This window comes from Methylobacterium phyllosphaerae (genome assembly GCF_001936175.1).
Taxonomy (GTDB): domain Bacteria; phylum Pseudomonadota; class Alphaproteobacteria; order Rhizobiales; family Beijerinckiaceae; genus Methylobacterium; species Methylobacterium fujisawaense.
In genome coordinates, this window is sequence record NZ_CP015367.1 from 956,178 (window position 1) to 1,012,136 (window position 55,959).

Genomic DNA, 55,959 nt, shown 5'->3' on the forward strand with positions numbered 1-55,959 from the left:
GAAGCTCTTCTATGTCCCGCAGCCGAGTTTGCGCCAGACCCCCCGCGGCGCCCGGCACGCTGTTCCGCGGCTGTTATATCAGCGAGACCGGTTCGCGGGATCGACCCTCGCAAGCCGGCGTTAGCACCCCAGCGCTGCCTTCGCCTCGCGCGCCCCCCGCGTAATCAGGGGGCGCTGATGCGGGGAGGGGGCCGGCTACGTCCCGTCGCCGGTCCGCCACCACGCGCGGATTGCCTGGTAGCATCGGCGTCCGCAGTGGAAGAGTTCCACGACGGCGATGGTGGGGATGATGATCAGCGCGAGCTGCGCGAGGTGGCTGCCGCCGAGCGGCAGCCACGCCAAGTGGGGAAACAGCTCGTGCAGGCAGCCGAGCAGGAGATCGATGGGCAGGACGAGTTCGATGGCGAGGGTAAGGCGGGCGCTTTCGGCGGTGTGCATGGCAATGAACTCCCAGGGACACGATAGTGTGGGCGGACAAAGCCACGAGAAATACGATCTGACGATCTAATTATTCGACCGATAAAGTATAGTTATCCCGCTAAGATATGTACGGCATTTCTCGATCCCAGATATGATCGGCATTACTCTAGCCAAGACATAATCGGAGCTGCTCAACCCCAGATATGACCGACATTGCTCGAGTCCAGATATGACCGACATCGCTCGAGTCCAGATATGACCGGCATTGCTTGAGTTCAGATATGATCGGCGTTGCTCAAATTCATACATAGCCGGCAGTGCCGTTGGTGCGTTAGCCTCCGCGCCTGCCCAGTCTGTCGGAGCTTCATGCCCATGAACGACGACCGAAACCAGCCTGGTTCACCTTCGCCGAGGACGGTGGCCGCGCTTGGTGCGTCCATCTCGCACTTCGCGATGCGCGAACGGTACCGGGACTACGTGATCGAGAATGTGATCCCCCTCTGTCGATCGTCGGAGGAGTGCGACGCCCTCGGCAAGAACCACCACGACACGCTGCTGGGCAGCGAGTTCCACCACCTAATGCTGATCATCTGGAAAGAGTCGCCCTTCGTAACGGCGGCGGAATTGGCGGCCCTGGGCTCGAGCAAGGTCTTCCGCGACATTCCGTTCAACTGCCACAGCCTGGGCCTTTACCTCGTTGACGACACGACGACGGTGAGCGCAGCGACCCAGCAGGTACGAAAGCACGTGGCGATCGCGATGGCCTACCAGCTGGTGCAGCAAGAGCAGCAAGGCCGGTCGCTCGAGTTGCGCGCCACGCAGCATCTCAACGACCTGTTCCTGGCTATCGGCTCCGCTCCGGCCAGAGACCGCACCGCGCAGGTGCCCAATCACTCCCCCGTCGTCATCGCCAAGCCCTAGGAGATACCTCCATGCAGACCGATCTGATCACGCCGGGTGGTGTCCCGGCGTCAGCGGCGTTTGTGCAGTCGCGGGACGTGGTCGTGGCACCGGTCGCCGTGGCCGTAGAGGCTCACATCGCCAGCCCGCCGCCGGCCGTTCTTGCCGAAGACGGCCCGTCACACATCGCCGCCGCCATGGCCCTCTCGAGAAGGCTGGTGGGCGAGCTGCGTAGCTATGTCAGCGGCTGCCAGGCCTACAACGTCGACCGCCCTTGGATCCTCTCCGAGTGCACGATCCTGGTCGCGTCGTTGCTGACGCTCGACTTGGAAAAGCGCCTCTGCCGCAGCCCGGCGGGGTGGGCGCGATTGGTCAGGTTTGGCCGCATCCAGCCGGTACTGCTACCAATCTCAACCGATCTCTGCGAGCGACGTGTTTCGGCTACTCAGGGCCTATGCCTGCTCACATCGGCCGGCGGCCACCTGATGGAACACGGCACAGTGGAAATCTACGGCGCCGATGACTTGGTAGCGCCGGTGCCTGACCGGGAAGCTGTGCGTCGCCTGCTGGGATTACTGCCGGCTACCGTTCCATTCCCACCCTATCTCACAGAGCTTTTCTATCGAGCGACATGCGCTTTGGAGCGGCATTCTGTTCAGGGGGCAGATTTGCTTGATCATCCAAAAGTATTAAATCAAGCCCTTTGTCCCAAGAACGTTTCACGGTGCGTTAATCATGATCATGGCTCGAACGGTGATTATTTTGACTGGAGCCATGGGCAGGATTACTCTAGGGATATGGGCGACCGATGCAAAACCGCCAGAAACTCGCGTGGCAGGCACGCCTTCAAAATCACGGATGGTGTAAGGCTAAAGGTTACGCCGGTCCGATCGCCGATCTCCTGGACACGCCTAAACGATATTCTAGTTGGTCGTGGACCGTCACAGGCAAAATCTATCAATAGTTTGATTGATGTGGGGTCCAAGCCCAAGAGCCCACTCTCCAGGCGCAAGATGATGGAGGTCCTCATGGGCAGGTTGCCGACACCAGGAGACGTTGATTAACGGCATCTGGTCGGGCCTTAAGCCGGACCCCGTTTAATGTCGCAGCCGCCTGCTGGGCGGTTGCAACGAACCAAGCCCAGTCTCGCCATCATCGGCGGGGCTGGGCCCATCTGCGTTCCGGAAGCACGAGGCTCAGCGCCCAATCGCCTATCTTCTCACTGCGCTCGGCGTCACCTTGAGCGGCGCGGCGTGCGTGAACTGCTGAGAAGGGACATATGGCGAAGCTTCGCGACGAAGGGCGTGCGTGGAATATGGTCGGCGGCGACGACTTTATGGCCGTTCCGACCTACATGCTTCTGAACGGATCGGAGCGCGATCAAGAACTTGCGAGAGAGATCCTGCGGCTCACCCGCGAGCTTCGCGTGGTTCTCGGTCAATTCGCGATGTATCGGAGCCTAACGAGCGATCGGGAGTTCGGTGAGGCCTGTGATAATAGTTCCGCGGTAGACGTTTTACGCGTACTTGTCGGAGCGTTACTGCGAACGATCGTCGTATCAATAACCGCGATCTTCGATACAGATCCGCAGACGAGCAATATCAAGAAAATTATCAAGCAGGCCATCGATAAACGAGGGCTAGAGTTTCTAGGCAAGATGCACGCCAGCAAAGGAAACACGCCAGCTTTCGAGCGGTCGCTGGGGCGTCTGACCGATTACCGCCGCCGACTGAACAAGGGCGAGCTTCATCAAACGATAGCCCGCTTGATGCACGTCCGGAATACAGTGGTCGCCCACTTCGACGCGAACCCGATGGCGGCGCCTGGAGGTCGAAGAGCGGTTGTGAGCGATGTCAGGAACGCGGTTGCCGCCGCGACTATCATCGTCGGCGAGGCGAACGTCTTGATCTTGGGTCGGGCCGTGGCGTTCCCGCCATTGCGAGAGCTGCTGAGAGAGGAAGCGGGAGGTCTCAAATCGACGCTGATGCGGGGCCTTCATTCGGAGGCGCCCGATCGGCGATCGGCAGCGCTTCCATCAGGCGAACCCGCGGACGCCATAACCGGGCCTGTTGCCCATGAAATGGCGGACGGTGGAGTGGCGCCCCGGCCGGCGAATGCTCTAGCTTAGCGCCATGTCCAACGATCTCGTTCCGACTGACGACGAACACGCGGTCCACCCGGCGGAAGTTGTGCCCGCCGAAAACAAGGCCATGCGTGAAGATGGTCAAGCTGCTGGCGCCCCATCTAAGCGCCAGCCAGCTTTGTACTGGCGCCAACTAGAACAATTAAAGGCCGCGAGCATATGCATCCGGCTTTATAGAAATCGCCTTGCTTGGCAGGTCAGGCTTGTGGAAATCATAAAAGTTGTTGCCTCGAGCGGCGGAATAGCAGGATGGGCTGTATTTACTCAATATCCCCTAATATGGTCCGGCATTATTGCTTCCGCCCAGCTTTTGGATGCCCTGAAAAATGTATTCCCGTTTGCTAGAAATCATAAATCCGCCAGCGACCTAACAGTTGCTTTTGAGTTGTTGTGGATAGACGCGGAAGAAGAGTGGGAAAACATTTATCTTGGGCGGCTGTCTGAGGACGCCATCATTAAACGCCGCACAAGGCTCCGTAAACTCCAGCTTGAAGCCGAGCGGAAATATTTCCCAGAGGGTTTCAATCCAAGCGACGGCCTAGTAAGATTGGCAACCGAAGAAGCGAACACCTATTTTAAGCTCACGTACCCTGGGACGGAGGACGCTTCCGAATGACCACGCGCAATCCGCAATCCCCGCCGCCGCCGCGGCCTTCCTCGACACAGGAAATCGCTGGCCGGAGCATATTTCCGACGTTCGCCGTGAACGTGCCAATGCCAAGCGGAACGTCGGCGCCGAGCTCATCCGCTCCCGCGCAGCCGTCATCCGGCAGTTCTTCGGCTCAGCAGGGGCGCCGGCCTTGATCAAGCGGGGAAATCCCTTACGCCCAGGAGGCTTACCGAGCGGGAGGGGGTTCCCTCTCGGTGAGGGAAGGAAGATCGGCGCATCTATCTTTCCCACCTTCGAGGTTCGGTCGACGATGCCGCAACAGCGCACTAAAAGCGCCGCGCCGACAAAATCCGCTGGGTCAAGCAATGCGTCTGGTAGCGCTGCCCCGACCGGGCAGGCGGGGCAGTCCAACAAGGACGGCACATGACCCAGAACAAGCCGCCGAAGCCGACTGGCACACGCCACGTCATCGGCGACAGCATATTCCCGCCCTTCCCGGTCAAATCGCCGGTGCCCACAGGTACGGCTGCGCCCGGTTCGAAGCCGAGTACATCGCAGACGACCGCTAGCGGCAGTGGGAAAAAGAAGCTGAACGAGTGAGGGGCGCCCTCTGCGCAATCAAGGGACGCTGATCGGGGGGAGCGAGCCATGTCCCTTTGCCGGCCTGCTCCACGAACGCGGGATGACTGCCAAAACTCAGCGCGCCCGGTGCCGGTCGCAGGCCGCACCATCCCGATTGAGCACAGTTCGATCATGGCTGGTCCGTGCCCACCGGCCATCGCCGAGAGCCGCGAGGCGGGTCTGCTACCCTGCATGCCGACCCACTACGTGACCAAGCACCTGCACCAGGGCATCGAGAGCGACCACTTCCGAGTGAGACGGGCGATGCCAAGGATCGGCGGGTTCCAGTCCTTCAACACGGCACGGCGGACGGTCTGCGGCTTCGAGGCCATGCTGTGGCTGCGCAAAGGCTTCAGCTTTGCCGGCGCGTGGACCGTCCGGGAGCAGAACCAGCTGCTGGCCCACTGCTTTGGACTTCCCACCGCGAACAAAGCGTGAAAGCGGGACGGTAGAAGCTCTCTCCCGTGTATATCAGTCCATCTTGGCTGCCGTCGCATGGGGTGCCACCAACTCGCGGCGCACGACCCAGACCCGCATGGGCTTGCCGGCGATACGCTCCGGCCGTCTGCGGCAACCGAACGGATCCTTGATCAGGAATCCCGCCTCGGCGAGCGCGTCGGTAGCCAAGTTCGGGGCGCGTACTTCGCGCTGTATTTGAGATCACCCGTTGCCGATGTCGTGGCCGCCTACTTCTTGCGTGGCATCGGTGAACCAAGGCCAGGGCACGAAGTCACCGGCAGCGAAAGGCATTGCGGCTTGGTTCGCTGCCGCGATTGCCACGGTCACCGCGCAGAGCGGAGTGCCCGATGGATCCTTCCCGAAGCTCGTCATGGTGCCCTGGACCTGAGCGATGCCGTGGCCGAACTGCGTGAGGTCGACGTACTCACCCCGTATGACTGACGGGAAGGGCGTGTCGGCGAAGAGCGGTTGGAAGAGGGGCTGGGCCCGCAAGTGGGGCACGAAGGCGAGAGCGTAGCGCATCGGGTTCTCCATGGTGGTGCAGACACAACGTGTCTCTGTTTGGCGACGAATGCCACATAAATTTATTGGCAGACGATACTCTAGAGACTGAGCGCTGCATTCACCCTTTGATCTGCAGCCTAACACAGTAGATCCGGACGGTGCGAGTGTCGACATGCTCCACCCGATAGCGCTCGTTCGCGAATTCCATCATCAGGATCGCGGTCGGAGCCTCAACCCCCTCGGGCTCCAGAAACTCAACGCCAGCTTCCTCAAAGGCACGCCGAACGACCGTAAGCGTTGCAGCATTGGCCGTACGAAGCTGTTCCGTGAGCAGGTCTCCTCCGTGGGACGCCGCACCCAGCTCGAGGCCGCCATCGATTTCTGCCGCGAGGGCGACGCCCTCGTCGTCACCAAGCTCGATCGCCTCGCCCGTTCGGTCACCCACCTCGGCACCATTATCACCGCGCTCGAAGCCAAGGGGATCGCCCTGCGGATCCTGAACCTCGGCGTCGATAGCGCCACCCCGACCGGGCGCCTGATGCTCAACGTCCTGGGCGGCGTCGCGCAGTTCGAGCGCGAGATCATGCTGGAGCGCCAGCGGGAGGGCATCGCCAAGGCGAAGGTGGCTGGCCGCTATAAAGGCCGCAAGCCGACGGTGCGGGCTCGGCAGGCCGAGATCGAGGCCCTGGCGGCGGAGGGGCTCAGCATGGCGGCGATCGCCGCGCGCCTTGGCATCGGCAAGGGCAGCGTTCACAGAGCCGTCGGCAAGCCACGGCCGGTGGAAGCCGACCCGTCGCGCTGATGGCTGCTGGCCGACGATGACGGAACCGGCCGGAAGCCGATCAGAACCGATGCCACTACCGAGCGCCATGCCGATCAGTCAGCACCAGCTTGCCGCTGCCGTACTCGCGTCCGACCACATCGTCGATCGGCGGACTATCGCGGCGTTCTTGGCCGATGCGGCGACACAGCCGGCGCCGAACCCGTTCCCGAACACCAGCGTCGGAGCGGTGCGCCAAGTCTGGCAGCAGCGGGTCGTGGAGTTCCAGTCGTTCGGCATCCAGGTGGCGGGCCTCGCCTGTCTACTCACGAGCTTGTCCGGCATGAGCGTGGACGAGCCGCTGGCGCAGGAGATCCTGCGGGCTGGGCAGCACACCACGAACGTGTTCAGCCATGCCGATAGCTCCCGGATCGTCGGTGCCGTGCTCTACGGCAAGCCCGGCTTTGCTCTGCCTGCTCTGCCCGTGCCGCGGAGCCTCCACCGGACCTCCAGCCGTCGGACGCGCGTCCCTGCGGGCCAACTCGACCTGTTCGCAGACGCTGGAGTCTGACGGCCGCGGATCGAGCCCGGATCCCGAACGGCCTCTTCGTGGCTGCCTCGCCGGCCTCCTCATCCATCGGTTGTGATGCCGAGGCAGAGCACCTATCACGAGCAGCCTTCCAGCCGGGGCCCGCCCTGATGCCCGCTCTGACCGACCGTCAGCGGATCGAGCTCGCGATCCCCGCCTACCTCGTCTACGCCATCGCGAGCGCGCCGGGCGCCTTCGTCCCGGCCGATCCGGCTCTGGCAGCGAGGGCAGAGGCGGATATCGCGGGGCTGTGCGAGAAGCTGCGGATCGCGTGCCTGGAGCCGTTTGCCGATCTGATCCCGTCCAAGCGGCAGGCGCTCATGCGCCGGCTCGAACGGATCAAACGGCTGGCGACGGCCGACTGGCATGAGCGTCCCGCGCTCAGCCTCATGCTGATGCTGTGGTGTTTCCTCAAGGACCTGACCGACCGTGAGGTCCTGGTCCTGTGGGAAGGCTCGGCGATGGATCATGCGACGCGGATGCTGCTGCCGATGTTCGAGCACGGCTTCCGCGAGCGTGGAAGCGAAGCCGTCGCTCACGAGCAGGCCGGCGTGTTGCTCGATGGCCTGCGAGCGGAGGGGCTGTACCGCTGAGCCGCCCCCTCGGATCGGCAGGCTCCCGAGACCAGGCACCTCGATCCAAGCGCAGGTGGCCGTGCCGCCTTCAGCTTGGGGCGGCTGGGGATGAGATCTCGATCCCGGGGTCAAGCTGCGGCTCGGTGCTCGTACGCGACGGGGCGGTGGCGTATGGGCCGTACCCGCGGGCGCGAAGCTCGACGGTCAGAGGCGATGGCTCGTTCGGATCGGCGCGCGGCGCGCGACTTCACGCAGGGCCATCATGGAGGGACGCGGTTCGGATGTCACAGGACAGCACACTCGCAAACGCCCTGGCCGATGTGAGGCGGCAGCGCGCAGCCCTCGAAGCCGATTTCGAGCGCGTTGGGGCGGAGTTGACGAAGCTACGCCTGGCCGAGCGGTCCCTGGCCTCCATCGTCGAAGGGACGCCCTTGGAGGACCTCCCCGACGAGCAGCCCCGTCGCCGTGCATCGGCTGGCGACGATCAAGCTCGCGGCGGGCGGGGTGCGGGACGCGGGCCCCGCGGCCCTCGTGCGAACTCGGCCAAGGGTCGGTTGAAGGCGCTCCTGGAGGAGGCCGGGCCACAGGGGCTGTCCCACGCTCAGATCAGCGACCGGCTGCACGACGTGGCGCCCAACACCCTGGCCACGTACCTCAGCATGATGACGACGAGCGGCGAGGTCGAGCGGCACGGCGACTTCTACCGAGGTGTCGCTTCGGTTGCCGAGCCAGTGGCCGACACCTCTGACGGTGGGGATCCCGACGGTGTCGAGCACGCGCCGGCCAAGGAGGAATGAGCGTGTCGCCGGGGGAGGATGAGGACTTCGAGCACTCCTCGCTGTCCGGCCCCGTGAGCCATGACGGCGAGACGATCGACCTGGAGATCTACCGCCGTGCCGACTCGCAGGCCCCCTGGCCGATGGAGGTCGTGCACATCGGGGGTGGTTGCACGCGATGGTCCGTGGAGTTCGCCACGGATCAGGAAGCCGTCCGAACATTTCGGGCGCTCGTTGCGGAGCACGGTCTGGCGATCTTCACCAGCCGAAGATCGGATCCGCAGCACTGATCGCGTCGTCGCTCGGCTTGAAGGGCGCGGGTTGTGACGCTGGAGACCTGCCGGCTATGTGAGGCCAGGGGCCTGTAGCTCAACGGTTAGAGCCGACCGCTCATAACGGTCTGGTTGCAGGTTCGAGTCCTGCCGGGCCCACCATCTCTGCCGAAACTGCGATGCCCTACACCCTCCAGCGCTTGGCCGCCGGCAGCTACGACCTGCTCCTCGACGGGGACGTCGTCGGCAGCGTGGTGCGCAGCCTCTCCAAAGGCGGCGACGTTCGGGGATGGTACGCGGAGCTGTTGGAGGCCGCCCCACCCCTGCCGGCCCCGTTCACGCAGGAGGCGCACCGGTTCGACACGTTGGACGACACACTCGCTTGGCTTGGCGGAGCGCAGATCGAGGGCGGCGTCTGACTTCTCAACGACAGCCCGGCCTGAAGGGTTCGACGGACGGACTCCTCCGACGTATCCGACGGCAAGGCAACAAGCCTCTACTTTTGATAGATGAGCCATGCGATCAATATATCTAAAATAGATAATTGTGACCTGCGCGCAACGTTTGTATACAATCTCCAAATATTAAGATTGCGCGCGGCCAGATCATGGTACCACCCCGGTATTCTACTACTGGTGGGGGCACCATGGACCAAAACAGGATCGCCGATACCGTCTCAGCCGCGGACTATGGGCGGATGACCGCCCATCTCGTGAGTGCCTACGTAAGGCGCAACAACGTGCCAGTCTCAGACTTGCCTACCTTGATCGCGAGTGCAGCCGATGCTCTCATCGGCCTCAAGAATTCCGATAGAACCGACGCTCTGCCGGATGGCAAAACGACGCCAGCCCAGATCCGCGGCTCCATCACGCACGAGGCGCTGATCAGCTTCGAGGATGGCAAGGGCTACAAGACGCTCAAGCGGCACCTGACTGCCTGTGGGCTGACCCCGGAGACGTACCGGGCGAAGTGGAGCCTTCCAAGCAACTACCCCATGGTGGCACCCGGGTACTCGGAGCGGCGATCCGCAATCGCCGTGAGCTTGCAGATCCGCAACGGCTATCGTCCCGGTGCTCGCAAGGCGGCGGCATCGCGGGCCTAGCCGGCATCATCAGGCATAGGGGCCACTGAACAGGCCCCCGAGTGCCTTGCGTCGGAACAGTGTCCGCCAGCGCCGCCTGCGATGCTCCGGCCGATCATGGATCATATGGCAGCGCTGGCAGAAGGCCGCGAGGTTGGCACCGATGTTGTTCGCGGTGTCATGATCCCGGTGGGCCGCGGCGAGGACGACGCGGGTGTGACGAACTTGGCCGAGGATGTCGGCTCCCGACACGAGCCGGATCCGGCGTCCACGACCGTCACGCCACCGACCGGCGTCAGGTAATTACCCACGCCCTTGCGCGGGACGGATTTCGCTGATTCTCTCGTGAGATGAGCCGCAGCGACCTCGAACGGCTGAGCCGCGAAGAGCTGATCGAGCTGGTGCTGCGTCTGCAGCGGCCAGAGAAGACGTCGCGCACCTCGTCCAAACCGCCCGCGACCGATCGCAAGGAGCAGCGGGAGCACTCCAAGCCGGGCGGCGCCAAGCCCGGTCACGAGGGTCACAGCCGCGTCGTGAGCGACGATCCCGATACGCTCGTCGAGCATCGTCCCGAGGCGTGCGCGTGCTGCGGCGCCAGCCTGCACGCCGCTCTTCCGGCGCACATCGTCAGCGTCTGCGAGCGGATCGAGCTGCCCGCGGTGGCGCCGATCGTGACGCAGCACCGCCGGCTCGCGGTCCGTTGCCCGCGCTGTGGGGAGCGGGTGGTCGCACCGGTGCCGGAGGCAGCGCGCGGCACGCCCTTCGGCCCACGGCTGCATGCGGTGGCGACGTACCTGAAGACCTTTCAGGCGCTCTCATACGAACGGTTGCAGGCAGCGCTCTCCGACCTGTTCGGCCTCACGCTCAGCCAGGGCGGGCTGATGAACCTGCTCCGGCGCGCGCAGGGCTGCTTCCGTCCGGGTCGCGACGCGGCCATCGCGATGCTGCGCAAGGCTGAGGTCGTCGCCTGCGACGAGACCGGCGTGCGCATCGAAGGCTCGAACGCTTACCACTGGCTGTTCCACTCGGCGCGAGCCGTGGTGCACACCGCCTCGCCGACGTGCGGCGCTGTCGTGGTGCGGGAGATGATGGACGGGCACCGAACCGGCGGTGTGGATCTCGGATCGCTACACGGCCCAACAAGGCCATGCCGATGAGCACCAGACCTGCTTGGCGCATCTGGCCCGCGATGTTGCCTACGCTGTCGAGGTCAGTGACGATCCCGTGCCCTGGCGCCTGCAGCTCTGGCTGGGAAGCGTGTTCGCCCTGGCCGGGCGCGTCACCGACTTGGCTGCCGCGACGCTCTCGGCCAAGCGCCGGAGCCTGGATCGGCAACTCGGTGCCATCCTGGCCACGCCGAGCCGCTGTGACCTGACCCGCGACCTGCAGGCCAAGATCAGCCGCGCGCGCGACCAACTCCTGGTGTTCCTCGACTATCCCGGACAGGTCGAGCCGACCAACAACGGCTCCGAGCGGCTGCTTCGTCCGGCCGTCGTGCAGCGGAAGGTGACCAACGGCTACCGCGCCATGTGGGCGGCTGACGGCGAGGCCGCCATCCGCACCGTCGTCGACACCGCCCGAATCACAGGCAGCAGCCCCTTCAGCACCGTCCTCAAAACCATCGGTGCCTGAACCCTGCCATCACAGGCCTGGGTAATTACGGAGGAGCAGCTGCAGGCCACACGGATCGAAGGGCGCCCGACCGAGGCGAAGCTCTTTCCAGCTGAGGGCGAGGATGAGCTGCACGATCCGCTCGGCGAGCCGCCAACGCCCAGATGGCCGTACTGACCGCCTGTTAGCTAGGTTCGGCTCCGACTGCTTCAGCGGGCGGCCGCACTTCGTATCGGTCTCACCCTGCTGGGCAACACAACATTCTGTGCAACCCAACAGGTTTCTGTATACCAAAAACGGTTTACTGGGTGGCTGGAGACTGAGGCGTAATTAGCACACGCTTTTCGGTCGTGAGAAGAAATTTAGATACAATTTCTGGCGGGCTTGTCGGCTTACAATCGATTGGTTTTCCTTCTTTAGTCAAACAACGCAGTGAATTTGCCGCTATGTAACTGCCGACCTGATTTCCCTGCGCGATCCCAACATCTGCATCGAATTGCCAATGAACGCCAAGATATATACGGCTTCGAGCGTTCTCATCTTCGGCCGACCGGAAATTTTCGAAGTGCCTCGTGATAATTTTCCGCGGCGTGTCTGAACCAGCCGGCTGATTAATTCCATTGTACTCATCCGATGTAAAATCGAATTTTGTCTCCTCCGGGAAAAAGCTCCGCAGCGTGTCGAAGAGCGCCCCACCAAACGTCGCGTGCCCTGACGGATAAGCAGGGAAGGGCGGCGTGAAATTCGGTCCTCTGATCGAATTACTCGCCGGCGCACCCAGCGCTCTCCAGTATAAATCCGGATTTGTATTCGTATTACCGTCTGTTTGTGCCGACCGTATGCCTATTACAGGCCTCCAAAATCTATAATGGTACTTCGCATCCCAGGCAGCTATTGCTGCATCGGCCATGGCTATGTTGCTCATAGCGAATATACGCGCGTAATTTAGCAAGACCGGATCCTCACCATGGCCTCTCATTTCCTTTGTCTTCTGCTGGACGATCTGACGAATGATCTGATTGTAAAGTCGTGGCGGCGCGCACAGAAACGCTGTGCCATCGTACGCCCAGAAAATTCCCGTTTCCTCTTGCTCCTGGGAGCGGTCTGATTTTCCCGACCGCCCGTTACCATCACCACCCAAACGCCTGACTTCATCGAAATCTTGCGTGTATCTCGCGTCGTCCAGAGAAGGCGGCGGTGGCGGCCGGAACGTCGCAACATTGCGGATTACGAAGGGTCTCACAGACCCCCACCGCCCCCCGAGGGCCGTTACGATGTTGCTGACTGGATCGGGCCGCCATTGTCCAGGCTCCATACGAAGGGGAAACCCTTCCTGGCCGACTTCGGGCTCGGTGTGAGCAGAACCATCGTCCTTGCGATTATCCAGGATAGCTTTTGCAGCGGCTCGGCCTAGCTCCCGGGCCTCACTATAGAATGGATCCTTGCGATCTTTGCCTGATAGAATTGTTACCTCGTCCTTATTGATAAAATCTTGTATGACCTGGGCTTGTTCTTTATAAAGAGATTTTAGGGCTTCCCCCGCAGCATACGTTATCACTGTGTCGAGCGACACGATATGCTTTAGCTCAGGTATATTTTTGGAATACGTATCAAAAGTGTAGATCGGCTTTGACGGATTTTGCTGATTGAACCGTGTTGCGACATTAATCGCATCGAACATAGCGATATGGACGATCGCCATCGCACGACTTGATCGATGGGGACCAAGATGCTGGAGTGCTGGACTGGCCTTCTCACCTGGAGGCGGCGGCGCATGATCGATAGCCGTAGTGTCTAACGCTATCTGGTTCCACATCACGAAACGATCGAACGGGTTTTTCGGAGCGCAGGGCAGCGGTCGAGGCTGATTGGGATCCAGTGGGGGTACTGCTTTCTGAAAGGATTCGGGACTGAAGCAATCCTTCGACGCCTCCTCTTGAAGTTGCTTTAATTTTTCGGGAGTCAAGGTTCTTTTTATAATTCCCGGACTCAATAACCGACTAAAATCTTGCTGTGATTGCTGCTGAAGTACGTTCTGCGACAAAGCAGGCTGTGAAATAACCGCTATAAAGCCGGCAAGGCTAGAAATACGAGACAATGCTTTTGACATCGAAGCTGCCTCCCATTGCGATCGACTGGGACAGCGAGCAAATCACCGCCCAGGTTCGCAACTGAAGGTTGCTTCATAACCTGTTAAATTGCAACTCCTGACGGCCAAAACTGATTGCCGAAGTTGTCATTCAATATATTGACCTAGACGTATTGTAGAGGCGCCTGACGCAGCGCTGGTGAAGAACCATGATGCTGCGGTTCAGGGGGTCACCCCTTCTCTCCTGGGGCCTGTCGCGAACCCAAACGGCTCTTCGTTCGCGGGTCGTTAGCCATGCCCGCTCAGCTTGCCGCTCCGTCCCCGGAGCCGGCCCATGATCCTGTCCGCTATCGCCGCCACGCTCAAGCGGCGCGCCAGGACCAACTTCCGGGGCCGGCACTACGAGGCTGCGCTCATCGTCCAGGCGGTCTCCTGGTACCTGCGCTACCCGCTGAGCTACCGCGACATAGAGGAGTTGTTCCTGGAACGCGGCATGGAGGTGGACCACTCCACCTTGAACCGCTGTGTTCTGGCTTACGCACCGCTGGTGGAAAAGCGGCTGCGCCAGTTCCGTCGGCCACATTGCGGATCGGTCCGGGTCGACGAGACTTACATCCGGATCCGCGGCCAGTGGCGCTACCTCTATCGCACCGTCGACAAGCATGGGCAGACGGTCGACTTCCTGCTCGCCGCCAACCGGGATCTCGATGCGGCCAAGCGGTTCTTCCGCAAGATGCTGAAGGATCAGCCGCTACTCGCCCCAGATCGGATCGGCACGGATGGGGCTGGTCCGTACCCGCCGGCCATCGCCGAGAGCCGCGAAACGGGCCTGCTACCCCGCATGCCGATCCACTACGTGACCAAGCACCTGCAGCAGGGCATCGAGAGCGACCACTTCCGAGTGAAACGGGCGATGCCAAGGATCGGCGGGTTCCGGTCCTTCAACACGGCACGGCGGACGGTCTGCGGCTTTGAGGTCATGCTGTGGCTGCGCAAAGGCTTCGGCTTTGCCGGCGCGTGAACCGTCCGGGAGCAGAACCAGCTGCTGGCCCACTGCTTTGGCCTTCCCATCGCGAACAAAGCGTGAAAGCGGGACGGTAGAAGCTCTTCTATGTCCCGCAGCCGAGTTTGCGCCAGACCCCCGCGGCGCACCATATCGTGCCCTTATGCGAATAGAGGCGCAGCAGATAGCGGCCGCCGATAGGGCGTCGTCATCTCCTGCTGAATGACCGGGCCGAGCGACTCTCTCTCAAGGTGCCTTCGAACCTGACCCGCTGATTGTGATCGGACCCGGTCCCAGAGATGATCGTCGATCTCGAAGCGGGGCTTCCGAGAGCTTGCTCGAGGGCAGGGCGTTGGACATCACGATTTGCACCTTGGTGATGTCCAACGCGCCAAGGCATGCCCGCAGCAGCTGGATCGCCTCTCGATAGCGCGTCGGATATCACGTTGCGCCAAATATCGTATCTGTGAAAATGTCTTATATGAGTTTGGATATCGCCGTCCGACCGAGGTGGAGCCGCGAGTTACGGGTCGTGCCGGGCCACTCTCGGTATCCCATCGAGTGCTATCGAGAACGTCGTGCTTCCCGGCCAGCTCGGTCAGTCCGTCGACACCCTGGGAGCGCCACGCCCGCACGGCTCGCGGACTCGATGTTGGCCGCCGCGGACCACTGTACATCGTGATCGCACGGTGGTCGGACCGAGCCGGGATCGAGAAGCAGTGCGGCCGTCTCGCTGCGTGAACGGTGGCTACGTGATAGGTCCAGATCGAGCTTCGACATTTCCTGGAACCACCGTCAGGCCGCCTCTCGATCCCGTCAACCGTCTCCAGAACAGCTCGCGTGCAGCGAAGAGCGATCCGACAGCTCCGCCGAAGTACGGGATCGGCGCGACCGGTGCTCCGTGTTCGACAGGACCAGAACCTGCCCGATAGGCAAGCGACGGGTCATCGCAGATGTTCGACCGATCCCGCGTGTCCGAGCTGGCAGACATACCTATCGCGATGGCTTACATTGTCTCGAAGCAGATCACCGGAGGTTCGGGATCACCGCCCAGGAACTTTCACGCCCCGGTTCTCGCACGCTCTCGTCACCGCGTTGAAGTTCCATCCCCCGGTCCAACGCCCGACCTCGCGCAGGATACGACGGTGCTCGGGCGTTCCACGGGTGGATTGGTGCCACGTCTCGACGCGAGACGAGATCTCGGCACCGAGCGCCCGCTTCAAGCATGCGCGCCAGACCCGTATCGTCGCCTCAGGGCTCGCGAGGGCCAGGGTGTAGTAGCAGGCCAGCGACCTGTCGCGCGCCGGCACATCGGCCAACGGGCTCCAAGCGGCAGCCCCGGTTGTCCCCGCCACGTCGGCATGAGGCGGTTCGATCGGAGGCGATCGGACTGCCTTCACATCGGAGGCCCCGCGCGAGTTCGCATCGCTCTCGCGTTGCTCCTGCGCGTCGGTCGAAGGATCGGCCGAAGGTTGAACCGTCCGGCCGTCTGCGACGACGCGATCGGTGGACGCCACGATCTCCCGAGATCCGACATGCTGTGATGGTTCGGCGGCAGCCGTTCGAACAGGCGCGCCCGCGGTCAGCGACGCAGGGACCTTGGATTGCATCGCATCGGCTTGGCCCGCGTCGGCGACGATCACGGCCGGCCGCCCGTCGTGCCGCGCTTCTCGGGGCGGCGAGATTGCAACCTGCATGGTGGCCGGCGGGCCGCGTGTGGGTGAAGCACTGGTCGCGGGGGAGGGGGGTGCCGTGACGAAGGCCGGAGCGGGGACCGGTGCTGCGATCGCCGTCGCTTCCGGCACAGGCTGGGCGACGATCCCGTCGACGCGTTCGACCTCGACCGGCGATACGATCGGCGCCGGAACAGCGATCGTGGCCGAACGCGCGGCAGCCGAGCGTATCTCCGCCCCCGCGGCGACGCACTTCCGCGTCCGCCGCTCCAGAGCCGCCCAGGTCGCCACGAGTCCGGTATCGAGTTCGTCCGTCGCGTCAGCCGCGCCATCCGAAGCGAACGCTCGCGCCGCCGCCCGCCGTCCGTACGCCGCCCAGTCGCGGCGGCGATACGGCTCGAGCGCGGCCGCGCACGCCGCGACCAGCGCCGCCACCGCCGGCTCGGCGTGCCCGGTGGCGCGCAACCGCCGGGCGACCCGCGCGTCGATGCGCGAGTTGTCCGGGCGGCGCCCGTCCCAGCCCGCGACGATGTCTCGGCGGTGGGCTTGATAGATCGCCGCCGCCTCGCGCGTCGGCGGCTCGAGCCCAGCGCGGCGCCACCACGATCCGGGCCTCGGATTCGGCACTGGACGCGCCAGGAGCGCACGCAGGGCGCGCAGTCGTTGCGCAGAGCGCGCGATCAGCATCGCGAGCCGTGCGCAGGCCTCGCCCGCCCGAGCGACGAACCGCGCGGCCACGCCCGGCTTCGGCTCGACCGATCCCGCGTCCGGTTCGGGCGCGCGGACCACGCGTAACCCCACCCGCGACACCGCGCAGCCGTAGCGCCGCGCCAGGGCGCGACCGACCCGCCGAACGGCGGCAGCTTCGTCGGCCGCGCCGCCCGGCGCGCGCAGGACGGCCTCGTACCGCCCAGGCGGGCCCTCCATCACCAGAGCGGCGGTGTGGCCGTCATTACGCATACGCGCGAGCCCGCGTGCATCGAGGTCGCGCAACACGACGTGGTGCCGATCACCTCTGGCAAAGCGCAGGTGCACGCTCGCGCCGGCGCGCGCCATGGCCGCGACCCGCGGCCATGCCGTCTGCACGGCCGCCAGCGGACCGAGGGGGATCCGCAGCAACCGGTCGTACGGCTCGGCCAGCGCCTCGGGCTGCGCCGCTGCCGGGGCGGCCTCACGGTTCGAAGCGCGTTGCACCGCCGGCATCCGGACGAGCAGCCCGTAGCGTTCCGCCCCGAGTGCCGCGTGGCAAGCGCCGAGCGCGGAGGCCGCGTCCACCGGCGTGGGTTCAGGGCGCGCCAGCGGTGCGAGGCATGGGCGCGGCAGGCCGAGCCGATCCGCGATCGCCCGAGCACCGGCGGCGGCGCGTGGACGCTCGCCGAGCAGGGCCGCGGCTCGCCACGCGTTCGGCCGCAGCGGCGCGCAAGCCGCGGCGAACCGGGCTTGCGCCTCTGCGCTCAGCGTCCGGTCCCCTTGCAGGGCCGCGAATACGCGCGGGTCGACGCCCGGCGCGGCCTCGACCAGGTGCGCCGGAGATGCGCCGGCGGCTCCTTCGATCGCCTGTTCGGCGTCCGGGCGGTACGGGCCCAGGCGGGCGACGAGCGCGCCGAGCGCGGCCTTGCGGTAGGTCGAGGCCTTGACCGCCACCCCGCCGATCAGGAGCACCGCCCCAGAGCCCTTGCGTCGGTAGGCAATCCCTTCGCGGGCGAGCGCAGCGTGCAGCGCCGCCCAGGACCGGGCCGCGTCGACCAGCGGTCCGGCGACCTCGATGGCGACGCGCTCGGGGCTGCGCTCGCCCCGGCGCACCTCCCGGGTCGCCGCCGGTGCCGAAAGGGTATCGGCATCGGTCAAGGTGCGGGCCAGCGGCAGGTCGTCCCAACGGCCCGGATGCCCGCCGCGCAGGCGCGCGGCCAGGACCTTGCGGGCGATCCGGGCCGACGCCTCGTCGCCGATCACGGCCTCGAGCCGAGCGCGGGCGCATGCCCGCCGCCGGCCGCTCGCCCCGTCATCCGCCGCGGAGCTTGGTCGGACCGGATCTGGATCCGGGCCGGCCTGCCGCTGCCACGAGACCGCGCGCAGCCGCAGCGCTGTCAGCCGGTCCCGGAGCCGGCGGCCGGCACGAGCCGGATCCGGCCGAGGAGCTGCTCCAGCCGCTCCTTCAGCGCCAGCACGTCCTGCCGCAGCCGGTCCTCCCGGGCCGCCGCCTGCACCTGCTCCTCCCGGATCTTCGCCGCGGTGTCGCCCAGCACGTCCAGGCTCCCGTGCAGCGCCGCGATCGCGTCCGCCAAGGCCTCGTCCCGCTCCTCGGCCGCCATCAGCAGCTCGGCGATCGCCGCGACCGGATCGTCCGGATCGTGCTCGCCCCCGCCCGGTTGCAGCACCGTCAGGATCGCGTCCGTCCCCCGGTGCGCCGCCTGCGCCTCCCGCGCCGAGATCGTCAGCAGCCTCTCCAAGCTTTCGCTCGATCCCGCCCCTCCGTCGCGGCCCTTCGTCGTACCCGTCCCGTCCGTCACTGCTCCCACTCCTTTCCGCCATGAGTTCGTCGATGCCCTCGACGACGCGAAACCGCGCGTTCGCCTCGGGTTGCCAGCCTTGCGCGTGCTCGATCCGGGCGACGGCCCGATCGAGTGCGTTGATGAACATCGGGATGGTCGCCGGCCGGCCGGTCTCGGGGTCGACGCGCGCGACCACGAGATGCAGGTGGGCGCCGGCGGCGTCGCCGTGCAGCGCCCACAGGGCCTGATGGCGTGCGAGCCCGAGGCCGCGCACCAGGATCGCCACCGCCTCCGCGACCTGCCGCAGGTCCGGCTGCTCGTCCGGGCGCCACGACAGCACCAGATGCTCCAGCGGCCGGCGCGCGCGCGGACAGGCGGTGAGCGTGGCGATCATCTCCGCGGCCTGGGCCGTCCGCGCCGTCGCGACGAAGTTGCGCCCGCCCAGCGCTACGAGGTCGCCGCGCCCGGCCCCACGACCGGTGCCGTCGAGGTAGCCGAGCAGGTCCTCGACCTGCCGGGCCACCGCCGCACCGTCTCCGCGCACCGGCATCCGCTTGCAGATCATCGCGCCGGTCCGGCGGGGTGCCCGCCCAGGTGCGCGATCGCCGCACCGATCTCGGCCCGGGCGCGCCGTGCGTCCTGCGCCAGCCAGGGCTTGTGCATCGCCGCCTTGAGCAGGCCTCCGATCCGGCGCAGCTCGTTGATCAGCTCGGCATCGACGCGGGCGACGACGTGCTGCTGGGCCAGCCGCTTGCGGGCCAGCGCCGCCAAGGTCAGGCCGGCGACGGCGGCCTCGGCCGCGTACCGGTCGCGCTCTTCGGGGTAGAGGCGCAGCTGCGTCTGGGCGCTGCGTCGGCGCTTCTCGGAGCGTCGGGATCCGGGCATCGGTCAGGTCCTCACGGGGCGGTTCTGGGGGAGGTCTTCAGGGAAGCTCTTGGGGCAGGGGTCCGGGGCTCGGCCTCGGCAGTGCGAGGCGGTTGTGAGAAGCGGGACGCGCCGATCGACCGCCGCCCGCTCGCAACCGGCGGGTTGCGAGGGGCGACCTGCCCCGTCGTACCTTCCGGGAAACACGGCGTGCGGCTGTCATCGCCCCTGCCGATCGATCTGCATTTTGTCCTGTCAAGTTCGTCGACCTCTTTTTGCGTCCGCTCTGACGCGGTTCCGGCATGGCCGCGGCACGGCATCATGGCTGGCGCAAACACATCCCACCGAGCGATCAAGGGCGACATCGCTGGCTCGTCGCCAACAATCCCACAACAACCCGACCTGCGCGCCGATGTGTATCGCCAAACACCGCGGCATACAGCATTTCGATATCCAGCAAAAAACGGCGCCGTCCAGCGATTCGAGACTTATTTTGCAAAAATATTTCCGACTCTCGACCCGCTATCCCTATTGTGTGAATCGAAACACTTGGTCCACTCTATAAACAGGCGACGACCACCGGGGCGGCGCTGTTCCTCCGCCGGCGACGCAATCGTCGGCGACATCAGGATGCGGAAACCATGACGAGAGACAAAATTCCGATCGACGCGACACATGCGACGACCGTGGAGGCTCAGCTTGACCGTCTCCATGCGGCAGGACCGGCGCCTCGCAAGACGTGGACGCGACAGGCCCTGGTCGAGCGGGTGTCGGCGAAGGTGCTGGCCATGCGCAGTGCAGGCTTCAGTCTCGATGAGATCGCCGACGCCATGACGTACAACGGCCTCAAGTTCTCACCGGAGATGCTGTCGAGCTACCTGTCGCGGCTGAAGCATGGCACCTCCGCCAACGGCGTCGCTTCAGAAGCGCGACACAAGAAGTCGTCGAAGAGATCGACGCCTGCGACGATCCTCGCGACAACGCGCAAGACAGCACCGCAACAGGATACGAAGCAGAAGCCCGTAGAAAGCCACGACGAGGTCGTTCAGTCGGTCGCACCCGATCCGCCGACCGCTACCATTCAGATCGACCACGATACCGTGTTGTTGGAATCGAATGATCAGGCCCCCGGCCCACGGATGAGCGGTGGCGCGCGGACGAAGACGCCAGGAAAAAGCTGGCTGGAAAAACATAGCTAATCGTCGCGGTCCGCGGCTGAGCCCGACACGACCTCAACATCCAATGACCGATCGAGCCACTTCGAGGCAGCGCACCAACGCGCGCGTGCCCCCCCTTCTCACGCCGGTTTGACAAGGAACACAACGATGACACCACAGCCAAACAAACTACCGGCTCCACAACGCACCTCGCAGACAACGGCTGCCCCCCCAGTCAGATTGCTTAGTCTGAAGGCTAACCGAGCCCTGATCGCAGTGCTCGGCGGCAAAGGTAGCGCCGGCAAAACAGCGGGAGCCTTGAAGATCGGCGTCACCGAACCGCGGCGGGGCGAGGACTACAAAACCCGCAAAATGGCTGGCTGAAAAAGCCAGCTGATCGTTGCGACGCGGGCTAATCCCGAGACGACGTCAACATCCAACAACCGATCGAGTCACTTCAAGGCGGCGCGCTAACGCGCGCGCACCCCTTCTCACGCCTGCATGCCGAGGAACACGACGATGACACAACAGACCGACGACGTCCCACCTCCGCTTTATACGACAGATAAGATCGATGAATTACGGGCAAGATTGCTCGGTCCGACGGCCGAGCGAGCTCTCGTCGTCGTCCTCGGCGGCAAAGGCGGTGTCGGCAAAACGACGAGCGCGTTAGAGATCGCAGATCTCTTGGCTTCGGTCGGCCAAATTCTGGCGATCGACGCGGATTTGGCGAACGAGCATTTCTTCAAGTACTTCACGCGAGAGGTTCTGCCCGGCAAGCGTGAGCCAAGCCGGACGGGGATCCGACCGATCCAACACCGCCTGCGTGCGGAGGATCACGCAGGCCGCATCGATCCGACGGCTTGCCAGGACATGATGGCCGTGATCGGCGAGGCACCGGAGCCGTTCGTCATCATCGATTTTCCAGCGGGCGACACTGACACGACGAAGCGCTGCACTGAGATCATCGTCGAGGAATGCCGGGAGAACCACATCCGGCTCATCGTTGTCGTGATCGTCGGTCCGGTCGACCCGACGCCCCTCAAAGTCCTTCCCAGCCTTATGCCACTGCTGCGCGACTGCGATCGGTCGGTCCTAGCCAAGAACACGCACACCGGGATCAATTTCGAGTACCTCGAGGCATCGGAGATCTATCAGCAGCTACAAGCGCAGCCGAGCATCCGCATCACCGAGATCGAGCCGATCGGCGAGCGGATCAATGAGGCGTTACGCGTTCACAACGTTTCGTGGGAGTTCCTCGCCACCTCGACACCGATGCGCATCCGCGTCGAGGCGCGTCGTCTTCGGCGCAACTTCCACGGCATGTGGCTGGAGGCGATCTCGCATGACGCCGTTTGAGAAGTTCATGCTCCAGGCTCAGGGGCGCGACCCCGATCTCGAAGAGAAGCTCCGCGCGGAACAATTCCGCAATATCGAGCGATATTTTAGGATCGTCTTCGGCCGCAGCCTCCGACCGGACGAAAGACAGTTAGTGGAAAGTATCGCCTCTGCGCTCAACACCAGCGTGGATGACGAATACGTCATGCAAATCTTTATAGCTGGGCGAGGCTTAGAGGCCAGTCATAAACTTGCCGAGGAGGTCTCTGACGCAAAGGAGGCTATTATCCAAACCAACGGCGAGCAGAAGAAGCTCTACGCTAAGCAATCGGCCCGAGACTCGTGGCTAATATGGGCCTGCTACATCCTGCTGCTTGCATCTATCCCGACGAATGTCTGGATCGTCCGCAACGTGCTGCACCTCTCGGACCGCATGGATCTGATCGGCAGCGCGACCGAGCGCTAAGCGCATCCGGCGACAAGATCAAGCTAAGCCAAGAGGCGCCCGATCTCGACGGGCGCCTGCCATTCGATCTCGATTATCTAGCTTGGAGCACGCGAAAAATGAAATACCCTAACATGACATATAATATCTTTGCTGACGACAGTGTTTCTGCAGATCACATCGATGCCGCTGCAGCAGTTATAGAAGAGGCTTCACAGCGAAACGCGCAGGCAGCGGCGGACACTACGCCGCCCCCAGGGTTGATCGAAGCGGCGGAGATCGCAGGAATTTTCGCACGATCTCAGTCAGCCTTGGATCTCGTTCAGATCGACAGCACTTACGGCAGTGTCGAGCAATGCCTCGAGCGTGTTTGGCCAAGGGTGCAGCGGCGGCGTACTCTAATCGCAGCGGGACTTGACGAAATGGCAGCGGATACTCTCCAGCTTCAGACATTACGGCACGAAGTCGCGCTTGAAGATGCTTGGCAGCGCTTCGAGGGGCAGCCTGAGGAGCGCGAGGCACTCTTCGCCATGTACGCCTCACTCGTGTCGCACCTTGCCTGGCCCAAAGGATTCTCGCGACATGAATTGCTGGAGACTTTCATGTTGGAATAACTCATATCGTCTTAACTCCGCATTATTTAGCGTGATCACATGTACTCGAGCGGCCTCGTGTCTAGATAGCCGACCCCTTCCGCTGGACAGGTCTGCTTAGATGCAGGAAGCATCACGCTCCGCCTTGTCCGAGGCATTTCTGCGCGATCGAATTACCTGTGGAGCCCCCAGCGCAACTTCATGCGCGCAGCATTCGCAGTCACGCACAGGCTCGCGACGCATCAATCCCAACGATCTTCGACTCGCCCTCACCACTCGACTCGGGGTCGGGTGAAGCAACGAGCATGTCTTTTCCGGAGCAAGCAGATGATCATCGTTTTTGGCGGCCACCTCGATCGCGCCTTCAGACTTGGAACCCACCGACAGCGCTTCCGACAACCATATGATGATGGCTCTGAAATCAAGCACAAGGCGGAGGAGGATCCCTACCGCTCGTTTTTCCATCGGGCCGGAATGATGTTCCTTTTGAGCGACGCCCAGATCGATCACACGAGTTTGCCGCTCGATCTGCCGGTCCCACGACCCCGTCGGCGCCCGAACGGTGCGACCTATATGGCGATCCCGCTGCGTAAACTCGAAGACGACGGACAGTTCTTCGCCGAGATGCTGACGCAGATCGATGCGTTTTCGGATGAGACGCTGGCTGCACTGCGCCTACGCGCTCACGATGACCCCCACAAGCCGAACGCCATCCACCAGGTCGACGACATTCTGATGTCAATCCTCCATGCCTGGATGACGGGTTCGACGCTGGTGCTGTCGATGGGTGAAGGGCAGGCTTTGGCCGAGATCGCGACGTGTATCCTCGATGTCGGGATCCCGGTGCCGTTCGGGATCCCGGACCTGCGCGGCCTGTCGCGTCTGGACCCGCGCTCCTCAGGCATGGTTGCCAACCTGCAACCGAGCGACTGTGGGGATCTCAACGACCTGCGCGAGACGCCGGCCATTTGCCTGTATCGCAGCCGCCTGCGCTTGTTAGCCGAGAGGCGGACAACCGACTATACAGCCGGCCTCGCGTCCGCCTTGCGCGAGGCCAGCATGCTCGATCATCGTCTGCGCGAGGCGCCGGCGGACATCCGTCTCACCGTTCTTCGCGTCCCAGTGATCGACAACGCCCACCGCGATGACATCATAAACGATCCGCTTGGCTGGTCGCGCCGCCGCGCACCGAAGAGAAGGTTACAGGTCATGCTCTTGTCAGATAGTCGTAGCCTGTGCTGAAGGCGGCCTGTAACAACCCCAATTGGGAGAGGTTCGACATCTTCTTGGGTTGGCAAAGCCACCATCGCAGGGGCGGATTGGCTGACAAGCCGACGCCGGAGCCGGGAAGGTCCGCTTATCGGCAATCTGAATGGACCAGCTGCATCTGGACGACTGATGGTGGCCGTAAGCGGAACGGCCGCTTGGGAGACGGTCGGCCGGAAAAGCGGACGGCCTCCTACCGACCCAAGGCAGCCGTTGCGATAACAATCGTCGTTTCCCACAAGCAGCCATTCGCCAACATGCTGTTAGGGTGCGCTCGTGCCAGGGAGACGGCCCGAGTCTGAGGTCACGTCGGAAACCGGGGGCCAAGGCCGCCTCGTTCCTCACGATGGGCACCGAGCTCGCCATGCTCGGCGTCGAGGCGCAGATGGTCATCGGCCAGCGCCTGGCGCTGTTCATGCTCGGCGGGCCCGAGGCACGGAACGAAGCCCGGCTGATGGTGACCGAGAAGGTCAAGGCCGCCGGCGAGGCCGCGGTGACCATCGCCATGGGCGACACGCCACGCAAGGTAATGAGGGGCTATCGACGCAAGGTTCGGGCGACCCGGCGGCGCCTCGGCGAGGGGTGATCCAGCCCAAGGCATCGGACTTGTGCCACGCACGACGTCATGCGCCGACACATCGAAGGACCGCGAACGCAACATGGGCCGGTCGGTGCATCGCGTCCGGCCGCGGTATTCCTCCCGGCAGTCTACGGCGCCTACCCGGCGGACTGGATGCTCGGCGGCCCGAGGTGCTGGAGGAAATCCGGCTTGCCGAGGCTAACCCCGGCCGCGCGCAGGATCGCGTAGGCGGTGGTGACATGGAAGTAGAAGTTCGGAAGCGCGAAGCCGGTTAGATAGGCCGGCCCCGTGAAGCGGTAGCCCATGCCGTTCGGGAACTTCAACTCGACTTCCCGCTCCGCACCCAAGGCCAGCGCCGCCGGATCGACGCCCTCGACGAAGGCGATCGTCCTGGCGCAACGCTCCTTGAGCTCGGCGAAGCTCGCCTCGACGTCCGGCATGGCGGGCGCCTCGATCCCGGCAAGCCGCGCCACGGCGTTCTTCGCGCTGTCGGAAGCCATCTGGTACTGGGCCGGCAAGGGTCGCATGTCTGGGGCAAGACGGCCGAGGAGCAGCTCGTTCTCGGGTTTTTCCGATGCCGCCTTGTCGAGCCACGCGCTCATGTTGCGGAGCGAGTTGACGAAGACAGGCACGCTGACGTCGTGGATGGTGATGCTCATGCCCGCAGCCTAGGGCATCCCTCCCCCTGGACACAACGAGCATACGCATCGCACGGGCAACGCCCGTGCGCCTCCGCCCTGCTCTCGTGCATGACCGGCAGGACAGATGAAGGCCCTCGCGCCATGGCCGGATGCGTGGTCCGGGGGGCGCAATCCGGATGCCGCAGTCGTCCGGCGACCGTATGGGCGCCGAGATTGGGGGGCTCCTGCGATAGGACGGCCGCAGGGCTCGATGGCTGCGGCCCTGGAACTGGAAGTCCGCCATACGATGCCGCGCTACGCCCATCTGGTCACCGGCCCCAAGGACCTGGAGCGACGGGTCGGCGGGTGATCGAACCGAGGACGGCATTCGGGGCGATGGATCCGGCTCGCCCGACCTCCGTCACCAGGGAAGGGCGGGGGGCACGGGAGGACACCGGAAGGGCCGAGGACGACGGCCCTTCCACTATCGCTGCGGCGGAAGCGGCGACCGGCCTGCCCGGCCGCTCTCCGTCCTGGCGAACGCACCGCCGGGCGACGTCGGCCACGCACCCCAAGCGAGCGCACCGGCGTTGACGGCGGCCAGCATCGCGAGGCCCGACCCGAGGGCGACGAACAGGCCCGCGGGTCCCAAGCCGAGATGGAGCGCGAACAGGCCACCGCCGAGGGCGACGGCACACCGCAACAGGCCGGCCGCAAGCGGCCATCCCACTTGTCCCGCACCCTGGGCGGCGAAGTAGAGGGCGAGGCCAAGCCCGAAGAACCCGTAGCAAGGCCCGACGATGCGAAGGTACTGGGCGCCGACGGCGAGCATCGCCCCGTCCTCGCCGAACAGGGTCAGCCAAGCCTCCGGCCGGAGCGCAGCGCCGGCCCCGACGCATTCCGTGACCAGGCCCGCCATGACCGCGCCGGTCCAGGCCGCGCGCCGCGCACGGGCCACGTCGCCGGCTCCCATCGCCGTCCCGACCATCGCGGCCAACGGTGCGCCGAGGCCGAACACCATGGGCACGAGCAGGTATTCCAGCCGGGCGCCGGTCCCGTACCCTGCGACCGCCGCGGGCCCGGCCACGCCGACGAGGCCCGTCGCCGTGGCGATGGTGACGTTCGTGGTCGCGCTCACGATGGCGGATACCGCGCCGACTTGCAGGATCGACCACAGCGCCCCGCGCGAGAGTGCCGGTGGCCGGACGGAAGGGTGCAGCACGCCGCGTCCCGACCAGAGGTAGGCGGCGAAGGCGGCGATGCCGGCCGCGTAGTACGCGAGGACCGCAACGGCGCCCCCGACGACGCCGAGGGCGGGAAGCGGCCCCCAGCCGAAGATCAACGCCGGGGAGAGCGGGACGAGGGCCACGGTGCCCGCGCACATGACCGTGGCCGGGAGAAGCATGTTGCCGGTGCCTCGGATCACGGCCGCGAGCGCGTTGAACAGCCAGACCAGCACGGCGCCGGCGAAGATCACGTCGGAGTAGGCGAGCGCCGCCGTCAGGGAGGCCCCGCGCCCTCCCATGGCGGCGTACAGGCTCGGGCCCGTCAGATGGGCCGCGACGGTCGTCAGGACGCCCAGGCCCACGGCGATGGCGACCGCGTGCCAGACGAGGTCGTTCGCCTCCGCCCGCCGACCTCCGCCGAGGGCCCTGGAGATCGCCGAGAGCATCCCCCCGCCGACCGCGCCGGCCGAGATCATCTGGACCAGCATCAGCATCGGGAAGACCAGCGCCATGCCGGCCAGGGCATCCGTCCCGAGATGGGCGATGAAGTAGGTCTCGATGAGACCCGTCGACGCCTGGGCCGTGGTCATCAGGACGTTCGGGACCGCGAGGCGCAGGAGGGTGGCGAGGACGGGGCCGCGGAGCAGCCGGTCCGTGCGTTCGTCCCGCACCCGGAGCGTCCCGGCCGCAGCGCCGGCCATGTTGTCCCCGGTCGGGATATCCCTCGGGTCGGCTCGTCGGGCGCGCATCAGGAGCTTTGCGTCCAGGCCGCCAGGACCGGGTCGATGACCTCCGGCTCGGCGCGGTCGCGGGCCGGGACGTCGAGGAGCAGGCAGGTCGAACTCGCCGTGGCGCAGAGCCGGTCGGAGCCGTCCAAAAGCCGCGCCTCGGCCACGGCCTGCCGACGCCCGGCGTGCACGACCTCCCCGACGGCGGTGAGCGGCCCCGAGGCGGTGGTGACGGCCCGCAGGTAGTTCACCTTGATCTCCAGGGTGGTGAAGCTGCGGCCGTGAGGCAACGTGGAATGCACGGCGCATCCCATCACGCTGTCCAACAGGGACGCGACCGCCCCGCCGTGGACCGTACCGAGCGGGTTGTAGTGATACTCGCCCGCCATCATCCGCATGGTGACCCGGCCCGGCTCGGCCGAGACGAGGTCGATGCCGAGCAGGGCGATCAATGGCGGCGGCGGAAGTTCTCCGGCCATCAACTTGCGCAGGAACCCGAGGCCATCGAGACCGTGGCCGGCTCGCGCCAGCACCGCGGGATCGGACCATTCCACCATGCGACGGCGGAGCGGCTGCAAGTTTGTAGCATCGTCATCGGCCATCTACGCAGGTTCCTCTCGGCGGGGTGACCTTACGGGTCCTCGACGGGCTCGATGGCAGGGGAGCGGGGATCCCTTCGAGCCGCCGGATCGGCCCTCAGTTCGCTTCCAGCAGCAGTGCGATGCCCTGGCCGCCACCGATGCAGAGGGTGACGAGACCGCGCCGGATGCCGTCCCGCCTCATGGAATGCAGGAGGCGGGTCGTCAGGACCGCACCGGTCGCCCCGATGGGATGGCCGTGGGCGATTGCACCACCCTCGACATTGACGATGTCATCCGGCAGGCCCAGCTCCTTCGCGACGGCGAGGGGAACGACGGCGAAGGCCTCGTTGATCTCGACCCGCCCGAGATCCCCGAGGCTCCAACCGGCCCGTTCTAGCGCCTGCCGGACGGCGGGGACGGGCCCGAGGCCGAACAGGCCGGGCTCGCAGGCCCCCACGCCGTAGGCGACCAGCCGCCCGTAGGCGTCGAGGCCGTTGGCCTCGGCGAACCCGCGTTCGGCCACGATCATCGCAGCCGCGCCGGAGTTCAGGCCGGGTGCGTTACCGGCAGTGATGGTCCCGTCCTTCCGGAAGGCGGGCTTCAGCTTGGCCAAGGTCTCGGCCGTCGTCTCCGGCCGGGGCGCCTCGTCGCGAGCGAACGTCTCCGGTCCCTTCCGGCCCTTGACCTCGACGGCGGCGACCTCGGCGTCGAACGCGCCGGTGGTCTGCGCCTTGGCGAACCGCGCCTGCGAGCGGGCCGCCCAGGCATCTTGCGCCTCCCGACCGATCTGGGACCGCGCGGCGAGGTCCTCGGTGTGCCAACCGGAATGCTCGCCGGAGAACGCGTCGTTGAGGCCGTCGTTCAGCATGCTGTCGAGGATCTGGGCATGGCCCATGCGGTACCCCCAGCGGCCACCCTCCATCAGGTACGGGGCGCGGTCCATGTTCTCCATGCCGCCGGCGACCGCCACGTCGTGGTGCCCGAGCCGGATCTCGTCGGCCGCCGTGGCGATGGCCTGCGCGCCCGAGCCGCAGACCCGGTTGACCGTGAGTGCAGGCACCGAGACGGGCACGCCGCCGTTCACGGCCGCCTGCCGGGCGGGATTCATGCGGTTGCCGGCCTGGACGACGTTGCCCATCGTCACGCCGCCGAGCTTGCCGGCCTCCAGGCCGGCCCGCCTCAGGGTCTCCCGGATCGCGGTCGCGCCGAGGTCGGTCGCGGCCACACCCTTCAGGCTACCGCCATAGGCGCCGATTGCGGTGCGGACGGGATGGCAAAGAACGATGTCACGCATGGTCGTGCTGCCTCGTCTTGAGCGTTCGACGGATCAGGAATCGGGGGGGAGGGCTCGAACCCATCGGAGGCCCGTTGCCTCCGACGGTCCCTCGTTCAGGCATCGAGGAAGGCGACCGCCTTCCGCGTGAAGGCCTCGTGGTATTGGAAAATGCCGCCGTGGCCGGCGTCCTCGTAGAAGACGAGTTCGGCGTTCGGCAGCCGGCGTGCCATGTCCGTCGAGTTCGGGCTCGGCACCATGAGGTCCCGGTCGCCATTCGCGACGAGGACGGGGCACGCGACGCGAGCGAGGTCCTGCGGCGCCTGCCGGCCCCAGGCCTTGATCGCCTTGAGCTGCCTCAGGAACGTCCCCATGCCAACGGCCGTGTCACGGTCCGAGGTTCGCTCCTTCAGGCGCCCCAGGAACGCCTTCGCGGCACGCCGGCTCGTCTCTGAGGCGGTGAAGAACAGGTAGGTCTTCGGATCCTTGAAGGTCAGGAGCCCCTTCAGGATGAGCGGCCAGGACACGGCGCCGACCCGCTCGATGCCGGTGCCGCCGGCGGGACCGGTCCCCGCCAGGATCAGCCTGCGCACCAGCGCAGGCGCCCGCAGCGCGACCTCCTGCGCGACGAAACCGCCGAGCGAGAAGCCGACGATGTCGACGCGGTCGAGCCCGAGCGCCTGGAGCGTCGCGACCGTATCGGTCGTCATCTCCGCGACCGTGAGCGGTGCCTTGCCGCCAGAGGCGCCAACGCCGCGGTAATCGAGGGCGATGACCGTACGACCGGCCGCGAGCCCGTCGACGATGCGAGGGTCGAAGTTGTCGAGGTTCGCGCCCCAGTGATTGAGCAGGACCACCGGTACGCGGGCCGGAAGCCCAAGTTGGCGATAGGCGAACGTCGTGCCGGCGGCCTCGACCTTGCGGGTCGGGGCGTCCACCCATCGACGTATGGGCTCGGCGAAGCGGGAGAGTGGCATGTCCATGTCAGGTGCTCCCGTCAGCGGATCTCGACCACGACCTTGCCCTTGGACCGGCCGGCCTCAAGCTCGGTCAAGGCCTCGTCGGTCTCCGCGAACGGGACGACCCGGTCCATGACCGGACGGATGGTCCCCGCCTCGACCAGCTTCGCGATCTCGGCGAGCTGCGCCCCGTTCGCCCGCATGAAAAGGAAGGCGTAGTCGACGCCGCGTGCCTTGGCCCTGCGACGGATGCCGAGGCTGAGAAGGCGCACGGCCAGTGAGAAGATGACGTTCAGCCCTTGGGCCTTGGCGAAGGCCGGGTCCGGCGGACCCGAGATCGAGATCAGCTTCCCGCCCGGCTTCAGGACCGCCAGGGATTTTCGGAGCGTCTCCCCGTCCAGGCTGTTGAGCACGACGTCGTAGCCCGCCAGGACCTTCTCGAAGTCCTGGCGGCGGTAGTCGACGACGATGTCCGTCCCGAGCCCCCTGACGAGGTCGGCGTTCCCCGCGCTCGTCGTGGTCGCGACGGTCGCGCCGAGGTGCTTGGCGAGTTGGATGGCGAAGGTGCCGACGCCACCCGAGCCGGCGTGGATCAGCACCTTGTCGCCCGGCTTGAGTTTGGCGTACCCGACGAGGGCCTGCCACGCCGTGAGGCCGACGAGGGGGATCGAGGCCGCCTCGGCCATCGAGAGGTTGTTCGGCTTCAGGGCGACATCGGCCTCGTCGACGGCGATGCGCTCGGCAAGGGTGCCGATCCGACCGTCCCGCGGCCGCGCGTAGACCGCGTCACCCGCCTTGAAGCGGCGAACCCCCGATCCGACGCGGATCACCGTGCCGGCCAAGTCATGCCCCAGCACGAGGGGCGGCTTGTAGGGGAGGATCGCCTTGAACTCGCCGTTGCGGATCTTAGCGTCCAGGACGTTGAGCCCGGCCGCCGCGACCTCAATCAGTACGTCGCCGGGTCCCATCGTGGGCTCCGGCAGGTCGCCGAGCCGAAGCGGCTGCTTCTTCTTGTATCGGTCGAGGATGAACGCCTTCACGGGACTACGGTCTCCGAACTCGGGAGCTGGATGGGTCAGCCGGCCGGGGCGTAGCGCGGGGCCGGCTCGACCGTGCCGAAGCCCGGGATCATCGCTTGGCGCGCGGCCTGGAAGGCGTCCCACTGTCCGACGTCGTGGAGGTGTGGGATCGTCACCGGCTCGCGACGGTCGAAGCCAACAAGGGCCGCGTCGACGAGGGCGCCGACCTCCATCATGGGCGGGAGCGAGGTCTCGTCTGCGCCGGAGCGGCTCCAGATCTCGGTGCGGGTCGCGGCCGGCAGCACGGCCTGGACGTAGACGCCCTTCGGGCCGAGCTCGTGTATCAGGCCCTGGGACAGAAACTGCACGAAGGCCTTGGTCGCGCCGTAGACCGCCATCGAGAACTCCGGCACGAGGCCGACGACCGAGCCGATGTTGACGATGGCCCCTTCGCCCGCCCGCACGAAGCGGGGCGCCACCGCGCTGGCCAGGCGCATCACCGACGTGGCGTTGAGGGCCACGAGGCGCTCGATGTCGTCCGTCGCCTGGTCGGCGAAGCCGCCGCGGACATTGGCACCGGCGTTGTTGACCAGGATGCCGATGCGGTCGTCCTCGCGCAGGCGCGCCTCGACAGCCCGAAGCTGGGCCGGCACCGTCAGGTCGGCCGGAAGCACATCGATGGTGACGCCCGTCTCCCGGCGGAGCCGCTCGGCGAGGTCGTCCATCCGGGCCCCGTCGCGGGCCACGAGCACCAGGTCGTGGCCGCGCCGCGCGAAACGGTCGGCATAGGTCGCGCCGATCCCGGAGGAGGCGCCAGTGACGAGGACGGTGGGCTTGGTCGGCATGACAGGGTCCGTCAAAGACATGCATCAATCATGATCGCCGTCATGATTGAACTCAAATATGATCGCGATCATATTAGTGTCAACGGATCGGACGGGAGATTTTTCAGGATGCGGGTCACCCAGGATCAGATGCGGGAGAACCGTCGGCGCATCCTCGCGGAGGCGAGCCGCCTGTTCCGCGAGAAGGGGTTCGAGGCGGTGGGCGTGGCCGAGGTGATGAAGGCGGCCGGCCTCACCCACGGCGGCTTCTACGGCCATTTCGCCTCGAAGGAGGACCTGTTGGCGCACGCAATCGAGCATGCGGCGGCCGAGAAGGCTGGGTCGGAAGGCACGCTTCCGGACTTCCTGGCAGTCTACCTCTCGTCGTCCCACCGGGACGACGCAGGCGGCGGCTGTCCGATGGCTGCACTGGCGGCAGACGTCCGTCTCCGGTCGGCGGCGGCGCGCTCTGCCATGACTGCCGGCATCCGCTCGAACATTTCGAACATCGAGGCGGCGCTTCCTGACTCGGTCACGACAAACCGGCGCCGCGACGCCATCGGCAGCTACGCGGCCATGATCGGTGCACTGATCCTCGCACGTGCGGTCGACGATCCGGCGCTATCAAACGAGGTCCTAGCCGAGACGCGAGCCTGGATGGAGGCAGACGTGTGATACTTACGATTTGTGCGGACGACCGTACGAGCACGCTACTGATGTCTGCTAAAGTGTATAGCCCGCTGAAAAGCAGCCCATCAGCTTTCCACCCAACTCAGCCGTTCAGAGGCGGCCGCCAAGGAGGCCGAAACTGACCGAAAGCGGCTGGTCCGCTTCCGGGTGCGGTCATGGCAAGAGCGGACAGCCCTTCTCCCGGAGGCTCGCGCCACACTATACGTCCAGCCAGTGCGGGCTCGAATGGTCCGGCGCCGGCATCCCGTAGAACCTCATCGGCCGCGAGGGCCATACCCCGGTCGCACTTTGTGATTTGGCTTTCCAGCAACAATTTGCTCTCTCTTTGCCGCGGACGCATCGTCCCATTACAGTTTCAGGCGCGCGGCGCTGCGCCGACATGAGGGACGCATGACGGCAGCGCTCGGGATCATGTGCAAGGCCCCGCGCCCCGGCCTGACCAAGACACGCCTTGCCGCACGCCTCGGCTCGGAGAAGGCAGCACGTCTCTCTGCCTGTTTCCTGGCGGATGTCGCCGGTGTCGTGCTCGCGGTCCCGGAGGCGCTGGGCAGGCAGGGATACGGCATCTATGCGCCCGCGGGATCGGAGGCCGAGCTCGCTGCCATCCTGCCGCACGCCTTCCGCCTGCTGCTTCAAGAAGGATCCGATTTCGGGGTCATTCTCGGAACAGCCGTGCGTCGTCTGCTGACCGAGCAGGCGCACGACTGCGTCGTGCTGATCAACGCCGACTCTCCGACCCTGCCCGCATCGCTGCTCACGGACACCGTCACCACCCTGCGACGGTCCGGAGACCGCGTGGTGCTGGGGCCCGCCATCGACGGCGGCTACACGCATATCGGGTTGAAGGCCGACCATCCCGAACTCTTCGCCGGCATCCCGTGGAGCACGGACGCAGTGCTGGCCCGTACGCTGGAGCAGGCCGCCGCAATCGGCCTGGAGGTTAAGGTGCTTCCCCATTGGTACGACATCGACGACGCGGCGACATTCCGCCTCCTTCAGGATGAGATCGCGGGAATCCCGCCGGCGTTCGCTGCGGACGGCATCGTCGGGGGGCAGGCGCCCGCGACGCGCGCGCTGCTGACCCAATGGCGTGACGCGTGAGCCCTGTCCGGCGCCTGACGGCCCTCGGCATCGCCGGAACCGTGCTGATCGGGCTCGGCATGCCGCTTCTTCAGGGCTTCGGCGACGATGCGTTCCTGGCGCTCGCCTGCGCCGGTGGCGTGATCGCCGCCCTGGCCGCGCGCCTGGAGGAAATCCCGGGGCCCCGGGCCCTGGCCATCATCGTCGGGGCCGGCCTCGCGATGCGGCTCCTCGCGCTGCCCGCGCCGCCGATCCTGTCGACCGACATCTTCCGCTACGTCTGGGACGGAATCGTGCAGAGCGCCGGGATCAACCCCTATCGCTACGTCCCGGCCGACCCGGTACTGGCGTTCCTGCGCGACGCGCAGGTCTACCCGTTCATCAACCGCGCCGACTACGCGGTGACCATCTACCCCCCGATCGCGCAGGCGTTCTTCCTCCTCGTCACCCGCATCTCGGCGAGCCCGCTCGCCATCAAGATCGCCCTCGTGGCGTGCGAGGCGGTGACGATCTTCGCCCTGGTCGGTCTGCTGCGGCTCACGGGACAGTCGGAGACCCGCGTGGCGGCCTACGCTTGGCATCCGCTCCCGATCTGGGAGATCGCGGGCCAGGGCCATATCGACGGCGTGATGATCGCCCTGATGATGCTCGGCCTGTGGCTGGCCCTGGCCGTCGGCCGGCGCTACGCGGGCGCGACATCGGTGGTGCTGGGGGCGCTGGCCAAGCCGTTCGCCCTGATCGCGCTGCCCGGCCTGTGGCGACCCTGGGACTGGCGGATGGTCGCCCTCGTGCCGGTCGTCATCGCGCTGGCCTATCTGCCCTACCTGTCCGTCGGGAGCGGCGTGCTCGGCTTTCTCGCGACGGGATACGCCGACGAGCAGGGCCTGTCCTCGGGCACCGGCTTCACACTGCTGCGGCTTTGGCGGCAGGCGGTCGGCCAGTGGCCGCACGACACCCAGATCTACCTGGCCCTGTGCCTGACGATCCTGGCGGTCCTCGCGCTGCGGACCGGATTCCGAAGGATCCGGACGCCGGAGCGGAGCCTGCGCGACATCAATTGTTCGATCGTGATGTTACTCTTCCTGCTGTCACCCGAATTCCCATGGTATCTCTTGCTGGCCGTGCCGTTCTTGAGCGTCGCCGCCACGCTTCCAGGTTGGGTCCTCACGGTGGGAGGCTTCATGCTCTACGACGTCGTCCCCGGCGATCCGCAGCTGCCCTACGAGGCCCGCTCGGCGATCCTCGCCGCCCTGGTGGCGGCGGCGTCGCTCGTGCACGTCGAACTCCGCCGCCGCTCCGGACTCACCCGATGACCGCAGCCACCCACCTCGCCACGCCGGCCATCGACCCGCGTCGCTATCACGAGGCGGCGCCGCGGACGGTCGAGACCGTCGTCGAGCGGCTGCCGGTCTGCCTCTATCTGGAGGTGACGAACCGCTGCAACCTGCTCTGCACCACCTGTCCGCGCACCTATGTCGAGCTCGAGCCGCCGGCCGACATGAGCTGGGACCTGTTCACGCGCATCGTCGATCAGGTGCCGGATCTCAGCCGCGCCGTGCTTCACGGGGTCGGCGAGCCGATGCTGGTCAAGGACCTGCCCCGGATGGTGCGCTACCTCAAGGATCGCGGAACCTACGTCCTGTTCAACACCAACGGCACGGTGCTGTCCGAGAAGAACGGACGGGCCCTGATCGAGGCCGGCCTGGACGAGCTGCGCGTCTCGCTCGATGCGTCGACACGCGCCTCGTACATCACCGTGCGCGGAAAGGACTATTTCGAACGGATTCTGAAGAACGTCCGGGCCTTCCGGGCGCTGCAGGAGCGAGAGGGCCACGCGAAGCCCCGGGTCTCGGCTTGGCTCACCGGGCTCAAGGAGACCCTGCCGGAGCTGCCCGCCTTCGTGCGGGTGGCGGCCGAGGCCGGCGTGAAGGAGGTCTACCTCCAGCGGCTGGTCTACTTCGCGGACGACGCCCTCGGCATGGCGCGGCCCGATCAGGCCCTCTACGAGCGCATGGAGGCGGACGAGGCCCATTACCTGTCCGAAGCCGAGGCGGTCGCACGCGCGCTCGGGCTCACCTTCTCGGCGTCCGGGGCGGCGAGCGAGCCGGGGATGAGCCTGCGTCGCGACACCGACGGCTCGCCCTGGTCCCTGTGCCGCCGGCCCTGGAACGTGATGTACGTCACCGCCAACGGCCGGGCGCTGCCATGCTGCATCGCGCCATTCTCGCAGCGCGGCTACGAGAACTACACCCTCGGCGACGCCACGCAGGACACCCTGCGGGCGATCTGGAATGGCCCGGCCTACGTGGATTTCCGGGCCGCCCTTCTCTCCGACACGCCGCCGCAGGCCTGCGGCAATTGCGGGCTCCGCTGGAGCCTGTGACCGCCGAAGCCTTCGTCACCGCCATCGTGCCCTGCCTCGACGAGGAGGCCGCGATCGGCGCCGTCGTGGCGGGTCTCCTGGCGCACGGGGCCGATGCGGTCCTCGTCGTCGATGGCGGCTCGCGGGATGCGACCCGCGATCGGGCCGCCGCGTCGGGCGCGCGCGTCCTCGTGGAGCGCCGCCGCGGTTACGGCCGGGCGATCCAGACCGGGATCGCCGCGCTGCCGCCGGAGACCCGCATCGTCCTGTTCGTCGACGGCGACGGCAGCGACCGGCTCGACTGCGCGCCGGCCCTCCTCGATCCGATCCGCGCCAACCTGGCGGATTTCGTGCACGGCTCCCGGATCCGCGGCGACCGCGAGCCGGGCGCCATGAGCCCCCAGCAGATCGTCGCCGGTCATCTCGCCGGCTGGCTGCTGCGGCTCACCTACGGAGCCCGCTTCACCGACATGTCCCCGTTCCGGGCGATCCGCCGCGACGCGCTGGAGCGCCTCGGCATGCGGGACGAGAGCTACGGCTGGAATCTCGAGATGCTGATGCGCGCCTCGGCGGCGGGCCTGCGCTGCGCGGAGGTCGCCGTCGGGCAGCGGCCGCGGCAGGGCGGCGCCTCCAAGGTCTCGGGGGACTGGCGGGTGGGGATGCGCGCCGCCTGGGTGATCGGCACGACCTTCCTGCGCCTCGCCCGCGCCCTGTCCCGCGAGGGGCGCCCGGCCGGCTGACCGGCCGCTCTCAGGTCGCGATGCGGACGAGGTTCGCGGCCCATCCGAAGGTGAGGCCGGGCGGGTACCGGCGGCGCAGTTCGGCGTCGAGGCCGAGGCTGCGACCCGCTCCGAACACGCTGAACAGGGCCATGAGGCCGCCGAGGAAGACGTAGGTCCACGGCCATTCCTGCGGATGCAGGTAGAGGCCGAGCCAGAGCTGCGCCACGAAGACGACGCCGATCGCCCCGACGATCCGGACGCCGAGCCCGAGGAGCAGCGAGACCGCGAAGGTCAGCTCCGTGAAGAAGACCATCACGTCCAGGATGTAGAAGTTCGGCGTCGGCAGCAGCACGCCCTTCACAAACTCCCGGTGGATCGCGAAGGCGGCGTTGGTCACCTCCTCACCGGTCCAATAATAGAGCCCGTTCTCGGTGGAGAAGAGCGGCAGCTTCCAGAGCATGCCCTGGAACCACATGCCGCCGATCAGGGCGCGCAGCGCCCACAGGGTGACGTCGCGGCCGGTCCGCTGGGCCGGATCCTCGATCCATTCCCGGATCGCGATGACGATGCTGGCCAGGACCAGCAGGGCGAGACCGGCCGCGACCAGCCAGCGCCCCCAACCGAGGGCGACCTCGTCGCTCTGCTGCCCGATCAGGAACAGCCACGTATCGGTGAACGGATCCGTCCGCATCGTTTCGATCCTCTCAAGGGCCGCGCGCCGTCAGGTACAGGCCGCCCGCAGCGGCGGGTCGGCCGCGGACCCGTGCAGGGGTTTGGACAGCCGTGTCGGCAGATCGGCGAGGCGCAGCGACCGGCGCAGGGCCCGGGACAGCGCGTCGACCATCGCGGTCAGGAGCGCCGTGGCGACGATCAGCAGCACAGCGACGTCCAGGCGCAACTCCGAGATCGCGGCATCGACGTAGAAGCCGAGCGTCGCCACGCCGAGGATGCCGAAGATCGCGCTCTCGCGCAGGATCAGCTCCCAGCGGTAGAGCAGGTAGGCCAGGAACTGCCCGTAGAGCCGGGGCAGCGTCTCGTAGCTGTAGAGGTTCAGGCCGGTCGGCGCGTCGGGGCGGTAGGCGAGGTCGTCGGCGTGACGCCCCATCAGGAAGCCGACGATGCCGGCATTGTGGATCGTCAGAGCCAGGATCGCCGGCAGCATCGAGGGTCCGAGCAGCTGCAGCAGCACGTAGGCCAGCATGTATTCCGGCGTCGAGCGCACCACCACGAGCAGCACCCGCCCGAAGGGCTGCCCGATCGGCCCGGCAAAACGGCGCGAGGCGAGGGGGAACAGGATGAGCGCACCGAGGCCGGTGGCGACCAGCGCGATCTGCGCCAGCACGAGGGTCTGGAGCGCGCCGGGCAGGATCTGCTCTGTCACGATCGGCCGGAGCCACAGCCAGAACCGGCCCCAGGTCACCGGATCGAGGAGCGCGCCGGACCGGAGCGGACTCGGGACGATGTCGTGGCCGAGGAACCGGCCGAGGCTGGTCAGCCAGTCGGTCGATCCGATGGTCTTGGGCAGGACGAGGGCGCTGCCCACGATCAGCACCGGCAGGGTCGAGAGGCGCATCCAGAGGCGGCGGGAGCCGATCAGAGCGTAGAAGACCAGGAGCAGGGCCCCGGCCTCGGCGTAGCGGCCCTGCCGGAAGGCGGATTCGAGGTAGAAGCCCATGGTGGGCAGGCCGATGAAGCCAAGCACCAGGGTCGAGCGCATGGCGCACTCGAACCGGTAGAGCGTGTAGTGCCGGAAGGCCGGGGCGACCTCCGGCAGGCGGGCGTACATGAAAGCCGAGAGGGCGCCGGTCCCCGCCGGCAGGACCCGCAGGGCGGAGAGATCCGCCTCCTCGATGATCTCCGAATAGACCTTCGCGCAGATGCCCGCGTAGGGCAGCGCGATGGCGAGGATGCCGGTGGTCGCCGACAGGCCGAACACCTGCGTTAGCAGCAGCGCCCAGAACAGCTCGTGGACCGAGCGCAGGCCGGCGCAGGCGAGCCGCACGCTCCGGGACCGGGCAAACGGGATCGCGAGGACGAAGCCCGTCCCGGCCCCGAGCGTGACCCCGAGGACCGCGAAGGCGACGGTGTAGACGACGCTCCAGATCTCCACCGCCGGGAAGTCCGGATGGACCAGGCCGGCGAGCAGGCGCTGCAGGTCGGCCCAGGGATGGAGGCTGGTGATCGCGAGGTCGGCGCCAAGCAGCGCCGCTGCGGCACCGCCGACGAACCAGCGGGTCGCCGTCGCGTAGCCCGCGCCGGGCATCAAACGCGCGGCGTTCATGCGGCCTGCCCGTAAAACGGGACGAGGGCCGCCTCGTCCAGGTCGCGGGCGGGCGCGTCGAGGACGATCCGACCCGCATCGAGGACCACGATCCGGTCCGTGTGCGCCAGCGCCAGGGCGATGTCGTGGAGCGCCAGGACGAGGGTCTGGTGGCGGGCGGCCATCCGCTCCAGGATCAAGCCGCCCTGCCTGCGGTCCAGGGCCGAGACCGGCTCGTCGCCGAGCAGGATGGGACGCCCGTTGTAGAGCGCCCGCGCGACCGAGACGCGCTGCTGCTGGCCGCCCGACAGCGCCCCGGCCTTGGCCCGGACCGCGTCGGCGAGCCCGACCTCCCCGAGGATCCCGCTGACCTCAGCGAGATCGGCGCGGGCCGGGAACGCCAGGGTGCGCAGGTTGTGCAGGGTCGAGCGCCGGTCGAGACGGCCCATGTAGACGTTGTGGAAGACCGAGAGCGTCCGCACCAGGGCGGCCGCCTGCGGGATCAGGGCCACCCGCGGCCGGGCCTGGGCGTGGATCAGCCCGAGCAGGGTGGACTTCCCCGCGCCGGATCGACCCATCAGCGCGACGCGCTCGCCCGCCCGGACGGTGAGGTCCACGCCGAACAGGACGGGCTTGCCGTCATAGGCCGCCGTCGCGCCCGACAGAACGACTTCGGCTTCGGCTCGGGGCAGGCTCACGGCAGCGCGCGGCTCAATCCAGCAGGCCCGTGGATTTCGCCACGCGCTCCACCGGCTCGTAGGCGGCGTTGGTCACCGGGATGAACTTCGAGCGCGCGAAGGGCGCGAGGATCGCAGGATCGGTGATGCCGATCAGCGCTGCCTTGAGCCGCTCCGTGAACCCGGCACCGTAGATCGCGTCGACATCGCCGCGCACGGTCCACTGATAATCCGGGAAGGGTGGGCTCTCCCATATGATGCCGACCTCCTTCGGGTCGATCTTGCCGGCCTTGTTGTCCAGATCCCAGACCGAATAGTCCACCGCACCGACCTCGAAGGCCCCGGACTGGACGAGCTGGATCGTGCGACTGTGATCGCCGGAGAAACCAACGCGGGAAAAAACCTCCTCGGGCGTCTTGCCCGGAAAGGCCTCGCGGATGAAGTATTCCGGCATCAGCCGGCCCGAGGTCGAGGCCCGGGAGCCGAAGGTGAAGGTCTTGCCGGCGATCGCCTTCGGGAAGTCGGTCGTGCGCGTCAGGCCCGTCTTGGTGTTGGCGATGAGGTAGGTCTTGAAGGCCGCATCCTCCGCTCCCTGCGCGATCGCCTGGGCCCCGGGCGAGGCTTTGCGGGCCTGGACGCCGGTGAACCCGCCGAACCACGCGAGCTGGACCTGTCCGTTCGTGAAGGCCGTGACCGCTGCCGGGTAGTTCTTCACCGGGAGGTACGTCACCGGCACACCGAGCTTGCCCTCGAGGTACGCGGCGACCTTGCCGAAGCGCTCGACGAGGCGGCTCTCGTCCTGATCGGGGATGCCGGTGAAGACGAAGGCCGGCTTGGCGCCCTGCGCGCCGGCTGCCTGGGGCAGCGCGAGGCAGGCCAGCGCGCCCAGCAACGACCAGCCCAGTGTCCGTCTCAGCATCGAGTGCTCCCGTTCGGATTCCGACTGCGATCGACGCCACGCCGGCATCGATGTCCAATCAACTGACAGCTAGCCCATGTCTAGCGGAGCGCTCGGCGAGCCCTGCTGATCGCGCTTATTCGTGTCACCGCACCGTGCGGTTACCCATCGCGAAGTCGCTTCGCTGCGGCAATCGGCCCGGCGGGCGCTGTCACGACTTCGGCCTGTTCGAATTCGGCCCTGGCGGCTGTCCCGGTGTAGAGAGTAAAGGCCGGCCGCGGTGATCAATCTTGCTGAAGATGTGATGTTACTGATGCGGCTGGCCGTGCGAAGGACGCCATGACGCCCGAAATCGGGCGCCGGTCGCCCGATGGTGCCTGTCGAGATCAGGCGAGAGGATCTGCATGGCCATGGACGCCGGGACGCCGCAGCCTCCGGAGCCGAACATCGTCGCCCCGACACCGTCATTCGCCCTGGGCGTCGGGCTCACCAACGAGTGCAATCTCGCCTGCTCCTTCTGCTACCGCGATCCCGATCGCCTGGACCGGCTCGGACCGGAACAGCTGCGGACGGTGCTCGACAGCCTGCCGGTGCGCTCGGTCAATCTGGGGACCGGCGAGAACGGGATGCACCCCCAGTTCCCGCAGCTTCTCGATCTGCTCCGGGCCGAGCCGATCAAGCTCACGATCACGTCGAACGGGCACTCGATCGCCGTGATGGATGACACGGCGGTGCAGGCCTTCGCCGACGTGGAATTCTCGATCGACTATCCCAACCGGGAGGAGCAGGATGCGCAGCGCGGGGCCGGCAACTGGGACCTCGTGATGACGCAGGCGGCCCGCTGCCGGGCGCTGGGCGTCGGCGTGACCTTCATCGCCGTGATGATGCGGACCAATTTCGACCGGCTGCACGAGATCGCCGCCCTGGCCCGCGGCTTCGACGCGCCGCTGCGCATCAACGTCTACCAGGCGGTGCGCACCGACGCCTTCGCGCTCACCTACGAGGAATACTGGGACGGGTTCGCGCGCCTCTTCGCCGAGACCGACGTGATCGCCATCGGCGAGCCGCTCGTCCGGGCCATGGCGGGCCTCCCGGCGCGGCGGGGCGGATGCGGGATCGGCACGGTGCGCGTCACGCCCCGGGCGACGGTGCAACCCTGCGTCTACTGGGGTGGCACCGGCCAGAGCCTCGACACCCTGCGCGAGGCCGGCAGCGAGATCGTCGAGACGGCCCCCTTCGCGGCGGTCCGGGCCCTGCCGGAGCCCTGCCGGGGCTGCGACTACGAGGAAGCCTGCCACGGCGGCTGCGCCGGGCGGCGGCGGCTGATGGAGCGGCTCGATCAGGTCGACCCGTACTGCCCGATCGTGCGCGGCGAGGTCCGCCCCCTGTCGATCGTCATGGCGCCGGCCCGCGAATTGCCGAAGCTCGAGAGCGCCTGCACGACGATCGTCCAGGCGCGGCCCGCCCGTGGCTGACGCGCCCGCGGCGCGCACCAGCCTGAGCCGGCTCGCGGAGTCCTATGCGGTCATCCTGTGCGACGTCTTCGGCGTGCTCCACGACGCGACGCGGGTCTTTCCCGCCGCCACCGCGGCGCTGGCCGCCTTCCGGGCCGGCGGTGGCACGGTGATCCTCGTCTCGAACGCGGCCGAGCCCGGCGCACACCTGTCAGAACTCCTCCGCGCCCGCGGGATCCCCGACACCTACGACGATCTCGTGACCGGAGCCGACGTCGCCCGGAGCCTCCTCGACGCGGCGGGTGTCCGGTGCGTCCATCACATCGGGCCGGGGCGCGACCGGGTCCTGTTCGAGGGGATGCCGGTCACGCCGGTCCCGGTCGATGCCGCCGAACAGATCGTCTGCACGGGCTATCCGGATTGCGACGATGGCCTCGACGCGACCCTCGAAGCCGCGTTCCGGCGCGGCCTGCCCCTGCTCTGCACCAACCCGGACACGAGCTTGACGGTGGGTGCGACGCGCCTGCGCTTCGCCGGCCTCGTCGCCGAGCGCTACCGCGCCCGTGGGGGTATCGTCGTCGAGACGGGTAAGCCCGGCGCCCTGATCTACTGCCGGGCCCTGGACAAGGCCGAGCGCCTGCGCGGCCGGTCCATCGAGCCCGCCCGGGTCCTGGGGATCGGCGACACCGTCGCCCTCGACGTGGCGGGCGCCCTCAGTCACGGCTTCGCGGCACTCCAGATCGGCGCCGCGCCGCCCCCGCCGGCGGACGCGTCGGCCCGCCTGTACCGGATGCCCGCACTTGTCTGGTGACAGAGCGCCCGGCCCGGTCCATCCGGGAACACGACACGAGAGGATTGATCGATGGATACGACCCCGGTTCGTCTCACCAGCCTCGCCCATGGCGGCGGGTGCGGCTGCAAGCTCGATCCCGCGGTGCTGCGCACGCTCCTCGCCGACCAGCCGGTCGCCGGTCCCTTCGAGCGCCTGCTGGTTGGCAACGAGACCGCCGACGACGCGGCGGTCTGGGCCCTGGATGACGGCACCTGTCTGATCGCCACCACGGACTTCTTCACCCCGATGGTGGACGACCCACACGATTTCGGCCGGATCGCCGCCACCAACGCCATCTCCGACGTCTACGCGATGGGCGGCAAGCCGATGCTGGCGCTGGCCATCCTGGGCATGCCGGTCGGCAAGATCGCCCCCGAGACCGTCGCCGAGATCCTGAAGGGCGGCGCAGCCACCTGCGCGGAGGCGGGCATCCCCATCGCGGGCGGCCACTCGATCGACACGCCGGAGCCGATCTACGGCCTGGCGGTGATCGGCTCGTGCGACCGCGCGCATCTGCGGCGCAATGCCGATGCCCGGGCTGGTGACGTTGCCATCCTGACCAAGCCCCTCGGCGTCGGGATCTACTCGGCGGCGATCAAGCGGGAGGCCCTCGACGCTGCCGGCCACGCCGATTTCATCGCCACCACGACACGCCTCAATAAGGTCGGGGCGGATCTGGCGCGCGATCCGGAGGTCCACGCCATCACCGACATCACCGGCTTCGGCCTGCTGGGCCACGGCCTCGAACTCGCGCGCGGCGCCGGCCTGACCTTCGTGATCGCCGAGGGCGGCCTCCCGCTCCTGCCCCGGGCCGAGGCCCTCGCGCAGGAGGGTTTCGTCACCGGCGCCTCGCATCGGAACTGGGCGAGCTTCGGAGGCCAGGTGAGCCTGCCCGAGGGCCTGCCGGACTGGCGCCGGCACATCCTCACTGATCCCCAAACCTCCGGGGGCCTGCTCGTCACCTGCACCCCCGCGCGGGCGGACGCGATCCTCGCCCAATGCCATGCGGCGGGCTTCGCGCAGGCCGCTGTCGTCGGACGGTTCGAGGCCGGCCCGGCTGCGATCCGGGTCGAGGCCTGACACCGCCCGATGCCGCCCCACGAGCCGGCGACCGCCCCGATCCTGAACGACAAGGCGCACGGAGAGGCCTCGGCGTTCACGCCCGAGAACCTGCTCCGCGAGGCGCGCCGGCAACGCGGTCTCGGCGCTGGTCTAGTGCCGGCCCTCTGCGTCCTCGACCCGGACGGCGACATCGTGCGCCACCTCTGCGCGACTGGGCGGGCTCGGCCCGATCCCGATTGGGCCTGCTACCACAGCACCCTGTACCGGTTCGAGGAATCCGGGCGCGCGATCGGCATCGTCGGCTGCGCGGTCGGCGCGCCCTTCGCCGTGCTGGTGGCCGAGCAGATGTTCGCCTCAGGCTGCGAACTCCTGATCAGCATCACCTCGTCTGGACAGATCACGGCGCTGCGGGCGCCGCCCTATTTCATTCTCATCGACGCGGCCCTTCGCGACGAAGGCACGAGCTACCACTACCTGCCGCCGGCCGCGTTCGTGGAGGCTCCACGGGATCTGGTGGCGGCCGTGGCGCCCGCGCTGACGGGGATCGGTGAACCCGTCGAACGGGGCGCCACCTGGACGACCGACGCCCCCTATCGCGAGACTGAACGGGCCATCGCGGCGGCCCGGACGCGGGGGATCCTCGCGGTCGAGATGGAGGCGGCGGGCCTCTACGCGTTCGCCCAGGCGCACGGCAAGGCCGTCCTGTGCTTCGCCCACGTGACCAACCAGATGGGTCAGGCCGGCGATTTCGAGAAGGGCGAGGCCAACGGCGCGACGACGGCGCTCCGCCTCGTCGCTGCCGTCGCGACCGCTCGGTTCCCGATCTAGAGAGCCGCCGTCCGGAAGCCGGCGAACACATCGCGGCGCTCCGGTCCGAAGAAGTTGCGGTAGTCGGTATCGATCATCCGCGCGCGTGTCGCCCAGGCGCCGCCCCGCAGGACCTTACGCGTTCCGAAGGCGGGCTCCGAGTATTCCTTGTAGGCGTCGGGTGCGAAGCCCGGGAAAGGCAGGAACGGGCTCGCCGTCCATTCCCAGACGTTGCCGAGCATCTGCCTGCAGCCCCAGGCGCTGTCGCCCTCGGGGAAGGCCGCGACGTCGACACAGCCGAGATGCCCGCCATCGAGGTTGGCGTGCTCAGGGGTCGGCGCACTGTCCCCCCAGGGATAGGGCCGCTTGGTGCGGCTCAATTTGCCGTCGGGCGTCGGCGCACCGGCCGCCGCAGCCTCCCATTCAATTTCGGTGGGCAGGCGTCTGCCCGCCCAGCGGCAATAGGCGTTGGCCTCGTACCAGTTGACGTGGACGATCGGCTGATCGGGCGCGAGCGGCTCGTCCCGGTCGAACCTCCTGCAGGTCCACTCGTCCCACCCGCGACGCGACCAGTAGACCGGGTGCTCGGCACCGCACCCGTCGCGCCACCGAGTCCCCTCGGCATCCCAACAGGCAGGATTCCGATAGCCGCCATCCGCCACGAAGGCGGCGAACTCAGCGTTCGTCACCGGCGCGCGGGCGATGCGGAACGCCGCGACGGACACGGGATGCGCCCATTTCTCATTGTCGAAGACGAAGCCGCCGTCGGGCTCGGCGCCGAGCTGCCACGTGCCCCCGCCGACCGCGACGTCGCCCGGCCAGGGACCCGTCCCCGTGTCCCGGGCCGAGGCTGAGGCGGCGAAGGACGGCCGCGGATAGCCCAGGGTCTGACGCGTGTAGGTGAAGGCCTCGTCGTGCATATCCTCGTGGAAGGCGACGAGCTGGTAGAGCTCGGCCTCCTGCGGTGTCGGCTCGCGGCCTTCGAGACGACGGACAAGCGCCTCCTGCACACGGGCCATGTAGGCCAGGGTGTCGGGCAAAGCCGGGAGCGGAATCGACCAGCGCGTCGCGTGGGGCACCCGCGCGGAGTCGTAGAGCCCGTCGGCTTCCGCCATTCGGGGCGGCGACCGGTCGAGCCCGCGCAGGATGAAATGTTCGTGAAACCAGGCGAGATGGCCGATTTCCCAGAGAAGGGGGTTCACGATCTCGCTCTGCGGGCCCATCAGACGCGCCTGATCGAGGCCCGACACCAGTTCGAGCGTCCGCGCTCTGGCATCTTCAAGCATCGCCACGAGATCGGCAGTCGAGACCTGTGCACTCATCGAACGTCCCGGATTCCTGTTGCAACCATGAGAATCAGCCTGATTACACCGGCGGCGAGAATGTCTCGTGCCGGCAATCGGACCACGGCGATGCGTTGGGCGCGCATCCTCGGCGAACTCGGGCACCGGGTCGACGTGTCAACAACCTACCCGGAAACCCACCCGGACGACGCCGACGTCGACCTGATGCTGGCGCTTCACGCTTGGCGCAGCGCGGCGTCGATTGCGCGCTTCAAGACGCGGTATCCGGATAGGCCGCTCATCGTCGCCCTGACCGGCACGGATCTCTATCACTACCTGGCGGCCGACCCCGAGCCGACCCTGCGCTCGCTCGATCTGGCGGACTGCCTGATCGGCCTGCACGATGGTGTGCCCGCCGCCCTTCCGGCGCGTCACCGCGGCAAAGTCGCGGTGGTCTACCAGTCTGCGACGGCGCGGGCGCATCGCTGGCCGATCTCGGACGATGCTTTCGAGATTCTCGTCGTCGCGCATCTGCGCTCCGTCAAGGATCCGCTCTGCGCGGCCCGTGCGGCCCGACGCCTGCCAGCTCAATCCCGGATCCGGATCGTGCACCTCGGCGGCGCGCGGGATCAGATCTGGGCCGATCGGGCTCGGGAAGAGATGGCGCACAACCCGCGTTACCGGTGGCTCGGGGACCAGCCCGGCTCCCTGGTCCGGCGCTGGCTGACGCGGGCCCGGGTCATGGTCCTCAGCTCTCAGCAGGAGGGTGGCGCGAACGTGGTGTCGGAAGCGGTCGTCGCCGGCTTGCCGATCCTCGCCACCGACATCCCCGGGACGCGGGGCCTCTTGGGCCCGGAGCATCCGGGCTATTTCCCGGTCGGGGACGATGCGGCCCTGGCTGCGCTGCTCCGTCGGGCCGAAGAAGAGCCTCGTTTTCTGGAACACCTACACGCGTTCGGTGCGGAGCGGGCAACGCTCTTCACGCCGGCCAGGGAGCGCGAAGCGCTTCATCGAATTGTCTCGCGTCTCTGAGCGACGCGCCCGACGTGATTGCGATTGGACCAAGGCTGCAATTCGGCGCAAGTTTGCGTGCGCCTCGTCGCCGTCGAACCTCTGTTCAGGCGCCAATGACCGCTTCCGAGATCTCCGTCAGGGGCATTGCATGTCGGGTGTGGGCGCGAAGCTGAATGTCCGGTTCCGAGTAGCGAGTTGATGTCGGCTGATGGCGCATGGCGGACCCGCCGTCGACACCTCAGGCTTGGCTCTCTTCGATCGACTGACGCACCACGGAGCAGCTGCCCCAGCCCCCATCCGGCTGTAAAGCTGGCCGGACTTGACACCGACCGAGATCCACGCCGATGGTCCACTTCTCACGTCCGGTGCTGCTGGAGACGGGTGATCAGGGATCTAACCCCTTGATGTCGTATCCAAACGGCTTTGGCTGAGAATCCTGGCTGCTCACCCGTTAGTCCGTTGAAGACATTGCGGGCCAAGACCTTCGCTTATGGTTTAGCCCTCGGGTTTTCGTCGCATCGACTCGAACCTGCCTCAGCAATCATAGCGTAGCGATGCCACTTGCGCTCGCTCGAGATTCCTAGAACCTTAGCCTTACACGGCGGTTCGCGAGCCTCCTCGCGCGGACGCGTCGTGTCGCGCCGGGGAAGGTGAAGAAACTGCCCCACGCTGGCCGACAGCCAGCTCCGGATGCGTAGGCTGTCGGCCGGCGTGGGACTTCACGTGCTTCGTGGCGTACAACCCCTCCGCTCCGCCGGCGGCGCGCACCTCGCGTGCATCGCGGCCGGCACGGATGACATCGGGTGCGGTAGCCGGCCCCAAGACATCGCTGAAGTCCCCGCCCGCCGGAGCACCTGTCACAGGTCGGGGAGCCACCTTCAGCACCGACGAGCCCGCCGTGCTGTCCCGGCAGCGCAAACGCGGACGCACGTCCCGACGCGACCCTGAGACACCTCGGGTCGTGGATGATCTGCCGCGTCCCGTACCGATCTCGCGCGCCGAACTCGAAGTGATCGAGGCCTTCCTAGGCGCCCAGATCGACGCGTTGTTGCGCGAGTTCACCCGGTGACGCTGTCGACATCCACACACAACGCGGCGCCCGGCTACGCCGGAAGATCGCACCACGTCCGGGTTCCGCGCGTCCAGCGCTGCATAGCCTCGCTCCGCGCCGTGCCAGCCAGCGGCCATGCCGCATCGCTGCCTACAAGCACCTGTGGAGGGCGCGCCCGCCGCGCTTGCCCGCGAGTCCCGGCTCACACAGCCTTTACGATTCAGTCACCAGCCGATGCTGCAAGACCGAGGGCCGATCGATGACGCGTCACACCCGCAAGGCGCACTTCGTGCCCGCGATCGAGGGGCCACTGCGGATCTGCTCGTACCTACGCGTCTCGACCGGACGGCAAGCCGAGGGCGATTTGTCCATCCCAGATCAACGGCGACAGATCCAGGCCTTCTGCGCCAACAAAGGGTGGTCGGTCATGGCGGAATTCGTCGATCCGGGCGCTTCCGCCACCGATGACAACCGACCGGAATTCCAGAGGATGATCGAGCGGGCGACCGATGACGATCATCCCTTCGACGCCATCGTCGTCCACTCTTACTCGCGCTTCTTCCGAGACAGCTTCGTGATGGAGATGTACGAGCGACGCCTCCGTAAGGGGGGCGTGCGGTTGATCTCGATTACCCAGGAATTCGGCGATGAACCCGGGCAGGTGATGACACGGCGGCTGTACGGCCTATTCGACGAATACCAGTCGCACGAGAATGCCAAGCACGTGCTGCGCGCCATGAAGGAGAACGCGCGGCAGGGTTTCTACAACGGTGCGCCGGTGCCACTCGGCTACATGCTGGTCGAGGTCGAGAAGCGTGGGACGAAGATCAAGAAGCGCCTGACCGTGGATGCGGTCGAAGCCGAGACGATCAAGCAGATCTTCCGCCTCTACCGGGAGGGCGACGGCACCTCGGGACCGCTGGGCGTCAAGGGGATCACCTGCTGGCTGAACGAGCGCGGTTACCGCACCCGAAAAGATGCCCGCTTCGGCGTCGCCACCATCCACGGCATCCTGACGAACCGGGTCTACGTCGGCGAATGGGTGTTCAACCGGCGCTGCTCGAGGACCCTGGCCGAGAAGCCGAAGAGCGAGCAGGTCTCGATCAGCGTGCCGGCGATCATCGACCTGGCCGAGTTCGAGGCGGTTCAGGCAACACTCAAGGCCCACAACCCGAGGGTCACACCGGCGCGTGTCGTCACCGGCCCGATCCTGCTGACGGGCCTGGCCACCTGCACAACCTGCAACGGTCCGATGACCTTGCGCACCGGGACGTCGAAATCGGGACAGGTGCACAAGTACTATCGGTGCTCGACCCATGGCCGGATGGGCAAAACCGGCTGCACCGGTCGCAGCATTCGTATGGACACGCTCGACGATCTGGTGACCGATCGTCTGGTCGCCGAGCTTCTGCAGCCGGATCGCCTACGGGAGACGCTGGCTTCGCTGTGGTCGCAGCGAGACGAGAAGGCGGCGCAGGTCGACGGACGCGTGGCGGCACTTCGCGGCGAGGTCGCGGGCGCGGAAGACAAGCTCAGGCGGCTGTACCGGATGGTCGAGGAGGGGATGACCGACCTTGACGATATCCTGAAGGACCGCCTCAAGACGCTGAAGGAGGAGCGGGACCGAGCAGCCGCAGCGCTCGATCGGATCCGGGTGGTCGAGCGCCCGCCGAGGGAGATCGCGCCAGAACTTGTCGAGCGATTCGGTCGGCTGATGCGGGAGAACGTGACGGCGGGAGAAATCCCGTTCCGCAAGGCATGGCTTCAGGCGATCGTCGATAAAGTTGAGGTTGGGGCGGACGTGATCCGCATCATTGGCGACAAAGCCAATCTGGAGGCGGCCATCGTCGGGGCAGGCTCATCGACCACGCCCGGTGTTCGCAGTTCTGTACGTAAATGGCGCACCCGACACGATTCGAACGTGTGACCTTTGCCTTCGGAGGGCAACGCTCTATCCAGCTGAGCTACGGGTGCAGGCCGTGGCGATTTCCTAGCCCAAGCGCGCGAGGAGCGCAACGGCGCCGATACGATCGCGCTCTGCCTCTCATCGCCTCGACGGGGACGTCGCGGGCGCGCGCCGGAGCGGATTGACCGGAGTTGAGCCAGGGCAGCCGGCGCATGGCGCGCCCCGCGTGCGCGGCCGCAGGCGATGGGCGAGCGCGATCAACGGCGCTCCCGTCCCGATCGAGACGGGGAGGGTCGCCCCGGGGATCGCGTCGCCGCAGAGGGCAGCAGCGCGGGAATGCCGGACCGGGAACGGCTGCCCACGAAAGATAGCGGCCGTGCAGGAGGAGAGGGCCTCCGCATCAGGTTGCACGACGATGCCGAAGCCTGCGTAGAACGGGCCAGCGTCAAAGATGACGCGGCGCCCGCGCCGGTTGGGCTCGAACAGCGCGCCGTCACGGAGCCTGGCGACGGTCGCTTCGTCGTCGAGCGGCTCCTGATCGGTCCGGTCGCGGTGCTTGGCGGCCCGGTCGAGATCCGGCTTCTCGCACGGCTTCACGGCTTCGGCGAGGACAGCCTGGATCGCGGCGCGGATCGGGCGTTAGCAGGCGCGGATCTCTTCGCGGCTGGGCTTTGGCCCCGTGGTCGGAGTCGGCCGCGGAATTCGGGATGCGGTCCTCGCAGGAGCGGCGCCCACGACAGGCTGCGCGGCACGTGGCGCATCACCGAAACCGGCACCGGGGACCACGAGGATCGCGATCACGATGAGCCCGCCTTCAGCGCCTTCGACCGGCCGGTTGTCGGGAGCGCGTTTCGCTTCGAAGGCGTTGCGTCCCCGACCTTCGCCTACAGCCAGACCGATGTCGGCTTTGCGGTCCACGGCTCCGACGAGGGCACGGAGGGTTGGGGATCAGGGTTGGGGACGAGGGCTGGGCCGAGGTCGACGGGGCGGCCTCTCGACCGCAAGACGCTGTTCCACCTCGATCAGGATGAGCAACGGTCGGTACGGAGGCGCGGCGCGCGCTGGAGCCGCGACGTCGCCCCCGACACGCGCGACGAGGGACGGCGCTTCCGGCATCCGCGTCGTGGTCGACGATAGCTCGCGGGCGTGCGCGGCGCTTGGGACGACCATGCGGGTGGCGACAGAAGGCACACCCGCGTCGGCACGCCGGATCGTCCAGGACGTCATCCGCGCGGCAGCGGAGGTGCCGCTACCGACACGAGCCCGACAGGCTGGATCTCGCGCGGCACTTGGGGTGGTGTAGGGAGGAACAGTGCCGTTGAAGGCGCACGTCGATCGTGCCGGCCCGACGGACGCGGCTTTCAAACGCGGCTTGCCCGATTCGGAAGGCGGTCGCGGCGAGTTGCCCGATGAGGCCCAACGGCGCCGCGGGCGCGCCACACGCGATGACCGGCAGTTCGGCGATCGGCTCAGAGACTGAATTCTATCGCAGCCCTCAGCACCTTGGAGGGCCGGCCCCTCCAGCTTCGGAGGGCGACGCGCTGTCCAGCTGAACTGCGGGCCCGGGCCACGGCCATGCCCTGATCCGACTGCGTCGCCCGTGCAACGGCGCCCGTCCCATCGCGCGGCGCCGCCCGATCCCCATCCGGTGTGGCGCCGGCGTCCTTGCCTTCGCGCGCCGCTTCTTGACCCCTGAACACCGGGCAGAGGGGTCGGGAGCGAACAGCGGTGGCGGAGGTGACGGGCGGCCGGGATCCGCGGGCGAACAATTTCGGGTCCCTGCGCCTCCTGTTCGCGACCCTCGTGATCCTGGCCCACGCCCCCGAACTCGTGGACGGGAACCGGTCGCGCGAGTTGCTGACGCAGACCTTCGGCACCCTGTCCCTCGGGGAGATCGCCGTCGACGGGTTCTTTCTCGTGAGCGGCTACCTGATCACCGCGAGCTACCGCGCCAAGCGCTCCTTCGCGGATTACCTGATGCGGCGGGCGCTGCGGATCTACCCGGCCTTCGTGGTGGCGTCCCTGCTCTGCATCGCCGTGGTCGCGCCCCTGGGCGGCGGCGACCTCGCGGCGGCCTCGCCGCTGGAGGCCCTGGCGCGGCTGTCGCTGCTCCTCATGCCGGTGGTCCCCGGCACCTTCGCCGGGCTGCCCTATCCGCTGCTCAACGGATCGATGTGGACGATCCCCTGCGAGTTCGGCTGCTACCTGCTGCTCGGCCTCGTCGGCACCGCCCGCGCCCTGCGCCGGCGCGGGCGCTATCTCGGTCTCCTCACGGGTCTCGGCATCCTCCTCGCCCTGCGCTGGCTCTACCTGCCCATCGGGCATCCGGGGGATGCCCTCGGCTCCCTGTCGGAGATGATCCGCCTCACCTTCGTGTTCTGCTGCGGCGGCGCCTTCCGGCTCTTCGCCGACCGGATCGCCTACACGCGCCGCGGCGCCGGCCTCGCCGCCTTGCTGCTGGTGCCGCTCCTGTTCAGCCGGCCATTGGCCGAGCCGGCCTTCGCGCTCCTCGGCGGGTATCTGATCTTCTGGTTCGCCTTCGCGGTGCGTCCCAATGCCCTCAGCCGCGCCACCGCCCAGATCGATCCGTCCTACGGGCTCTACCTCTACGCCTGGCCGCTGCAGAACCTGCTGATCGCCCGGATCCCCGGCATTTCCCCCTGGGCGGTCGCGGCCCTGGCGCTCGGGGCCGCCATGCCCCTCGGCCTGCTGAGCTGGTTTCTGATCGAACGGCCGATGCTCCGGTTCCGCGCGGGAACGGGCGCCGCCGCAAGCCCCGAGCCCGGCCCCATCCCGGCGGCGCGTCCGGCGCTCAGCGCCTAGCGCCGGACGCGCCGCCGGGTAACCGGGCCCGCCCGGGCGCGTTTCGCGATAGACCATCGGGTCGCGGCCGGGGAGGGCGGGGCATGACGCAGGGTCTGGATCGCGGCACGCTCGACCGGCTGATCGCCCTCGGCCGAAGCCGGGGCGCCATCACGGCCGACGATCTGCGCACCGCGCTGCCCGTCGAGCGCATGGATGTCGATGCCCTGGTTCTGGTGATGCTGGAGCTGGAGGCGGCGGGCGTGAGCGTCGAGCCCGAGGCCGTCGGCCCCCCGGCGAACCGGCCGGTCTCGACCGCGGTGGAACTCCCGGCACCGAAGCCCGGCACGCCGCCGGACCGGGCAACGGAGGCAGGATACGGCGCCGCCGCCTTCGCGGCGCCCAGATCCGCTGCGGCGGCCCCGCCGGAGCCGATCCCGGACGACCGGGCCGATGCCAGCCGGGCGGTCATCCTGGCCGGCCTCGCGACCGTGCTGATCCTCGGCGCGGTGCTCCTGATGCTGTGAGCGTCGGGGGCGGAACGCTTCGGCCCGCGGCCCCGTTGGCCCGGGACGGCCGGAAACGGCCCCGAGGACCATCGTATCCATGCGTCAGACCCCGGACGGAACCCTCGCACTGCTGATCGCGGCCTTGCGCGAGGGGACCGCGCACGTGGAGGCGCTGCTGACGCTGGCGCGGACGGAGATCGACGGCAACATCCGGGCGATCGTATCGCTGGTCGCCATCATCGGCACGATCCCGGTGCTCCTGATCGTCACCTTCTTCCTCGGCCTCGACGCCGTGGTGAAGCTGCTGGCGGTGCCGTTCGGTTCCGAGGCGCCGGCCGCGCTGCTCGTCGCCGCGCCGTTCCTGGCCGTCGCGCTCGGCCTCGGCTGGATGGGCGTGCGCCGGATGGCGCTCTCGAACCTGGAACCCTGGCGGACATGGCGGCAGGTGAAGCGGGACGTCCGGGAGGTTACACGCATCGGCACCTGATCCCGGGACCGAAAGGTCGTTTTCCGTCAGGTGGCTATGCCCGTTCGTTCACGCGTGACGCGAGCGGCCCGGCGCTTCGCCGGTAGAGGGGCTGCTTCGTCGTTCCGCATCCTGTCTAGGCAAGCCGGCCCATCGCGCCCGGCTGATCCGGATGTGCTGAACCGATCAATCAGAATGTCGCCTCAACGCCCTGTCGCATCGAGACAATCTTGCTGAAGCCCGTGGGCTCTAGCCCGTGGGTGCCAGCATCGTGCCGAGCCCCGGATCCAGCGGCACGTCGATCCGGCACTGGAGGCCTTGGGGCTCGAAGGCGAGATCGACCGTGCCGGCGAGCTCGCGCCGCACGCCGCCGGCGATCAGCCGCGTCCCGAAGCCGACCCGGGTCGGCGGCTGCACCGGCGGGCCGCCGCTCTCCTCCCAGCGGAACCGCAGATGTCGCGCGCCCGGCGCGAGCGACCACGTCACCCGGACGCGGCCCTCGCGGACCGAGAGGGCGCCGTACTTGGCGGCATTGGTGGTCAGTTCGTGGATGGTCATGCCGAGCGCGAGCACCTCGCGGGGGCTCAGCGAGACGTCCGGACCGTCCAGGCGGATCTGGTCGCCGCCGGTCCGGTAGGGGCTGAGTTCGTTCTCCAGCACCTCGCGCAGGGACGCCCCGCTCCAGTCCTCGCGGGTCAGGAGGTCGTGGGTCTTCGACAGGGCCAGGATCCGCGCCTCCAGGACGTCCGCGGAGCCGCGGGACTGGCGGGCGAGGGCCTGGACGGTCGCCAGGGTGTTCTTCACCCGGTGGTTCAGTTCGTGCAGCATCGTGCCCTGCTGCGCCTGCAGGGCGCGCCCGTTCTGGATCTCCGCGTGCAGCGCGGCGGTGCTGCGTTGGAGGGTGCCGGCCATGGCGTCGAGCTTGCTGCCGAGGCGTTCGAACTCCGTGGCGCCGCGCAGGCCGGTGCGGGCGGCGAGATCACCGGCCTGCCAAGCCGCCGCGATGTGCAGGAGCCGCTCGACCGGACGGCGGATGAAGAGCCGCCCGGCCACGAGGGCGGCGGCCAGCGCCAGCGCCGCCCCGAGCGCGATCAGCACCAGCCCGCGGCGCGTGGCGGCGTCGATATCCGCGAAGGCGGCGGCATGGTCGCGCCCGACCACGACGCGCACCCCCGCCAGCGGGCCGTCCGGCGTTGCGGCCGCGATGATCCGCAGGCGGCCGTCGAGCCCCTCGGCGACGCGGACTTCGCTGCCCTGGATCTCCCGCATGGCGCGCTGGTCGGGCGGGATCGGCTTGCCGATCCAGGCGGCCTCGTCCGGACGGCGGGCGATGATCAGGCCGTCGCGGTCCGTGACGGTGATCGCCGTCTCCGCTTGATGGAGCGTCTGTTCCAGATGATCGGAGAGCCAGTCGAGGTCGACGGCGGCGAGGAGGACGCCGGTGGGGGCCGCCGTCGCGTCGCCGGCATGGACGGCCCGGGCGAAGTGGATCGAGGGCCGCCGCGTCTGCAGGCCGGCCGCGTAGCCGCCCACCGCGTAGCCGCCCGTCTCCAGGGCGCGGTGGTGATAGGCGCGGTCGCGGCTCGTGTAGGAGCCCGCCGGGGAGCTGGCACTGTCGCAGAGCACGGCGCCTTCGGGATCGGTGAGGGCGATCAGCAGCACGTGCGGCAGCCGGGCGGCGGCGCGCCGCAGGTAGGCGGTGCAGGACGCCGGGTCGCGGGTCTGTACGGAGGCATCCCCCGAGATCAGGTCGAGGGCCTGCTGCATCCGCTCGGAGATCTGCGCGAAATCCTCCGCGACGTCCCGCGCGATGGCGCGGGCCTCGGCCCGCACGGCCCTGTCGCGGCTCGCCCGCAGGGCGACCTCGTTGTAGCCCTGGATCGCCAGCGCCGGGGCGAGGGCGAGCAGGACGAGCAGCAGGATGCGGGTCGTCAGCGACAGAGGCAGCGAGAGAGGCAGCGACGACGGCGGCGGCGCGGCGGGGCGTGGGACGCGGAGCGGCATCGGCGGTCAGTCGCGACCGGCGATCATCG

At 67.3% G+C, this 55,959-nt stretch carries 54 protein-coding genes, 2 tRNA genes and 5 pseudogenes (1 of these 61 cut by a window edge); 37 read left to right on the top strand and 24 right to left on the bottom strand.

Annotated elements, in window-relative coordinates; all coding sequences use genetic code 11:
* Positions 1-195: 195 nt before the first annotated feature.
* The gene (locus MCBMB27_RS04160; protein WP_043756389.1) at positions 196-438 is read right to left on the bottom strand and encodes a hypothetical protein; all 243 of its coding nucleotides are present in this window, start codon (positions 436-438) and stop codon (positions 196-198) included.
* Between the two features lie 354 nt (positions 439-792).
* On the opposite strand from MCBMB27_RS04160, the gene MCBMB27_RS04165 reads away from it, so the two are divergent.
* The 6 genes and pseudogenes from MCBMB27_RS04165 to MCBMB27_RS04170 all read left to right on the top strand — a co-directional run.
* Positions 793-1,341: a hypothetical protein gene (locus MCBMB27_RS04165; RefSeq protein ID WP_139231705.1), complete on the top strand. Its 549-nt coding sequence runs from the start codon at positions 793-795 to the stop codon at positions 1,339-1,341.
* Positions 1,342-1,352: 11 nt separating this feature from the next.
* Entirely contained in the window at positions 1,353-2,384 is a 1,032-nt protein-coding gene (locus tag MCBMB27_RS29415) for a hypothetical protein (protein WP_139231706.1), read from the top strand.
* 215 nt (positions 2,385-2,599) lie between these two features.
* The gene (locus MCBMB27_RS29420) at positions 2,600-3,448 is read left to right on the top strand and encodes an AbiU2 domain-containing protein (RefSeq protein WP_139231707.1); all 849 of its coding nucleotides are present in this window, start codon (positions 2,600-2,602) and stop codon (positions 3,446-3,448) included.
* A gap of 4 nt (positions 3,449-3,452) precedes the next feature.
* The gene (locus tag MCBMB27_RS29425; RefSeq protein ID WP_139231708.1) at positions 3,453-4,079 is read left to right on the top strand and encodes a hypothetical protein; all 627 of its coding nucleotides are present in this window, start codon (positions 3,453-3,455) and stop codon (positions 4,077-4,079) included.
* A 417-nt stretch (positions 4,080-4,496) separates the two neighbouring features.
* A complete protein-coding gene (locus MCBMB27_RS29430) occupies positions 4,497-4,673 on the top strand; it encodes a hypothetical protein (RefSeq protein WP_158498444.1) in 177 nt (58 codons plus the stop codon).
* A gap of 156 nt (positions 4,674-4,829) precedes the next feature.
* Positions 4,830-5,132 (top strand): annotated as a pseudogene (locus tag MCBMB27_RS04170) (DDE-type integrase/transposase/recombinase); the annotation flags it as partial.
* A gap of 33 nt (positions 5,133-5,165) precedes the next feature.
* On the opposite strand, the gene MCBMB27_RS29435 reads toward MCBMB27_RS04170, so the two are convergent.
* Both MCBMB27_RS29435 and MCBMB27_RS04175 read right to left on the bottom strand, forming a co-directional pair.
* A complete protein-coding gene (locus MCBMB27_RS29435; RefSeq protein WP_158498445.1) occupies positions 5,166-5,321 on the bottom strand; it encodes a hypothetical protein in 156 nt (51 codons plus the stop codon).
* Positions 5,322-5,354: 33 nt separating this feature from the next.
* Complete coding sequence (locus MCBMB27_RS04175; RefSeq protein WP_043756393.1) at positions 5,355-5,675, bottom strand: hypothetical protein; 321 nt, start codon at positions 5,673-5,675, stop codon at positions 5,355-5,357.
* A 154-nt stretch (positions 5,676-5,829) separates the two neighbouring features.
* On the opposite strand from MCBMB27_RS04175, the gene MCBMB27_RS04180 reads away from it, so the two are divergent.
* The 8 genes from MCBMB27_RS04180 (at position 5,830) to MCBMB27_RS04215 (ending at position 9,731) form a co-directional block, all read left to right on the top strand.
* Entirely contained in the window at positions 5,830-6,459 is a 630-nt protein-coding gene (locus MCBMB27_RS04180) for a recombinase family protein (RefSeq protein WP_236952893.1), read from the top strand.
* A gap of 67 nt (positions 6,460-6,526) precedes the next feature.
* Positions 6,527-6,988, top strand: coding sequence for a hypothetical protein (locus MCBMB27_RS04185; RefSeq protein ID WP_043756395.1), 462 nt, complete (start codon positions 6,527-6,529; stop codon positions 6,986-6,988).
* A gap of 128 nt (positions 6,989-7,116) precedes the next feature.
* The gene (locus tag MCBMB27_RS04190) at positions 7,117-7,599 is read left to right on the top strand and encodes a hypothetical protein (RefSeq protein WP_043756396.1); all 483 of its coding nucleotides are present in this window, start codon (positions 7,117-7,119) and stop codon (positions 7,597-7,599) included.
* Positions 7,600-7,862: 263 nt separating this feature from the next.
* The gene (locus tag MCBMB27_RS04195) at positions 7,863-8,378 is read left to right on the top strand and encodes a hypothetical protein (RefSeq protein WP_043756398.1); all 516 of its coding nucleotides are present in this window, start codon (positions 7,863-7,865) and stop codon (positions 8,376-8,378) included.
* A complete protein-coding gene (locus MCBMB27_RS04200; RefSeq protein WP_043756400.1) occupies positions 8,375-8,647 on the top strand; it encodes a hypothetical protein in 273 nt (90 codons plus the stop codon). Before MCBMB27_RS04195 ends, MCBMB27_RS04200 begins: the two co-directional genes overlap by 4 nt.
* A gap of 68 nt (positions 8,648-8,715) precedes the next feature.
* Positions 8,716-8,791 (top strand) — tRNA-Ile (locus MCBMB27_RS04205).
* 17 nt (positions 8,792-8,808) lie between these two features.
* On the top strand, positions 8,809-9,048 hold the full coding sequence (locus MCBMB27_RS04210; RefSeq protein ID WP_012316959.1) for a hypothetical protein: 240 nt from the start codon (positions 8,809-8,811) through the stop codon (positions 9,046-9,048).
* Positions 9,049-9,326: 278 nt separating this feature from the next.
* Complete coding sequence (locus MCBMB27_RS04215; protein WP_043756402.1) at positions 9,327-9,731, top strand: Ros/MucR family transcriptional regulator; 405 nt, start codon at positions 9,327-9,329, stop codon at positions 9,729-9,731.
* A 9-nt stretch (positions 9,732-9,740) separates the two neighbouring features.
* Here the strand turns inward: MCBMB27_RS04215 and MCBMB27_RS04220 are convergent.
* A pseudogene (locus MCBMB27_RS04220) lies at positions 9,741-10,007 on the bottom strand (hypothetical protein); the annotation flags it as partial.
* A 53-nt stretch (positions 10,008-10,060) separates the two neighbouring features.
* Between MCBMB27_RS04220 and tnpC the strand changes: the two are divergent.
* Positions 10,061-11,342, top strand: a pseudogene (gene tnpC, locus MCBMB27_RS04225) (IS66 family transposase).
* A 280-nt stretch (positions 11,343-11,622) separates the two neighbouring features.
* On the opposite strand, the gene MCBMB27_RS28750 reads toward tnpC, so the two are convergent.
* Positions 11,623-13,431 (bottom strand): vanadium-dependent haloperoxidase, encoded by a 1,809-nt coding sequence (locus MCBMB27_RS28750; RefSeq protein ID WP_083683787.1) that lies wholly within the window; start codon positions 13,429-13,431, stop codon positions 11,623-11,625.
* A gap of 313 nt (positions 13,432-13,744) precedes the next feature.
* Here MCBMB27_RS28750 and MCBMB27_RS04235 point away from each other — a divergent pair.
* Positions 13,745-14,497, top strand: a pseudogene (locus MCBMB27_RS04235) (IS6 family transposase).
* A gap of 959 nt (positions 14,498-15,456) precedes the next feature.
* On the opposite strand, the gene MCBMB27_RS04240 reads toward MCBMB27_RS04235, so the two are convergent.
* The 4 genes and pseudogenes from MCBMB27_RS04240 to MCBMB27_RS04245 form a co-directional block, all read right to left on the bottom strand.
* Entirely contained in the window at positions 15,457-18,039 is a 2,583-nt protein-coding gene (locus MCBMB27_RS04240) for a DNA-primase RepB domain-containing protein (RefSeq protein WP_236952894.1), read from the bottom strand.
* 134 nt (positions 18,040-18,173) lie between these two features.
* The gene (locus MCBMB27_RS30495) at positions 18,174-18,536 is read right to left on the bottom strand and encodes a cell division protein ZapB (protein WP_043756404.1); all 363 of its coding nucleotides are present in this window, start codon (positions 18,534-18,536) and stop codon (positions 18,174-18,176) included.
* Between the two features lie 145 nt (positions 18,537-18,681).
* A pseudogene (locus MCBMB27_RS30955) lies at positions 18,682-19,143 on the bottom strand (relaxase/mobilization nuclease domain-containing protein); the annotation flags it as partial.
* On the bottom strand, positions 19,140-19,463 hold the full coding sequence (locus MCBMB27_RS04245; RefSeq protein ID WP_075379932.1) for a plasmid mobilization protein: 324 nt from the start codon (positions 19,461-19,463) through the stop codon (positions 19,140-19,142). The gene MCBMB27_RS04245 and the pseudogene MCBMB27_RS30955, both read right to left, overlap by 4 nt.
* A 620-nt stretch (positions 19,464-20,083) precedes the next feature.
* Here MCBMB27_RS04245 and MCBMB27_RS04250 point away from each other — a divergent pair.
* The 6 genes from MCBMB27_RS04250 to MCBMB27_RS04275 all read left to right on the top strand — a co-directional run bounded on the left by MCBMB27_RS04250 (position 20,084) and on the right by MCBMB27_RS04275 (position 24,827).
* Entirely contained in the window at positions 20,084-20,641 is a 558-nt protein-coding gene (locus tag MCBMB27_RS04250) for a hypothetical protein (protein WP_043756408.1), read from the top strand.
* A gap of 477 nt (positions 20,642-21,118) precedes the next feature.
* Entirely contained in the window at positions 21,119-21,958 is an 840-nt protein-coding gene (locus MCBMB27_RS04255; protein ID WP_043756411.1) for a nucleotide-binding protein, read from the top strand.
* On the top strand, positions 21,945-22,403 hold the full coding sequence (locus MCBMB27_RS04260; protein WP_043756413.1) for a hypothetical protein: 459 nt from the start codon (positions 21,945-21,947) through the stop codon (positions 22,401-22,403). Before MCBMB27_RS04255 ends, MCBMB27_RS04260 begins: the two co-directional genes overlap by 14 nt.
* A 98-nt stretch (positions 22,404-22,501) precedes the next feature.
* Entirely contained in the window at positions 22,502-22,996 is a 495-nt protein-coding gene (locus tag MCBMB27_RS29440; RefSeq protein ID WP_139231558.1) for a hypothetical protein, read from the top strand.
* Positions 22,997-23,302: 306 nt separating this feature from the next.
* Positions 23,303-24,217 carry a hypothetical protein gene (locus MCBMB27_RS04270; RefSeq protein WP_139231557.1) on the top strand — a complete coding sequence of 305 codons (915 nt, stop codon included), beginning with the start codon at positions 23,303-23,305 and terminating at the stop codon, positions 24,215-24,217.
* A gap of 370 nt (positions 24,218-24,587) precedes the next feature.
* A complete protein-coding gene (locus MCBMB27_RS04275) occupies positions 24,588-24,827 on the top strand; it encodes a hypothetical protein (RefSeq protein ID WP_043756418.1) in 240 nt (79 codons plus the stop codon).
* Positions 24,828-24,958: 131 nt separating this feature from the next.
* On the opposite strand, the gene MCBMB27_RS04280 is transcribed toward MCBMB27_RS04275, so the two are convergent.
* The 7 genes from MCBMB27_RS04280 to MCBMB27_RS04310 form a co-directional block, all read right to left on the bottom strand.
* Entirely contained in the window at positions 24,959-25,480 is a 522-nt protein-coding gene (locus tag MCBMB27_RS04280; RefSeq protein ID WP_043756420.1) for a DUF1993 domain-containing protein, read from the bottom strand.
* Between the two features lie 445 nt (positions 25,481-25,925).
* Complete coding sequence (locus tag MCBMB27_RS04285; RefSeq protein ID WP_052083582.1) at positions 25,926-27,368, bottom strand: MATE family efflux transporter; 1,443 nt, start codon at positions 27,366-27,368, stop codon at positions 25,926-25,928.
* A 47-nt stretch (positions 27,369-27,415) separates the two neighbouring features.
* Positions 27,416-27,997: a PaaI family thioesterase gene (locus MCBMB27_RS04290; RefSeq protein WP_043756423.1), complete on the bottom strand. Its 582-nt coding sequence runs from the start codon at positions 27,995-27,997 to the stop codon at positions 27,416-27,418.
* A gap of 94 nt (positions 27,998-28,091) precedes the next feature.
* A complete protein-coding gene (locus tag MCBMB27_RS04295) occupies positions 28,092-29,270 on the bottom strand; it encodes a thiolase family protein (RefSeq protein ID WP_043756425.1) in 1,179 nt (392 codons plus the stop codon).
* A 95-nt stretch (positions 29,271-29,365) separates the two neighbouring features.
* Positions 29,366-30,232 carry an alpha/beta fold hydrolase gene (locus tag MCBMB27_RS04300; RefSeq protein WP_075379933.1) on the bottom strand — a complete coding sequence of 289 codons (867 nt, stop codon included), beginning with the start codon at positions 30,230-30,232 and terminating at the stop codon, positions 29,366-29,368.
* A gap of 14 nt (positions 30,233-30,246) precedes the next feature.
* Positions 30,247-31,248, bottom strand: a complete 1,002-nt coding sequence (locus tag MCBMB27_RS04305) for an NADP-dependent oxidoreductase (protein ID WP_043756430.1) — start codon at positions 31,246-31,248, stop codon at positions 30,247-30,249.
* A gap of 35 nt (positions 31,249-31,283) precedes the next feature.
* Complete coding sequence (locus tag MCBMB27_RS04310) at positions 31,284-32,072, bottom strand: SDR family NAD(P)-dependent oxidoreductase (RefSeq protein WP_043756432.1); 789 nt, start codon at positions 32,070-32,072, stop codon at positions 31,284-31,286.
* A gap of 108 nt (positions 32,073-32,180) precedes the next feature.
* On the opposite strand from MCBMB27_RS04310, the gene MCBMB27_RS04315 reads away from it, so the two are divergent.
* From MCBMB27_RS04315 to MCBMB27_RS04335, 5 genes are all read left to right on the top strand, one after another.
* Complete coding sequence (locus MCBMB27_RS04315; protein WP_043756434.1) at positions 32,181-32,726, top strand: TetR/AcrR family transcriptional regulator; 546 nt, start codon at positions 32,181-32,183, stop codon at positions 32,724-32,726.
* Positions 32,727-33,131: 405 nt separating this feature from the next.
* On the top strand, positions 33,132-33,842 hold the full coding sequence (locus tag MCBMB27_RS04320; RefSeq protein ID WP_043756437.1) for a TIGR04282 family arsenosugar biosynthesis glycosyltransferase: 711 nt from the start codon (positions 33,132-33,134) through the stop codon (positions 33,840-33,842).
* Positions 33,839-35,134, top strand: a complete 1,296-nt coding sequence (locus MCBMB27_RS04325; protein WP_052083583.1) for an MptA/MptB family glycosyltransferase — start codon at positions 33,839-33,841, stop codon at positions 35,132-35,134. Before MCBMB27_RS04320 ends, MCBMB27_RS04325 begins: the two co-directional genes overlap by 4 nt.
* Complete coding sequence (locus MCBMB27_RS04330; RefSeq protein ID WP_043345667.1) at positions 35,131-36,204, top strand: radical SAM protein; 1,074 nt, start codon at positions 35,131-35,133, stop codon at positions 36,202-36,204. Before MCBMB27_RS04325 ends, MCBMB27_RS04330 begins: the two co-directional genes overlap by 4 nt.
* Positions 36,201-36,923, top strand: coding sequence for a glycosyltransferase family 2 protein (locus tag MCBMB27_RS04335; RefSeq protein WP_043756438.1), 723 nt, complete (start codon positions 36,201-36,203; stop codon positions 36,921-36,923). Before MCBMB27_RS04330 ends, MCBMB27_RS04335 begins: the two co-directional genes overlap by 4 nt.
* 10 nt (positions 36,924-36,933) lie before the next feature.
* On the opposite strand, the gene MCBMB27_RS04340 is transcribed toward MCBMB27_RS04335, so the two are convergent.
* From MCBMB27_RS04340 to MCBMB27_RS04355, 4 genes are read right to left on the bottom strand one after another with little or no spacing between them, the layout of a single operon-like run.
* Positions 36,934-37,596, bottom strand: a complete 663-nt coding sequence (locus MCBMB27_RS04340) for a hypothetical protein (RefSeq protein WP_043345662.1) — start codon at positions 37,594-37,596, stop codon at positions 36,934-36,936.
* A gap of 30 nt (positions 37,597-37,626) precedes the next feature.
* Positions 37,627-39,186 (bottom strand): PhnE/PtxC family ABC transporter permease, encoded by a 1,560-nt coding sequence (locus MCBMB27_RS04345; protein ID WP_075379934.1) that lies wholly within the window; start codon positions 39,184-39,186, stop codon positions 37,627-37,629.
* Positions 39,183-39,863, bottom strand: a complete 681-nt coding sequence (locus MCBMB27_RS04350; RefSeq protein ID WP_043345651.1) for an ATP-binding cassette domain-containing protein — start codon at positions 39,861-39,863, stop codon at positions 39,183-39,185. The genes MCBMB27_RS04345 and MCBMB27_RS04350 overlap by 4 nt, the downstream gene beginning before the upstream one ends.
* 13 nt (positions 39,864-39,876) lie before the next feature.
* Complete coding sequence (locus MCBMB27_RS04355; protein ID WP_043387230.1) at positions 39,877-40,761, bottom strand: putative selenate ABC transporter substrate-binding protein; 885 nt, start codon at positions 40,759-40,761, stop codon at positions 39,877-39,879.
* 383 nt (positions 40,762-41,144) lie between these two features.
* Here MCBMB27_RS04355 and MCBMB27_RS04360 point away from each other — a divergent pair, with 383 nt between their 5' ends.
* Genes MCBMB27_RS04360 through MCBMB27_RS04375 form a run of 4 tightly spaced genes read left to right on the top strand, consistent with a single transcriptional unit; the run spans position 41,145 to position 44,916 of the window.
* Positions 41,145-42,215: a radical SAM/SPASM domain-containing protein gene (locus tag MCBMB27_RS04360; RefSeq protein WP_236952895.1), complete on the top strand. Its 1,071-nt coding sequence runs from the start codon at positions 41,145-41,147 to the stop codon at positions 42,213-42,215.
* On the top strand, positions 42,208-43,005 hold the full coding sequence (locus MCBMB27_RS04365) for a TIGR01459 family HAD-type hydrolase (RefSeq protein WP_051044594.1): 798 nt from the start codon (positions 42,208-42,210) through the stop codon (positions 43,003-43,005). The genes MCBMB27_RS04360 and MCBMB27_RS04365 overlap by 8 nt, the downstream gene beginning before the upstream one ends.
* A gap of 51 nt (positions 43,006-43,056) precedes the next feature.
* A complete protein-coding gene (selD, locus tag MCBMB27_RS04370; protein WP_043756442.1) occupies positions 43,057-44,106 on the top strand; it encodes a selenide, water dikinase SelD in 1,050 nt (349 codons plus the stop codon).
* 9 nt (positions 44,107-44,115) lie between these two features.
* Positions 44,116-44,916, top strand: a complete 801-nt coding sequence (locus MCBMB27_RS04375; RefSeq protein ID WP_043756443.1) for a nucleoside phosphorylase — start codon at positions 44,116-44,118, stop codon at positions 44,914-44,916.
* Here MCBMB27_RS04375 and senA read toward each other — a convergent pair.
* Positions 44,913-46,181 carry a selenoneine synthase SenA gene (senA, locus tag MCBMB27_RS04380; protein WP_265737135.1) on the bottom strand — a complete coding sequence of 423 codons (1,269 nt, stop codon included), beginning with the start codon at positions 46,179-46,181 and terminating at the stop codon, positions 44,913-44,915. The two genes, MCBMB27_RS04375 and senA, sit on opposite strands and share 4 nt — an antisense overlap.
* On the opposite strand from senA, the gene senB reads away from it, so the two are divergent.
* Entirely contained in the window at positions 46,068-47,210 is a 1,143-nt protein-coding gene (senB, locus tag MCBMB27_RS04385) for a selenoneine biosynthesis selenosugar synthase SenB (RefSeq protein WP_236952897.1), read from the top strand. The genes senA and senB overlap by 114 nt on opposite strands.
* Before the next feature lie 1,292 nt (positions 47,211-48,502).
* The gene (locus tag MCBMB27_RS04390; RefSeq protein ID WP_083683383.1) at positions 48,503-50,170 is read left to right on the top strand and encodes a recombinase family protein; all 1,668 of its coding nucleotides are present in this window, start codon (positions 48,503-48,505) and stop codon (positions 50,168-50,170) included.
* On the opposite strand, the gene MCBMB27_RS04395 is transcribed toward MCBMB27_RS04390, so the two are convergent.
* A tRNA-Arg gene (locus tag MCBMB27_RS04395) sits at positions 50,141-50,217 on the bottom strand. The genes MCBMB27_RS04390 and MCBMB27_RS04395 overlap by 30 nt on opposite strands.
* 337 nt (positions 50,218-50,554) lie before the next feature.
* On the opposite strand from MCBMB27_RS04395, the gene MCBMB27_RS29450 reads away from it, so the two are divergent.
* From MCBMB27_RS29450 to MCBMB27_RS04415, 4 genes are all read left to right on the top strand, one after another.
* A complete protein-coding gene (locus MCBMB27_RS29450; protein WP_091955015.1) occupies positions 50,555-51,286 on the top strand; it encodes a hypothetical protein in 732 nt (243 codons plus the stop codon).
* 591 nt (positions 51,287-51,877) lie between these two features.
* A complete protein-coding gene (locus tag MCBMB27_RS04405; protein ID WP_075379936.1) occupies positions 51,878-52,972 on the top strand; it encodes an acyltransferase family protein in 1,095 nt (364 codons plus the stop codon).
* An 83-nt stretch (positions 52,973-53,055) separates the two neighbouring features.
* Positions 53,056-53,478, top strand: coding sequence for an RNA polymerase sigma factor region1.1 domain-containing protein (locus MCBMB27_RS04410; protein ID WP_043756490.1), 423 nt, complete (start codon positions 53,056-53,058; stop codon positions 53,476-53,478).
* Between the two features lie 79 nt (positions 53,479-53,557).
* Entirely contained in the window at positions 53,558-53,947 is a 390-nt protein-coding gene (locus MCBMB27_RS04415) for a phage holin family protein (RefSeq protein ID WP_043382426.1), read from the top strand.
* A 228-nt stretch (positions 53,948-54,175) separates the two neighbouring features.
* Here MCBMB27_RS04415 and MCBMB27_RS04420 read toward each other — a convergent pair whose 3' ends face one another.
* A complete protein-coding gene (locus tag MCBMB27_RS04420; RefSeq protein WP_083683385.1) occupies positions 54,176-55,930 on the bottom strand; it encodes a sensor histidine kinase in 1,755 nt (584 codons plus the stop codon).
* A 6-nt stretch (positions 55,931-55,936) separates the two neighbouring features.
* A protein-coding gene (locus MCBMB27_RS04425; RefSeq protein ID WP_075379937.1) for a hybrid sensor histidine kinase/response regulator crosses the window boundary here: on the bottom strand, positions 55,937-55,959 show its 3' portion. 2,839 nt of this gene lie beyond the right edge of the window; 23 of the gene's 2,862 nt are visible here — the last part of the coding sequence; its start codon lies beyond the right edge, outside the window — the gene reads right to left on this strand; it ends in the stop codon at positions 55,937-55,939.

Coding starts and splice junctions, on each gene's coding strand:
- MCBMB27_RS04160 (WP_043756389.1), bottom strand. CDS start 438: ATGCACACCGCCGAAAGCGCCCGCCTTACCCTCGCCATCGAACTCGTC.
- MCBMB27_RS04165 (WP_139231705.1), top strand. CDS start 793: ATGAACGACGACCGAAACCAGCCTGGTTCACCTTCGCCGAGGACGGTG.
- MCBMB27_RS29415 (WP_139231706.1), top strand. CDS start 1,353: ATGCAGACCGATCTGATCACGCCGGGTGGTGTCCCGGCGTCAGCGGCG.
- MCBMB27_RS29420 (WP_139231707.1), top strand. CDS start 2,600: ATGGCGAAGCTTCGCGACGAAGGGCGTGCGTGGAATATGGTCGGCGGC.
- MCBMB27_RS29425 (WP_139231708.1), top strand. CDS start 3,453: ATGTCCAACGATCTCGTTCCGACTGACGACGAACACGCGGTCCACCCG.
- MCBMB27_RS29430 (WP_158498444.1), top strand. CDS start 4,497: ATGACCCAGAACAAGCCGCCGAAGCCGACTGGCACACGCCACGTCATC.
- MCBMB27_RS04175 (WP_043756393.1), bottom strand. CDS start 5,675: ATGCGCTACGCTCTCGCCTTCGTGCCCCACTTGCGGGCCCAGCCCCTC.
- MCBMB27_RS04180 (WP_236952893.1), top strand. CDS start 5,830: ATGCTCCACCCGATAGCGCTCGTTCGCGAATTCCATCATCAGGATCGC.
- MCBMB27_RS04185 (WP_043756395.1), top strand. CDS start 6,527: ATGCCGATCAGTCAGCACCAGCTTGCCGCTGCCGTACTCGCGTCCGAC.
- MCBMB27_RS04190 (WP_043756396.1), top strand. CDS start 7,117: ATGCCCGCTCTGACCGACCGTCAGCGGATCGAGCTCGCGATCCCCGCC.
- MCBMB27_RS04195 (WP_043756398.1), top strand. CDS start 7,863: ATGTCACAGGACAGCACACTCGCAAACGCCCTGGCCGATGTGAGGCGG.
- MCBMB27_RS04200 (WP_043756400.1), top strand. CDS start 8,375: ATGAGCGTGTCGCCGGGGGAGGATGAGGACTTCGAGCACTCCTCGCTG.
- MCBMB27_RS04210 (WP_012316959.1), top strand. CDS start 8,809: ATGCCCTACACCCTCCAGCGCTTGGCCGCCGGCAGCTACGACCTGCTC.
- MCBMB27_RS04215 (WP_043756402.1), top strand. CDS start 9,327: ATGACCGCCCATCTCGTGAGTGCCTACGTAAGGCGCAACAACGTGCCA.
- MCBMB27_RS28750 (WP_083683787.1), bottom strand. CDS start 13,431: ATGTCAAAAGCATTGTCTCGTATTTCTAGCCTTGCCGGCTTTATAGCG.
- MCBMB27_RS04245 (WP_075379932.1), bottom strand. CDS start 19,463: ATGCCCGGATCCCGACGCTCCGAGAAGCGCCGACGCAGCGCCCAGACG.
- MCBMB27_RS04250 (WP_043756408.1), top strand. CDS start 20,084: ATGACGAGAGACAAAATTCCGATCGACGCGACACATGCGACGACCGTG.
- MCBMB27_RS04255 (WP_043756411.1), top strand. CDS start 21,119: ATGACACAACAGACCGACGACGTCCCACCTCCGCTTTATACGACAGAT.
- MCBMB27_RS04260 (WP_043756413.1), top strand. CDS start 21,945: ATGACGCCGTTTGAGAAGTTCATGCTCCAGGCTCAGGGGCGCGACCCC.
- MCBMB27_RS29440 (WP_139231558.1), top strand. CDS start 22,502: ATGAAATACCCTAACATGACATATAATATCTTTGCTGACGACAGTGTT.
- MCBMB27_RS04270 (WP_139231557.1), top strand. CDS start 23,303: ATGATCATCGTTTTTGGCGGCCACCTCGATCGCGCCTTCAGACTTGGA.
- MCBMB27_RS04275 (WP_043756418.1), top strand. CDS start 24,588: ATGGGCACCGAGCTCGCCATGCTCGGCGTCGAGGCGCAGATGGTCATC.
- MCBMB27_RS04280 (WP_043756420.1), bottom strand. CDS start 25,480: ATGAGCATCACCATCCACGACGTCAGCGTGCCTGTCTTCGTCAACTCG.
- MCBMB27_RS04285 (WP_052083582.1), bottom strand. CDS start 27,368: ATGGCCGGCGCTGCGGCCGGGACGCTCCGGGTGCGGGACGAACGCACG.
- MCBMB27_RS04290 (WP_043756423.1), bottom strand. CDS start 27,997: ATGGCCGATGACGATGCTACAAACTTGCAGCCGCTCCGCCGTCGCATG.
- MCBMB27_RS04295 (WP_043756425.1), bottom strand. CDS start 29,270: ATGCGTGACATCGTTCTTTGCCATCCCGTCCGCACCGCAATCGGCGCC.
- MCBMB27_RS04300 (WP_075379933.1), bottom strand. CDS start 30,232: ATGGACATGCCACTCTCCCGCTTCGCCGAGCCCATACGTCGATGGGTG.
- MCBMB27_RS04310 (WP_043756432.1), bottom strand. CDS start 32,072: ATGCCGACCAAGCCCACCGTCCTCGTCACTGGCGCCTCCTCCGGGATC.
- MCBMB27_RS04315 (WP_043756434.1), top strand. CDS start 32,181: ATGCGGGTCACCCAGGATCAGATGCGGGAGAACCGTCGGCGCATCCTC.
- MCBMB27_RS04320 (WP_043756437.1), top strand. CDS start 33,132: ATGACGGCAGCGCTCGGGATCATGTGCAAGGCCCCGCGCCCCGGCCTG.
- MCBMB27_RS04330 (WP_043345667.1), top strand. CDS start 35,131: ATGACCGCAGCCACCCACCTCGCCACGCCGGCCATCGACCCGCGTCGC.
- MCBMB27_RS04340 (WP_043345662.1), bottom strand. CDS start 37,596: ATGCGGACGGATCCGTTCACCGATACGTGGCTGTTCCTGATCGGGCAG.
- MCBMB27_RS04345 (WP_075379934.1), bottom strand. CDS start 39,186: ATGAACGCCGCGCGTTTGATGCCCGGCGCGGGCTACGCGACGGCGACC.
- MCBMB27_RS04355 (WP_043387230.1), bottom strand. CDS start 40,761: ATGCTGAGACGGACACTGGGCTGGTCGTTGCTGGGCGCGCTGGCCTGC.
- MCBMB27_RS04360 (WP_236952895.1), top strand. CDS start 41,145: ATGGCCATGGACGCCGGGACGCCGCAGCCTCCGGAGCCGAACATCGTC.
- selD (WP_043756442.1), top strand. CDS start 43,057: ATGGATACGACCCCGGTTCGTCTCACCAGCCTCGCCCATGGCGGCGGG.
- MCBMB27_RS04375 (WP_043756443.1), top strand. CDS start 44,116: ATGCCGCCCCACGAGCCGGCGACCGCCCCGATCCTGAACGACAAGGCG.
- senB (WP_236952897.1), top strand. CDS start 46,068: ATGGCCGATTTCCCAGAGAAGGGGGTTCACGATCTCGCTCTGCGGGCC.
- senA (WP_265737135.1), bottom strand. CDS start 46,181: ATGCTTGAAGATGCCAGAGCGCGGACGCTCGAACTGGTGTCGGGCCTC.
- MCBMB27_RS04390 (WP_083683383.1), top strand. CDS start 48,503: ATGACGCGTCACACCCGCAAGGCGCACTTCGTGCCCGCGATCGAGGGG.
- MCBMB27_RS04410 (WP_043756490.1), top strand. CDS start 53,056: ATGACGCAGGGTCTGGATCGCGGCACGCTCGACCGGCTGATCGCCCTC.
- MCBMB27_RS04415 (WP_043382426.1), top strand. CDS start 53,558: ATGCGTCAGACCCCGGACGGAACCCTCGCACTGCTGATCGCGGCCTTG.
- MCBMB27_RS04420 (WP_083683385.1), bottom strand. CDS start 55,930: ATGCCGCTCCGCGTCCCACGCCCCGCCGCGCCGCCGCCGTCGTCGCTG.